Source organism: Methylobacterium longum (assembly GCF_022179385.1).
In the GTDB taxonomy this organism is placed as follows: Bacteria; Pseudomonadota; Alphaproteobacteria; order Rhizobiales; family Beijerinckiaceae; genus Methylobacterium; species Methylobacterium longum.
This window is the reverse complement of sequence record NZ_BPQS01000034.1, coordinates 1-54347: the sequence shown is the minus strand read 5'-3', so window position 1 is coordinate 54347 and position 54347 is coordinate 1. Positions and strand designations below refer to the sequence as shown.

Sequence of the window (54347 nt, the reverse complement as noted above, 5' to 3'; positions counted from 1 at the left end):
CGCGCTGCCCTCGGGACGGAAGCGCAGGGCGGCCAGCGGCACCTTCAGGACGTCCGCGTCCTTGTGGATCGTCAGCTTCACCAGAGCGGTCATCCCGGGCAGGAGCAGGCCGTCGCGATTGTCGGTCTTCAGGACCACCGTGTATGTGACTACATTCTGTGTCACGAGCGGCGCCTTGCGGACCTGCCGGACCACGGCCTCGAACCGCCGGCCCGGGTAGGCGTCCACCCCGAAGGTGGCGCGCTGCCCCGCCGCTACGCGGCCAATATCGGTCTCGTCCACGCGGGCATGGACCTCCATCGCGGCGAGGTTCTTGGCAATGTTAAACGCAGTTCGGACCTCCAGGCCCGCCGCCAGGGTCTGGCCCTGGTTGACGAACCGGCCGACCACGACGCCGTCGGTCGGCGAGCGGATCACCGTCCGATCGAGGTCGATCTCGGCGCCCCGGAGGCTCGCCTGCCGCTGGGGCACGGCGGCACGGGCCTGCGCCAGCTCCGCTTCGAGGCGGCGCACCTCCGCCACGGCGCCCTCTACCGCAAAGCCGTTGAGGTCGAGCACCGTGCTGGCCTCGCGCGTCTGGGCCTTCCGGGAGGCGAGATCGGTCTGTGCCTCCTCCAGGGCGGCGGCCGAGGTGACCTCGCGACTGCGCAAGGTGACCTTGCGCTCGAGGTTGCGCTCGGCGGCGAGTTGCTGGGCCTGCGCGCTCTCGACCTTGGCCTGAAGCACTGCCTTGGTGCCGCGGGCGTTGTCGAGGTCGATCCGGGCCCGATCGAGCCGGGCCTGCTGGACCTTCACGTTCGCCACCGCCATGTCGAGCGCGGCGCGGTTCTCCTCGACCTTGGCGACGAAACTGCGCTGGTCGAGCTCGGCAAGGGGATCCCCCAGCCGGACCCGGTCGTTGAAGTCCACGTGCAGCTTGGCGATCTGCCCCGCGAGCTGCGAGCCGACCTCCACCGTATCGACCGGCTGCACGGTGCCGGTGGCGGTAATGAGCTGCTCTAAGGTGCCGCGCTGGATCGCCGCTGTGATGAAGCGGCCCCCCCCAGGCGGCAGGATCGCGGGCTCCTTGACTGCCGCCGCAGCCTCGTTGACGGCGGCTTCGGCCGGTGACCCGCCCGATGCGGAGCCGAAACCGCCGACTTCAGGATTGGCATAGGTGAGCAGGGCAAAGGCGGCGACCGCCGCTACGCCGAGCGTCATCAGGTTGTCGGGCAACCAACGCACCACGTGCGAAACCTCCCGCCTGCCCGCCACGAGGCCAGGGAACCCGGGCCTCGTGGCGGTGGCCTCGGATTTTGCGGTCCGGGCCTTTAGTGAACAGGTTGCAGAAATTGCCATACTTGGGAATTCAGAATGGACCCGTAAGTATCAGCACGTATATGGAGATTTAATATATCGTCTCGCTCGCATGCACGGAAAAAATCACATAAGATTTTCCAAAATAACAAATAAGTAAATATCCTTTTCATTTTTATTACCATAGAATTATGATGGATTTAAGTATGTAATTATGAAGTCTTGAATAATATTATATCATACAGTTTTGTGCGGCTAAACGGATCAAAGACTGAATGCATTCACATTTTGTCTTCATCATAACTTTGGCTCGGTGAATTTCAACTGTTCGATAACTGATATCTAGGATCTGTCCGATCTCTTTGTTGGTACGCCCGACCAAGACGAGATCAAGGACGTCGCGCTCCCTCCGAGTCAGACGTCCCACCCGCGCGGTGAAAGCTGCGCCATCGTCGTTAACTGTCGCGGCTTCGCTGCCGATTGCGAGGGCCCTCCGGACCGCTTCGAGTAGGAGCGCGGCAGGGAACGGCTTCTCTAAAAAATCGCAAGCCCCGAGCTTCATGGCCTGCACCGCAGTTGGAATGTCCCCGTGACCGGTCATAATCACAACTGGGACCGTTGCACCGACGGTCCGGAGATGAGCTAGCATCTCCAGTCCGTCGATATGCGGCATGCGGAGGTCGGCCACGACACAGCCATTCAGGCGGCCAGGGTCGTCAAGCAGTGTTGCCGCGCCGGCATGTTCCACAACGCGGTGCCCGAATACGCCTAGGAGAAGCGCGAGCGAATGGCGCATCGCGTCATCGTCGTCAACGACGTGGATCGCCGAGTTGGGAGCCGTCCTCATGTCAGTCCTCGGCCAAGGGCAGGATGAAGTGGAAGGTGGCGCCACCCGTAGCGGTGCTGTCAGCCCAGAAGATGCCACCGTGGGCGTGTACGATCGACTGACTTACCGACAATCCGACGCCCATCCCGGCGGGCTTCGTTGTAACGAATGGCAGGAAAAGCGTTTCAGCTACTGCCTCGGAAATGCCTGGGCCGGTATCGGAGACACTGATTCGGACGAAGCCGTCGTCTTGCACAGCCGCAACAATCGCCAAGTCACGGCGCGCACTGTCACGCATCGCCTCGCAGGCGTTCCGGATCAGGTTGACCAAAACTTGCTGGATCTGCACGCGATCAGCGAAAACTCGTGTGCCGGGCGGACCAGGATCGATCCGCGTATTAACGCCCTGCTCACGAACCCCGATCAAGGCGAGATCGCATGCGTCGCCAATCAGCCCCTGCACGCTCTCGAACTGCCGGTCCGATTCGCCTCTGGTTACGAAGTCCCTCAGGCGCCGAATGATCGCCCCCGCACGCTGCGTCTGCCCGATCGCGGCGGCAAGCGCATCTCGGGCCGCGTCGATCCGAATGGTTCCGGACTCTGCAAGAAGGTAGTCGCAAGCGGCTGCGTAGATACCGATTGCCCCGAGCGGCTGGTTGACCTCGTGGGCAAGCGCCGAGGCCATCTCGCCCATTGTAGAGAGCCGCGAGACGTGGATGAGGTCCGCCTGAAGCCGCTGCAGGCGGGCCTCAGCCTGGCGATGAGCGTCGATGCAGTACACGATACCCCGCAATCGAACCGAGCCAGGGCTGCGGCCGCGCTCGGCCCGCCCCTGAGAGCGTAGCCAGCGGATCTCACCGTCGGTCTTGCGAACGCGATATTCGATGCTGTATCGGCCGCCCCGCTCCAGCGTGCCGCGGACCGCCGCGGCCCTGGCGGCGCGGTCCTCGGGATGTAAGATGGCCTGGAAGGCATCGTGGTCGGACAGGCACCGAGCCGGAACGCCAAGCACTTGGTTGCAATTCTCCGAGACGGTGACACGCCCGTTCGCGGGTTCGAGAGACCACGTGCAGATGCCGACCTCTTCGAGTGTCTCGCGAAGATCGCGAGCCAACAGGCCTCTCCGCCGTTCTGTCTGCCGTCCGGAGTCGCTGCTTTCCAATCCTCGCACAGCTACGCCCCCCTCGCGATAGGTCCCCCCAGCGTGGCGAATCCTACCGAATCATTATGCATCTTATCGCCGAATACAGTGAATACAAAGCTGTATTTGATCCAAACAGTCATGCATCATGATCGCCCTTGCGCTCGCGACGATAGCGAGCACATTGTAGTTGAATATTGATTTTAATACAATATTGCATTGCGGCAAAAATAACAACCGTCTATGATCGTAGCTTTTGTGTTTCATAATCTAAGCTGCGTAACCAAAAAAGCTCAGTAGTAATTACTCACGGGGTGGATCGGTCGGCGGCTGAACGCCCACCGCTGCGCGGCTTGCCGGGACGAGCTTGCCTGTTGCGCGGGTCGGATTTCGCTGATTCCATCGCGAGATGGGCCGCAGCGACCTGGAACGATTGAGCCGCGAGGAGCTGATCGAGCTGGTGCTGCGGCTGGAGCGGCCAGAGAAGACCTCGCGGACCTCGTCCAAACCGCCCGCGACGGATCGCAAGGAGCGGCGCGCGCAGTCCAAGCCCGGCGGCGGCAAGCCCGGTCACGAGGGTCACAGCCGGGTGCTGAGCGACGATCCCGATACGATCGTGGAGCATCGTCCTGAGGCTTGCACGCGCTGCGGCGGCAGCCTGCACACCGCTCTTCCGGCGCGGGTCGACAGCACGTGCGAGCAGATCGAGCTGCCCGCGGTAGCGTCAATCGTCACCCAGCATGGCGCCTTGCCGTTTGTTGCCCGACCTGGCGGGATTGCCAGGGTTGGCCATCGGCGCGTCCTCCGGTCAGTGGCTCATCAGGCAGCAGACGGACGCCTCGCCCAGCAGGTCGCGCGTGACTCCGCCGAAGAACCACTCCCGCAAGCGGCTGTAACCGAAGGCGCCACTCACGATCAGGTCCGCATCCGCCTCGACCGCCGCTCTCTGCAGTTCCTCGGCGGCGGTCGAAGCCGAGACCGCGACTTGCCGCGTCGTCGCGTTCACGCCGTGGAGCGCGAGATACCGGGCGACGTCCTCGATCTCGGACCGGTCCTCGTCATCGGTCACCTGCAGCACCTGGACCGCCTCGGCGCGGCTGAGCAGCGGCAGAGCGTCCGACACCGCCCGGCGCGTCTGGGGCGTGTTCTTCCACCCGACGACGATGCGCTTCGCCTCCAGGTGCTCGACGCCCGGCGGGACCACCAGCAACGGCCGGCCGAGGCCCATCAGGGCGTCCCCGAGATCGACCGCCGCGCCGAGGGAAACACCCTCATTGCGCGCGTAACGTCCGAGCACGACGAGGTCCGCCGCCCGGGCCTGCTGCTCCAGGAAGCGCACGGGATGGTCGAGGTCGGACCGCCACTCGACGCCGTCGTTCAGGCACCAGGCATTGCGGAAGACCTGCTCGACGCCCGAAAGCTTGGTGAGGGCCGCTTGGCGGATCTCCTCGATGACCATCCCTCCGGGAACGGCGGTCTCGCCGTAGCCCTGCGGGTAGTCCGGCCTGCAGGCCGCGGCGCCGACGATGCGCGCCCCGAGCCGGTGAGCGAGGTCCGCGGCGAGACGGACCCGTCCCGTGGCATGCAGCCCGTCGTCGACCGCGACCATGATGCTGGCGTATGACATGGGACGTCCCCGAGTAGGATGTGCGAACCTTTCCACGCTGCCGCCGCCACGGCCGCCGGGCCTTGATCCATCTCAAGCCCAGGCCAGCCACGGCGGGTGACGGAGACCGGCCGCCGCGGCCAGCTCCCGGCTGCTTGCGATGGATCAAGGCGGACCGCCCCACCCCGGGCCAGGCTCCGCGCACCGGAAGCGGTTCACGACGGAGGTCGCCATGAGCTACGCGAACATCCTCGTCTCCACCGACCTCGGCGAGGGCGCCCCGGACCGGATCGGCCTCGCGGCGGACCTCGCCGCGCGCTTCGATGCGTCCCTCACGGGGGCGGCCGCCCGCAAAGTGCCGACCCCCAACCTGGTGCGGGACGTCTGCGACGCCATCGCGCGGGAGGGGCGCCTCAAGGCGCAAGTGCAAGCAATCCTGGAACAGGCACGCGCGTCGTTCGAGCGCGGCGCCGGCGACGGCAGCCGGACCGACTGGCGCGCGGGTTTCGCCGATCCTGTCGCGCACTTGGTCGAGCAGGCCCGGGCCGCCGACCTCGTCGTCGTGAGCCGGTGGGGACCGGGCGACGAGGACCCGGGACCGCTCGGCGTGCCGCCCGGCCCGGTCGTGATGGAGGCTGGCAGGCCCGTCCTCGTCGTCCCGCCGCGGACCGCGCGCCTGAAGGCGTCCCGGATCGTGGTCGCCTGGAAGGACGGCCCCGAGGCCCGGCGGGCCGCGTCGGCCGCGCTGCCCCTCATGCGCGCGGCGGCCCAGGTCTTCGTCGCCACCGTCGGCTCGGATGCGGGACATGAGGGCGCGGAAGACGTGGCCAAGCACCTCGCCCGGCATCTCGCCCGGCACGGCACCCACGTCACCGCCCATTTCCTGCACACGGCGGACGACGACGGCTCGGAGATCCTGCGCTTCGCCCTGCTGCAGGATGCCGACCTGATCGTCCTGGGCGCCTTCGGCCACTCCCGGCTGCGGGAGTGGATGTTCGGCGGCGTGACGCGCGACGTCCTCGACCGCTCGCCCCTCTGCTGCCTGATGTGCCACTGATGTTCGGCAGAGGCGCCCGCCTCGGCGCCACCGGACGCTCTCCGCACTTCTGCGGGAATTCGCCGACCCCGACGGTGACGGCGCGGACGCGGCGGCGGTCGCCGCGGCCATCGAGGCGCGCGCGCCGTTCCGCGACCGAACCATCCGGCTTCGTACGGCAGACGGCACGCGCTGGCTCACGCTCAACGGCAAGCCCGTCATCGACGCACAGGGGGCGTTCGCCGGCTACCGCGGCGTGGGCTCGGACACCACCGAGAGCCGGGAGGCGCAAGCCCGCATCGCCTTCCTCGCGGGGCACGACAGCCTGACGGGACTGCCCAACCGCGGCGGCTTCCAGGAAATGCTGGCGGGACTCTGCCGCGAGGTCCACGCGGCCGGACGCCGGAGCGCGCTGTTCTACCTCGACCTCGATGGCTTCAAGGCCGTCAACGACAGCCGCGGCCACCTCGTCGGCGACCGTCTCCTGAAGGAGGTCGCCGCGCGCCTGCTCGCCCTCGGTGGCCCGCACGGCGGCTTCCGCCTCGGCGGCGACGAGTTCGCGGTGGTCGTCCGCGACGTCGGGCGCCCCGAGGCGGAGGCGCTGGCCTCGCGCATCGTGGCCGAGCTTCGGCGGCCTTTCCGGATCGACGAAGCCCAGCTGGAGATCGGGGTCAGCGTCGGCATCGCCTACGTGCCGGACGATGCCATCGAGCCGACGACCCTGCTCATGCGCGCCGACCTCGCCCTCTACGCCGCCAAGGCGGACGGGAAGGGCTGCTGGCGCACCTTCGACCCGTCCCTGGAGGAGCGGGTGCTCCGCCAGCGACAGCTCGATCTGGACATGCGCGCCGCCCTGGCGGCGGACGAGATGGAACTGCACTACCAGCCCCTCGTCGACATGCGGAGCGGCCGCGTCACCGGCTTCGAGGCGTTGCTGCGCTGGAACAAGCCAGGGTACGGCTGGGTCTCGCCCGGCGAGATCATCCCGATCGCCGAGACCACTGGCTTCATCGTCGAGATCGGGCGCTGGGCCCTGCGCCGGGCCTGCACCGACGCCCGCGATTGGCCGGACCTGCGGGTCGCGGTGAACATCTCCTCCATCCATGTGCGCATGCCGAGCTTCCACGGGGAGGTGGCGGCGGTCCTGCGCGAAACCGGCCTCGCGCCGGAGCGCTTGGAGATCGAGATCACCGAGTCGGTGTTGCTGGATCACGGGCCGGAGGTGCTGGAGAACCTGAAGCGCCTGCGCGCGACGGGCGTCAGGATCGCGCTGGACGACTTCGGAACGGGCTATTCCAGCCTGAGCTACCTGACCGAGTTTCCGTTCGACAAGGTGAAGGTCGACCGCTCCTTCGTGCGCGACCTTCAGGGCCGCCCCGAGAAGGTTGCGGTGGTCGAGGCCATCGCCCGGATGGCCCGCGCCCTGTCGATGAACGTGACGGTGGAAGGCGTCGAGACCCGCCAGCAACTCGAGGTCCTCCGGGAGAAGCGTTGCGACATCGCCCAGGGCTTCCTCTACAGTCCCGCGCGCCCGGCCTCCGAGATCGCGGCCCTCATCGAGCGGATCGAGGGCGCGGCCCTGCCGCAGGGTGCGAGCGGGGATGGGCCGACGGGCGGCGCGGTCGTACCGGCGCCCGCCGCGGCGGCCGAGGGGCACCCGCCCCCCAACTCGCGCCCGGTCCTGGCGCTGGTTCACACCCTCTGACCCCTCGGGCTCGGCGACCTGCCGTTCGCGCCGGATCCCGCTGGCGAACTGCTCCTCAGCTGCCCCTCAGCTGCGCGTCCACGCCGCACGAACGGCCCCGGTCGCCGTGTCCGGCTTCGCCGCCCCGATGAAGATCACGACCGGGCCATGGACGTCGCGCCGGGGATCGTAGAAATCGAGCAGGCCGGGATGGAGGCGCTGGATGAAATCCGGCTGCCGGCCGCCCCGGCGCAGCAGGTGGTCGATGACGACCTGATCGCCGTGCACCGCGTTCGGCACGGGACCGCAGGACCCCGGGCACATCCAGCGCTCGGGATCGGCCGCGAAGGTCGTGTAGAGCGGGCTGAGCGCGTCCCCGCACCAGCGCAGCAGCGCGCTGGAGAGCCGTCCCTTGTGGAAGTAGTCCTCCATCGCGGCGAGGCCGGGCTCGGCCAGGGCATCCGCCGGTCCGGTCAGGACCGTGTCGAGGTCGCACAGGAGGGTCGGGCCGTCGCTCAGGTCGGGCCGGAACGCCTCCATCTTGGCCCACCACGCCGGCCAGTCATGGCGCAGGGATACCCGCTCCACCCCCGCCACGGCGAGCGGCAGGTCCGTGAGGCAGCGGATCCGTCGGAAGGCCGGCGCATGGCGGCGGACGCCGCGCGCGAGGCGTTCGACCCAGGTCGCGTCGTAGCGGCCGCCGCTCCTGAGAACCGTAATCAGCGTGGCCATGAGGTTCAGCCTTCGGGCGCGTGCAGGCGGATCCGCCCGGATGCCTCGGCGGCGGCGAACCAAGCGCGCTCGGCTGCCCAGGGATGGCCCGGCCATCCGGCGAAGCCGAAGCCGTAGGCATCCGCCGGCCGGGCCTGCGCGGGGCGGTCGAGCAGCAGCGCGAGCGTCACGAGGAAGCCGGTGCTGGGGTTCGGGGATCCCTGCGTCCGGGCGGCCAACAGCGCGTGCGCCCGCCCGTGCAGGGCCTGCGGCAGGATGTGGATCGGGCGTCCCAGGGGCCGGAGCAGGCTCGCGATCTCGCGCGTCCAGCAGATCGGCTCGGGGACATTCTGCGCCAGCGGGAGCATCGGGTAGGGCAGAATGAAGGCCTGCGCCTCCCGGACGACCGGGCGCTCCAGGAAGTGGCGGTCCGCCAGCCATTCCCGGGTCTGGCCCCCGCGATTGACCAAGGCGAGGTGCGTGACGCGCCGGCCGGTCGGTCCGCCGAAGCCCGGCGCGTTGTTGAAGCGCACCACGCACGCGGCCGCATCGACCGCGGACCCTACATGACCGGTCCCGGGCGCATTGCCGACGATGGCGAGGGGAGAGCCGGTGGGCAGGCCCACGGTGTCGGCGGGGGGATCGACGGCGGATGGCATCGCTGGCAAGGATCGGAGGAAGCCGTCGAAGTAAGGCCCCGGCCCGGGACGACCAGACCGCGGCCGGACCGGCCGGACCGGGATGAGGATCATGCGACGCTGCTTCGTCTGCGCGGCCGACATGCTCGGACCCAGCGGGCGGAGCGTGGTTTATCCCGATGGCCGCCGCCGCACCTTCCCGCGGGCCTGCGGCTCCTGCGGCGTCCTGGTGGCGGGCGACGCCGACCCGGCCGCGTGCCGGGAACACTTGGCCCGGCACCTCGCCGCGCCAGCCTTCGTGTCCGACCCGGACGCGCCCTACGGCCTGGACATCTACACCCTGCGGACGGCCGCGACCCGCCTCGGCCGCGGCACCCGCCCGCTCGACGGCGCGGGCCGCGCGGCGCTGCTGAACCCCCACGCCGGGCACGCGGCGCGGGCCGAACTCTTCGCGCTCGCGGAGGCCAGCCGGCATCCCGTCTCCCTCGGCCTCCTCTGCCGTCCCGCGGAGCGGGACGCGGTCCTGGCGTCGCTGCCCGGGCAGGCGGGCTGGACGGACGACGTCACGCTCCTCCTCGACGGGCCGGCTGCCGCACCCCGGGCGGTGCCGGTCGCGGGGTTTCCGGACGGCGGGGTCCGTGTCGCCGCCCGGCCCCTCGAGGGCGATTTCGCCGCCCAGCGGAACGCGCTTCAGGACCTCGCGCGCCACGCCTGGATGCTGCAGCTCGACGCCGATGAATCCATCGAACCCGCCACCGGCCGGCTCCTGCCGGCCCTCGCCGCGCTGGCCGAGGCGGGAGACGCGGTCTCGGTCGGGCTCGCGCGGGCGAACCGGGTCGACGGCGTCGTGTCGGACGTCTTCCCGGACGTCCAGTACCGGCTCAACCGGACGCGCACGCGCTTTTCCGGCCGGGTGCACGAGCGCCCGGTTCTCGACGGCGGCTGGCCGCGCGGCTTCATCACTCTGCATGGGGTGATCGCGCATCGCCTGAGCGCGGACCACGTGCGGGCGCGGTCGCGCCGCTACGAAGCCCTCGATCCCGGGCGAGGCCGGCTCGATGAGGAATCGGCGCTGCTGCGTCCCTACGCCGACTGACGGGGCGGCGGCCCCGTCCGGGCCCGCGCCCCGGCCGGCCGCGAGCACCAGCTAGGCCCGTGCCTCTGCCGGGCGCGTGTCTCTGCCGGGCCCGTGCCCCGTTCAGGCCCGGCCGGCCGCCGCGATCGCCCGCCGGTAGAGTGCCAGGGTCGCCTGCCCGAGGTCGGCCCGGCCGAAGCGGCCGGCCGCCGCGAGGGCGCGCGCGCGATAGGTCAGACGCAGGCCGGGATCGACGAGGAGCGGACGCAGGGCTTCTGCCAGGGCCGGCCCGGTCGCGGCCTCGGCCAGGGGGCCGGCGCCCGGCGCCCCGACGAAGGCGCGGGCGCTCGCATCCTCCGCGCAGGCGACCACCGGCCGGCCATAGGCAAGGGCCTCCTGGTAGACCAGGCCGAAGCTCTCGTAGCGGGACGGTGCGATCACCGCGTGGGCCTGCGCGTAAGCCTCTGCCAGGGCGTCGCCGTCGATCCGGCCGCGGGCGCGGATGCGGCTCCGTGTCTCCGCGGGCAGATCGGCCGGGAGATCGTCCGGTGCGACACCGACGAGGTCGAGGCGGAAGGGCGGCAGGCTGCCCCGGTCCTGCTCGCGGCCGAGGAGGGCGACCGCGCGCATGAGCGCGTCGAACCCCTTGCGCGCCTCCGCCCGCCCGACGAACAGCAGGCGCACCGGGTGATCCGCCGCCGGATAGGCGGCACCGCGGGCGCCGGTCGCGATCCCGGGCGGGAGGCTGAGCCCGATCACGGCGGCGGGCTGCCGGCCCGTCAGCCCGTATGCCCGCACGATCACCGCCCCGTGCGCGGCCGTGTTGGCGATGAGGCCGGCGCTGCCCCGGGCCTGCCGGCGTTCGAGGCGATCGGCCGTCCACCCGTCGAGGCGGTTCCGCAGGGTGCCGGCCGGGTCGCGCGTGAAGGCGGCCGGCGTCGAACTGCGCGTCACCAGCGGCAGGCCGGGGCGTCCGGCAAGGAGCGCGGCCGGCGCGTACCAGTTCGTGGCCTCGACCACGGCGAAGGGCGCCCGGCCATGCGCGTCGAGCACGGCGCGCCGGAAGGCGACCGGCGCGGCCAGGTGCCCGGCCGAGCCCCAGGAGCGAAGCCGCGCCAGGGCGCCGCCGGCCGGCAGGGCAAGGCCCACCACCGCGACGCCGCCGACCTGCCGGCGGCCGGTCCGGTCGAGGGTGAAGACCGTGACCTCCGCGCCCGCCTCCGCGAGGCTCTCGGCGATCTCGCGGGCCGCGGTCGAGAGCCCGCTCGGGGCCGGCGGGTAGTCCCAGGCCAGGAGGGCGGTGCGCATCAGGCGGCGAGGAGGCGGCGGTAGAGCGCGACGTAGTCGCGCGCCATGCGCTCGGCGGTGAACCGTTCCTCGAACCGGCCGCGGATCCGGGCGCGATCGAGCCGTCCGACCCGTCCCAGGGCCGCCACGGCCTCGGCCTCGCTGGACACGATGAAGCCCGTCACCCCGTCCTCGACGATCTCGGGGACCGAGCCCCGATCCCAGGCGACGACCGGTGTGCCGCAGGCCATCGCCTCGATCATCACGAGGCCGAAAGGCTCGGGCCAGTCGATCGGGAACAGGAGCGCCCGGGCGCCGCCCAGGAGGTCCCCCTTCCGGGCGTCGTCGACGGGCCCGAGATAGGTCGCGTCGGGGCCGAGCAGCGGGCGCACGCGGCGGTCGAAATAATCCGGATTGCCGACGTCGATCGTGCCGCCGAGGCGGATCGGGACGCCGGCCGCGCGGGCGACCCGGATCGCGGTGTCGGGCCGCTTCTGGTCGGTCAGGCGGCCCACGAAGGCGACATGGGTGTCGGGTTCGGTGCGCAGGGCGTAGCGGTCCCGGTCGATGCCGTGATGCACGACGCCCATGCGGTTCGCGACCGGGATCCGGGCCTCCTGGGCCGCCGAGATGGCCGCGACCGGCAGGTCGGGGAAGCCCGCGAAGAACAGCGCCCGGTCGAGTTCGTCCACCCGCCAGTGCACCGTGGTCAGGCTGCGCCGGCGGCGTTCGCCCAGGAGCGGCGCGTGCGCGAATTCGCCGTGGCAATGGACGATGTCGAACGCGTCGAGCCGCGCGCGAAGTGCCTCCAGCTGCAAGGAATCCAGGGCGGCGGGGACCCCCGGCGACACGCGCCCGTGCCTCCGCTCCAGCGCCGTCAGGCTCGGATATTCGCCCACGCGCGGCAAGTCTGTCGCACTGTCTGACGGGGCGAACAACGTTACTTCCACGCCCAAGCTTCGTAGTGCCGTGCTGAGATCATGCACAATGCGCTCGGTGCCGCCGTGATGGCTTGGGGGAACGGGAAATATGTTCGGTGCGACCTGGGCAACGCGGATCACGGTGTCCTCTTTACATAAGTTAAGTTTTCAGGAGCGGCCGGCAAGCGCGTCCGACGCCTGATGTTCGTCCTGCATATCGCCCTGCAGGGCTGCCTGCGCGGCGACGGCGTGATCTACGGGCTCACCGCCGACACCGGCGGCCACATCCGTTACCTGCTCGATCTCGTGTCGGCCTCCGCGCAGGATCGCGACCTCGAGCGGATCGTCGTGGCGACGCGCCTGTTCCACGGCCAGCTCGGCGCCGCCTACGCCGTGCCCGAGGAGCGGATCGCCGACAAGGTCACGCTCGTGCGGCTCGCGAGCGCGTCGCCGGACTACTGCGCCAAGGAGGCGATGCACGCCGAGGTCGCGTCCTTCGCGGAGCACCTGATCGCGTGGATCGCCGCTCAGGACCGGGCTCCGGATCTCGTCCACGCGCATTACGCGGACGCGGCCACGGTGGCGGCCCTGGTGGAGGACCGCCTCGGCATCCCCTTCGTGTTCACGGCCCATTCCCTCGGGCGCGTGAAGGCGGGGATGCTGGCCCCCTCCCCCGTCCGCCCCGACCTGGCCTGCCGGATCGCCGCCGAGGAGGCCGCCCTGGCGCGGGCCCGGCTCGTCATCGCCTCGTCGCGGGACGAAGCGGAGGTGCAATACGCCGGCTACGCCGCCTACGAACCCGGCCGCGTCCGCGTCCTGCCGCCGGGCAGCGACCTGGCCCGCTTCGCCGCGGCGCGGCCCCGGCCGCAGGTCGACGCCGCGATCGACCGGTTCCTGCACGAGGCCGCCAAGCCGGCGATCCTCGCGCTCGCCAGACCGGTCGCCCGAAAAAATCTCGCGGCCCTGGTGCAGGCCTACGGCGAGAGCCGCGCCCTGCGCGCGCGCGCCAATCTCGTGATCGTCGCCGGCACCCGCGACGACATCGACAGCCTCGACGGCGACATGGCCGCGACGATGCGCGACCTGCTGGTCCTGATCGACCGGTACGATCTCTACGGGTGCGTCGCCTACCCGAAGACGCACCGGCCGGAGGACGTTCCGGCGATCTACGCCTACGCCCGCGCCCGCGGCGGCCTGTTCGTCAACCCGGCCCTCAACGAGCCCTTCGGCCTGACGCTCCTGGAAGCCTCGGCCGCCGGCCTGCCGCTGGTGGCCACCGACAGCGGCGGCCCCAACGACATCGTCGAGACCTGCGGCAACGGGCTGCTGGTGGATCCGCGCGCGCCCGGCACGATCGCCGCCGCCTGTCTGCGGATCCTCGGCGACCCGGCCCTCTACGTCCGCTGCGTGGCGGGCGGCGCGCGGGCGGCGGCGGCCTACGACTGGGATCGGCACGCCGCGCGATACCACGTCCTCCTGCGCGCCCTGCTGGCGCCGCAGCAGGATGCGCCGCCGACGCGGCAGCTCCTCGTCTGCGACATCGACAACACGCTGATCGGCTGCACGGCGGCCCTCGAGATCTTCCGACGCTGGCGCAGCCGGCAGGCCGGTCTCGCCTTCGGGGTCGCCACCGGCCGCTCCTTCCACAGCGCCATGGCGGTCCTCGAGCAGCAGGCCAGCCCGAGACCCCAGGTGATGATCACCTCGGTCGGCTCCGAGATCTACCATCTCGACGCGAACGGCGTGACCTACACGGCCGATGCGGCGTGGCGCCGGGGCATCGCCGCCGACTGGGACCGCGCGGCGGTTCACGACGCGCTGCGCGGCCTCGACGGGCTCGTCCCCCAGGGGCCGCTGGAGCAGCGCGCGCTGAAGCTGAGCTATTTCGGCGACGCGACCGGGGCGCGGCGCGTCCGCGGGCGCCTCGACGAGGCCGGCATTCCCGCCTGCGTGATCCACAGCCACGGTCGCTATCTCGACGTCCTGCCGGCGGCGGCCTCGAAGGGCACCGCGGTCGACCATGTCCGGGCCCTGTACGACCTGCCGGAGCACGCGGTGTTCGTGGCCGGCGATTCCGGCAACGACATCGAGATGCTCCGCGCCCGCGTCCAGGCGATCATCGTCGCGAACTACTCGGATGATCTGGCGAGCAACGCGGCCCTGAAGCACTCCTACGTCGCCCGCCGGACGCATGCGCGGGGCATCATCGAGGGCGTCTCGCATTTCCGCCGGATTTTGGCCGATGTCGGCTGAGCCGGCGGGCCCTGCCCCGAGCGTGCTGACCCTGGTCCGCGGCCGCGCGGACCACCTGCGCAACCTGATGCGCGGGCTCGCGGGCCAGACGCTGCGCCCGCGCGAACTCGTCATCGCCTGGATGCAGCCGGCGCCGGCGCCGGACCTGCCCGATCCGGGCTGCCCCGTCCGCCACGTCCCCGTCCCGGGCGACCCGATGCCGCTGGCGGCCGCGCGCAACCGCGCCGCAGCCGCGGCCACCGGCGATCTCCTCGTCTTCCTCGACGTCGACTGCATCCCGTCGCCGACCCTGGTCGCGGCCTACGGGCAGGCCGCCGCGACCGCGCGGGGGCTCTTCCTCGGCGAGGTTCTCTACCTGCCGCCCGGGGCGATCCCCGTCGACGCCCTCGATCCGGCGGCGCTCGACCGCGTCGCCCGCGCCCATCCGGCCCGGCCCGCCGCCCCGGCCGCCGGTCTGCGGCCGGAGCCCGATGCCGGCCAGCTCTGGGGCCTGTCCTTCGCCCTCGCGGCCGCCGCGTGGAGCGCGGTGGGCGGCATGGACGAGGCGTATGTCGGCTACGGCGGGGAGGAGACCGACCTCGCCGCTCGGCTCGCGGCCAGCGGGCTGCCGACCTTCTGGGTCGGGGGCGCCCGCGCCTTCCATCAGCATCACCCGGTCCATGTGCCGCCGCTGCAGCACTTCGCGCCGATCCTGGCGAACGCGGCGCGCTTCCGGGCCCGGCACGGCCGCTGGTGCATGACGTACTGGCTGGAGCAGTTCCGCGGAGCCGGTCTCATCGCCTGGGATGCCGATGCCCCCGCGATCCGCCTCATCCGGCCCCCGACCGAAGCCGAGATCGCCGCCGCGCTGCGGTCCGACGCCCTGTTCTCCTGATCCCGAGGCCGAACCGCACCCCATGAAGAAACCCATCGCGTTCTTCGTCCATCACCAGGGCCGCGGCCACGCCAACCGCACGATGGCGGTGGCGACGGAATTCGCCCGGGACCGCCCCGTCTCGCTCCTCACGGCGGATCCGCGCCTGTTCGACGGCTTCGCCCGCGACGTCGAGATCGTGCCGCTGCCGAACATGATCGGCGCCGCCGTCCCGACCCCGCGGCTCTACGCCGAGCCGACGCCGCAGGTGATGCACTGTGTCCCCCTGGGGCTGAGCGAGATGCGCCGGACCATGCGGCGCATCCTCGACCACCTCGACGAGCGCGAGGTCGGGCTGTTCGTCGTCGATGTCTCGGCGGAGATCGCGCTCCTGTCCCGCATCGCCAGCGTGCCCGCGGTGCAGATCCGGATGCACGGCGACCGCTCCGACATCGGCCACGTGGGCGCCTACGAGGCCTGCGTGGGGATGCTCGCCCCCTTCGACGAGCGCCTCGAGCAGGACGATTATCCGGCGCGCCTGCGCGCCAGGACCTTCTACAGCGGCGGCCTGTGCACCAGTGTCGATCGCGTGCCGGAGCGCGTCGAGGCGCGGGCGCGGCTCGGCCTCGATCCCGACCGCGAGATCGTCGTCGCGCTGACCGGCGGCGGCGGCAGCGGCACGCCCTACGCGCCGCTCACCGTCGCGGCCCGCGCCGCGCCGGACGCGCTCTGGCTCACCCTCGGGCCGACCCATCGCGAGGGCCACGAGACCGACTTCGCCAATCTGCGCGAGCTCGGCTGGGTGCCCTCGGTGACCGACTACCTCGCCGCGGCCGACATCATCATCGCATCGGCCGGCGACAACACGGTGCACGAGGCTGCCCGCGTCGGCGGCCGCCTGATCGTGATGCCCGAATGGCGCTACTTCGCCGAGCAGACGCGCAAGGCCGAGGCGCTGGTCCGCCTCGGTGCCGCCGTGCAGGCCCCCGCCTGGCCGGGAGATCTGACGGGCTGGCGCGACCTCCTCGCGCGCGCCCGCGCCCTCGACGGGACCGCCCTGCGCAGCCTCTACGCCCCCGATGCCGCCGCGCGCGCCGCGGGCTGGCTCGAAGGGCTGGTCGACGCGCTCTGGGATTCCGAATCGGCCGGCGACGGCCCCGAACCCGCCGCGCGCCGTATCGCCGCGGCCGAATGATCGCCCCCTCCCCGCCCCAACCGGAGCCCGAGCGCCGCATGTCCACCGTTTCCGTCGTGACCCTCGCCAAGGGCCGGCCGGCGCACCTGCGCAACGTGCTCCGCGGTCTGGAGCGGCAGACGCAGCCGCCCGCCGAGTTCATCGTCGCGGTGATGCAGGATGCGCCCTACGATCTGCCCGAGGCGCCCTTCCCCGTCCGCCAGATCCTGGTTCCGGGCCGCGAACTCCCCCTGGCGGCCGCGCGCAACCGCGGCGTGGCGGCGGCGCGCGGCAGCGACGTCGTCTTCCTGGATGTCGACTGTATCCCGGCTCCCGATCTGGTCGCCGACTACGCGCGGGCCCTCGTGGCGCTCGACGGCCTGCTGATGGGCGAGGTGCTGCACCTGCCCGAGCGCGCCACGGCCGGCGACTGGGACTACGCGGGCCTCGACACGCTCGCCGAGAAGCACTCCGACCGCCGCGGGCCGCCGGCCGCCGGCATCGAGATCTGCCAGGATTATCGCTGCTTCTGGTCGCTCAACTTCGCGATCCGGCGCGCCACCTTCGCGGCGACCGGCGGCTTCGACGAGCGCTACACCGGCTACGGCGGCGAGGACACGGATTTCGGCAAGCTTCTCGACGCGCGCAAGATCCCGATCGCCTGGATGAAGGGCGCGCGCGCCTATCACCAGTACCACCCGCACCACATGCCCCCGGTCCACCACCTCGACAGCGTGGTGCGCAACGCCGAGCTGTTCGAGGCCAAGTGGGGCTACCGCACCATGGGCCACTGGCTCTACGCGTTCCGCGTCCTGGGCCTGATCGACGACACGCCCGACCGGCCGATCCGGATCCTGCGCCGTCCGGATGCCGCGGAGCTGGCCCTGACAGGCCAGCAGGGCCACCAGCCCTACACCAACTCGGCCTCGGTCATCCGCGCCATCGAGGCCCGAGAGACCCAACAGGCTCGAGAGGCCGGAGAGGCCGCCAGCGCCGGGGACCGGGCCGGCGCCCCCGCGCCGCCGTCGGCATGAGGATCGCCCTCCTCGCGCATCTCCGCCACCCGATCGCGCCGCCCTTCGCGGGCGGCCTGGAAGCCTACACGTGGGGCCTCGCGGACGGGCTGACGGCCCGCGGCCACGACCTCGTGCTGTTCGCTGCCGGGGACAGCGACCGGCGCTTCGTCCTCGACCCGGTGATCCCGCTCCATCAGGAGCGCCGCTTCCCCGGCCTGGAGCATCGCGGCGACGCGGCGCTGAAGGCGCATCTCGACGACGGGTACGCCGCCGCCTGCGACCGGATCGCCGCGGGCGGCTTCGACATCCTGCACAACAACAGCCTGAGCCGGCTGCCTCTGGAGCCGCGGCGCCTGTCGGCCACGCCCACCGTCACCTCGCTGCACGTCCCGCCCTACGATGCGCTCCGCTGGTTCGTGCAGGCCAGCGCGGTGCCGGGCCATCGGATCACCGCGACATCGCGGGCGCAGATGCGGGCCTGGTGGCCGGACGGCGCGCCGCCAGGGGCGTCGGTGCTCCACAACGGCATCGATCCCGCCGCGTGGCCCTACGTCGCCCGCGGGGACGGCAGCGCCGTGTGGTGCGCGCGCATCGCCGCGGTCAAGGGCGCGCACCACGCGATCGCGGCGGCGCGCCGGGCCGGGCTTCCCCTCACGGTGTTCGGCCCGATCGAGGAACCGGATTACTGGTCGGCGCAGATCGCACCGCAGCTCGGCGGATCGATCCGCTACGGCGGCCATCTCGCCGGCCCCGCTCTGGCGACGGAGATCGGCCGCGCCTCGGTGTTCCTGTTCACCCCCTGCTGGGACGAGCCGTTCGGGTTGGCGGCCGTCGAGGCGATGGCCTGCGGCCTGCCGGTCGCCGGCTTCGCCAGGGGCGCCGCTCCGGAGATCGTCGGCGAGGCCGGTCGCTTGGCCCGACCCGGGGACGGGATCAACCTGGCCGACGCCATCGGCCGGGCCCTAGCGATCGACCGCTCCGTCCCGCGGGCCCGGGTCCTACGCCTGTTCACCCGCGACCTGTGGCTCGACCGCTGCGAGGCGCTCTACGCGCAGGTCGCATCCCTGCGCGGTCCGGCCAGATCCGCGGGCACCGGCTGAGGCCGGACACGGCCCCTTACATCCGCCCGCGCGCGACGCGGCAAGAGCGGGATACCATTTGGACATGACCCGACAGGACCTCATCGCCGCCCTGTGGCACGGGCGTGACCCCTTCGCGGATCCCCCGGCGGACCTGCGCCCCGCCGACCTTCAGGGCTGGCGCAGCGTTCACCCCTACCTCGAGGAGGCGGTGACCGAAATCCGGCCCCGCGTGGTCATCGAGATCGGCACCTGGAAGGGGGCCAGCGCCCTCTACCTCGCCCGGACCATGGCCGAGCGGAATGTCGCCGGCACCGTGATCGCGGTCGATACGTGGCTCGGGGCTGTCGATCACTGGGCGGACGAGGCGCTCTTCGCGGAACTCGGCACCGAGCACGGCTATCCGAGCCTCTACCGGACCTTCCTGGCCAACGTGGTGCGCGACGGCATGACGGACCGGATCGTGCCGCTGCCGCTCGACTCGGTGAACGCCGCGGAACTCCTGCGCCTGCGCGGCGTGACCGCCGATGTCATCCATCTCGATGCCGGGCACGAGGAGGCGTCCGTCACGGCGGACCTGCGCGCGTGGTGGCCGGTCCTGCGACCCGGGGGCCTCCTGATCGCCGACGATTACGACCGCCTGGGAGGCCGCTTTCCGGGTGTGACCCGGGCGGTCGATGCGTTCTGCTCCGAGGCCGGTGTGCGGGGACCGTGGTCGCTGCGGGGCAAGTGCAAGTTTATCAAGCGGGACTGACGCGCGCTACGCCGACGCCTGGACCGGTTCGGCGCGGCAGGGCGCGTCGCACCCCGAGCGCGCGCCGTGCCCGACGGCCGCGCGATCCCGAGGGCGATGTCCGCCTCCGGGCGGATGCGCTGCGCCGACGCGACGTCACGCGCCGGATGCGTGCTCGCCGCCGGACGAGCGGTCCCGGGCGCCACGGGGAGACTGGATCGCCCCTGACGAGGTCGCCCGCCGTCGCGCACCTAAACCGTCAGCGGCGCGAAGGCATGGCAGTACACGTCGATCTCGCCTTTCCCCTTGAGCGCGACCCGCCCGATGGGGCTGGCGGACCCCTTGTCGGCCAAGCGTGAGAAGGCCTCGCGCGACAGGTGAAGCCTGCATCCGTCCCCGAGGCCCGAGAGGCGCGCGGCGACGTTGACCGTGTCTCCCCAGAGATCGAAGGTGTACTTGGTCCGGCCCACGATGCCGCCGACCACCGACCCGATGTGGATCCCGGCGCGGATCCGCCAGCCCGGCGCGCCCGCCGCCGCGATATCCACCATGTCGCCGGCGCACCGGATCGCCGCCTCGACGGGATCCGCGTGGGGGCGCAGCAGGTTGGCGGTGGCCATGAAGGCGTCGCCGATCGTCTTGATGTTCTCCAGCCCGTGCGCCTGTGCCACGGTCTCGAACGCCTCCGCCAGTCGGTGGATCTCGGCCACGACCGTCTCCGGGGTCTGGCGGTGGCACCAAGCCGTGAAGCCGACGAGATCGATGAACAGCACCGCGACGTCGTCGAACAGGCGCGGCTTGACCTGGCCGGTCTCCATCAGCTCCGCCACCGCCGACACCGGCAGGATGGCGTGGAGAAGTTCATCGGCGCGGCTGCGCTCGCGCTCGATGGTCCGCAGGTGCGCCATCTCCCGGTCGCGGAAGCGTTTCCTCTCGAGACAGGATCGGATCCTCGCCTCGAGGAGCACCGGTTCGAAGGGCTTGGGCAGGTAGTCCTCGGCGCCCAGTTCGATGCACCGGACGATGCTGCCGACCTCCATCAGAGCGGAGATCATCACCACCGGGGTGTGGCGCCAGACCTCGTGCGCCTTCATCCGTTCGAGGACGGCGTAGCCGTCGAGGGCCGGCATCATCACGTCGAGCAGGACCAGGTCGAACGCGGTCTCGTTCAGCCGATCGAGGGCGGCGAGGCCGTTGGCCGCGCGCACGCTCGTATGCCCGAGCAGTTCCAGCTCCTGCTCGAGGAGGTCGAGATTGAAGGGCTCGTCGTCGACGATGAGGATGCACGCGGGCTCCACGGATCTTCCTCTCTCCGGATCGAAGCCGACCCGTCCACGCTCAGCCGAGCCACCGGTGGAGCGTGGCGAACAGCACGTCCTCGTCGATGGGCTTGGTCATGAAGTCGTCGCAGCCGGCCGCCCGCGCCCGCTCCTCGTCACCGCTCATCGCATTGGCGGTGATCGCCACGACGGGGATGCGCGCCGTCGTCGCGTTCGCCTTGATGCAGCGCGTCGCCTCCCAGCCGTCGAGGAGGGGCAGCGACAGGTCCATGAGGATCAGATCGGGGCGGTGCGCCGCCGCCATCTCCACGCCCGCGGCGCCGTCGACCGCGATGACGAGCTCGTAATCCTCCTCCAGGAGCTGCGTCAGCAGATCGCGATTGAGCGCGACGTCCTCGACGATGAGAATCCGCTTCATGGGCCGTCCCAGGCGCGGGCGGGCGGCCCGGCACGACGCTCCGGACCGGTCATCGGTCGCCCACCGCCTCGGGTTCCGGAAGGGGAAGCACGCGCTGAACCTCCCGGATGAGGGCGGCGCGGTCGAGGCCCTGCTTGTCGATCAGGCCGAGTACGCGCTCCCGCAGCATCTCGCGCTCGGTCGAGTCGAGTTCGGCGGCGGTCAGCACGACGACGGGAATGGTCCGCGCCACCGGGTCGGCCTGGAGGGCGTCGAGGAAGGTCAGGCCATCCATCCGGGGCATGAGCAGGTCGAGCAGGATCACGCTCGGTCGGGCCTGCGCGATGCGCTCCAGGCCGGCGGCGCCGTCCGCCACCCAATCGACGGTGCAGTGCTCGGGGTCCAGCAACTGGCGGACGAGGTCGGGGACATTGGGATCGTCGTCGATCACCAGGATGCGCTCGTTGTCGGGGGCGATGCGCGCCAGGGCCCCGATCAGCGCCTCCCGCTCGAAGGGCTTGACCATGTAGTCGGTGGCGCCGAGCCGGAAGCCGAGTTCCTTCTGGTCGACGATCGAGATCAGCACGACGGGGATGTCGCGGGTCTGCGGATCGGTCTTGAGGGCGTGCAGCACCTGCCACCCGTCCGTGCCGGGCATCATGATGTCGAGCGTGATCGCGCGCGGCTGCAGCGTCCGCGCCATGCGCAGGCCCTCCGGGCCGCTCGAGGCGCCGACCACCGTGTAGCCGGCATCGGCGAGGTTCTCCTGCAGCAGGTAGACGACGTTCGGATCGTCGTCGATCGCGAGCACGAGCTTGGATCCCGACCGGGGCGCGGTCGCGGGGGCGGGCGCCGGCTTCGGCGGGCTCGGCCCCCTCTCGGGCGCGCCGGCGATCCGCGCCGGGATGCTGAGCGTGAAGGTCGATCCCCGCCCCTCCCGGCTCTCGACCTCGATGCGGCCCCCGAGCAGACGGGCCAGCCGGTGGCTGATCGCGAGGCCGAGCCCGGTCCCGCTGTGGGACCGGGTCGCGCTGTTGTCGACCTGGTGGAACTCCTCGAAGATCGCGGAGAGCGCCTCCGCGGGGATGCCGATGCCGGTGTCGATGACGGCGAAGGCGATGTCCTCGCCGGCGGGGCGGACGCGGAGCGTCACCGAGCCGGCCTGCGTGAACTTGATCGCGTTGCTCAGGAGGTTGATGAGGATCTGGCGCAGCTTCTCCTCGTCCGTGCGGAGCATCGCCGGCGGATCCGCGACGTCCCGGACGAGGCGCACGCCCTCGGTCTTGACCAGGGGTTCGACCGTCCTCAGGCAGAGGTCGAGCACCGACGTGAGGGCGAATTCGGACGGCTTCACCTCCATGCGCCCGGCCTCGACCTTGGCGAGATCGAGGATGCTGTTGATCAGCGAGAGCAGGTGCTCGGAACTCGCGAGGATCTTCTCCAGGTTCTCGAACTGCTTCACCGGCAGGGCCTCCTTGGCCCGCCGCATCACCAGACGGGTGAAGCCGATGATGGCGTTGAGCGGCGTGCGCAGCTCGTGGCTCATGTTGGCCAGGAAGCTGCTCTTGGCGCGGCTCGCATCCTCGGCGGCCTCCTTGGCCTGCCGCAGGGTCTCCTCGGCGCGCCGGCGCTCGATCACCCGGCCCAGTTGCGCCCCGATATTGGTCATCACCTTGAGGAGAGCCGGGTCCGGCGGGGTCGCGTCGCAGGCGAAGAACTCCAGCGCGGCCACGACCTCACGCCCCACCGTCACGGGAAACCCGAAGCCCGCCCGGATTCCGTCCGCCGCCGCGGCCGCGGTCCGGGGATCGTCGGGCGCGGCCCGGTCGCCGAGGATCCATTCCGGCGCCCCGGACAGCAGGGCGCGGCCGGCGGGCCCGACCCCGGCCCCGAGGGGCGTCCCGGCCGTCGCGGCGCGGAACCGGGCGAACCGCTCCGGCGCGTCGCAATGCCAGAGGCCGGTCGGGACCAGCGTGCCGCTCCCGTCGCCGGCCGCCATGTAGGCGTGGCCGAGGGGCCAGCCGGTGTGTTGCGCCACGCGATCCAGGCAGAAGCGCACGGCGTCCTCGACCGTGGACGCCTCGTTGGCGGCCGTCGCGGCGGCCTGCAGCAGCTCGACGAAGCCGGTCTGCTTCTGCAGCGCGAGTTCGGCCTCCTTGCGGACGGTGATGTCGCTCCACGACTCGACGACTTCGACCGGCTCCCCGTCGGCATCGCGCAGGAGGCGCTGCTCGTCCCGCACCCAGCGATAGGTGCCGTCCGCGCGCAGGAACCGGTACTCGATCACGTTGTGTCCCTGCCGGAGCAGGTTCGGGAACTCGGACAGGACCCGGTCCCGGTCCTCGGGATGGAGGCGGTCCAGCCAGAATTCCGGTCCGGCCAGGTAGTCCTCCGGCTCGTAACCCAGCAGGTCGCGCACGTTCTCGCTGATGAAGGTCGGCGCGTTCCGCCCGCCCACCTCGAAGCTGCAGATCATCGACGGGGATGCGGTCAGGAGGTAGCTCAGCCGGCCCTGCGTCGTGCGCACGACCTGCTCGGCGCGCTTGATCTCGGTCACGTCCGTGTAGACGGCGACGACGCCGCCGTCGTTGGTCTTGCGCTCGTTGACCTGAACCCAGCGCCCGTCGGTCCGCTGCTGCAGGAGCGGACCGCTCGGGGCGTGGAAACGGGCCAGCCGCTCCGCGAGCCACGCCGCGACGGTCGCCCCGTCCGGGCGAACGATGCAGGTCTCGGCGGCGGCGCGGGCGATGGACTGGAAGGTCGAGCCCGGACCGATCACCGCCTCCAGCCCCGGATGGAAGTCCCGGAAGTGATCGTTGCAGAGGACGAGGCGGTCGTCGGCATCGAACAGCGCGAAGCCTTCCGAGCTGCTCTCGATCGCCTCGATCAGGGTCTGCGTGGCAACCTCGGGCGTCTTCAAGGATCCGCCGCCCGGGGGCTCGAGGGCGCCGACAGGCTGCGCCTGCGGCGATCCGGTCTGGGCCTGGGACATCTGTCGGACCAACCTCTCGGCGGGGTCGCGCCGCAGCGCTCGCCTGCCGCCCCGGGCCTGACGGTCGCTGCGCCGGCCGCCCGCCGTTTATCAATCGTCACCGTTGCATGGTCTATATTCGGGATCAAGCGAGCGCGGACAATCCTGAAGGTCGGCAGTCACGACAGGCCATTGAAGGCGACATCTGATGTCGTGGGTTCCGGATTCCGCGCCCTGCGGCCAAACCACTGTCCCGCGCCCCGGGCCGGGCATCCGCCCCGGGGCCTCCGGCCGCGGCCGGATCGCGGGCAGGGCCGACCCGCGCCTGCTCAAGCCCTGTCCTCCGGCGCGAGATGGGCATCCACGAAGTTGCCGGCCTCCGCGAGGGCCGCGCGGCCCTCCGCGAGTTGCGGGAAGAACAGGTGCCAGGCGTGGATCATCGCGGGCCAGATCCGAAGCGTGACGTCCACGCCCGCGCTCCCGGCCGCCCCCGCCAGGCGCACCGCGTCGTCGAGGAGCGTCTCGTCGGAGCCGACCTGGATCAGCATCGGCGGCAGGCCGACCAGATCGGCGTACAGGGGCGAGGCCAGCGGGTCCTCAGGATCCGCGCCCCCCAGGTAGGCCGCCGCGAGTTCGGCGAGGTAGAGGCGCTGGATCAGGGGATCGGCGGCAGCCTTCGTCCTGAGGCTGCCGCCACGCAGGGCCAGATCGACCCAGGGTGAGGCGAGCCAGAGGCATCCGGGCAGCGGATCTCCCGCCGCGCGCAGGCGCAGGGCGGCGGCGAGGGCGAGGCCGCCGCCCGCGCTCTCCCCCGAGAGGGCGATCCGCTCGGGCGCGATCCCCTGCTTGAGCACGAACCTGTAGCCTGCGACCGCGTCCTCGAGGGCGGCGGGGAACGGATGTTCGGGGGCGAGGCGATAGGCAAGCGCCAGGGTGCGGGCCCGGGCCTGCCGCCCGGCGCGCGCAACGACGTGGCGATGGCTGTCGAGGGATCCCGCCATGTACCCGCCGCCGTGGAGGAAGACGAGGACGCGTCCGGGATCGGCATCCGGGCAGAGGGTCCACTCCCCCGGCACGCCGTCGGCATCGACGGGGGTGACGCGGGTGTCCGGCGGGAGCGCGTCGGGACGGCCGAGACCGTCGAGCCGGGCGCGCCGCGCGGCGAGATCCGCCGGCCGCGGCAGCGCGCGCAGGGCATCCCGGACGGCCTCGATCTCCGTGCCCATCGCTGCTCCGCCCGCTACACCCTGAACCGATCGAAGGAGGACGTCGGCCCGGACGTGGCGGGGCCGCACACGCGCGACGTGCCGGGCCGGCCGCCGGATGCCGCGCAGCGCGACGATGTCCCCGGCCTTCGGATCCGGGCAGGAGATCCTGTCGCGGTCGACGAGGCCGGTGCGTCCCATCGCCCGCGCGTCGAGGACGGGATGATGGCGGCCCGCCGGCCGGGGTTCCGGACGCCCGCCGGCCCGCAGCCGAGGATCGGGCTGTCGACCCGTTCCGGCCGCGTGCCCGCCGGCCCGCCGCCGGAGTCCACCGGTTCCGCGATCGCCGGATCGCCGGGCCTGAAGCCGTCGAGACGGCACTGCATCCGCGCGCTCCCTCGGCCTCATCCCGGAACGCCAGGGCAGTGGGCTACCAGATGTCCGAGTCGATGCTGGTGCCGCGTGTATAATCGGACGAGATCTGCATTCATGGCAAGGATTGTTTCGAGTCTGAAGCTTGGAAAATATATCCGCATCGTTCTGGAATATAGAACGCCGACGGGTCCTGGCTCGAATCGCCCCGGCCGGGCGGTGGGTCCGTCACGCAAGGCGCGATCCGTCCCGGGGGCAGGCGAGGCATCCTGCAGCCGTCCGGAAACGCGAACGGCGGCCCGAAAAATCGGTCCGCTATGGGCGCTGGATTGCAGCGGGACGCGTCTCGTCCGGTTCGCCGGGCCGGACAGTCGGGTCCCTGCCGGCGCCGCGGGACGATCGACCCGCCGTCCCGGTCGGCGCCGCCTCAGGGGGCACGGCCGGTCTCAGGTCGCGTGGGGCTTGCCGCGACAGCGCCGGTCCCTGGGCGGAGCGGCGTCCTCCCATTCGCGATCCCGCTCCGCCAGCAGGGCGGCCCGATGGGCCGCGACGGCCGCGGCGTCGGGGGGCGCCTCCACGCCGTCGGCCGTCGGCGGCGTGAACGGCCTGCCGGCCTCCAGGAAGCGGGCCAGCGTCGCGACGACGCGATCCACCTCGCCCGACGTCACGACCCCTGTCCCGAGGAGTTCTCGCCGCGAGCGACCCGCCATGTCGGCGCAGGTCCCGCCTTCCAAGCCGAGCGCTGCGACCGCCGCGGCGTCCAGGGGCAGACGTCCGACCGGCACCGCCTGCAGGCGGGAGAGCCTGCGTGCGCCCGTGGCTTCGGGCGTGTGCAGAGCCCGCCCGCCCGGTAGACAGCGCGCGATCTCGTCGACGATGAACGCCCGGACGCGCTCGACCCGAACCGGGCCGAACTTCCTGACCCCGGCGATCGCGTCCGGAGAGGATTCGGCCAGATGGCCGAGGTCCCGGAACCCGGCCTTGCGCAGACGCGCGCGCAGGGAGGCGGTGAGGAAGCCGCGGCCGAAACCGGCCTCGGAGAGATGCCGGATCGTGTCGCCGGGAAGGTCCTCGAACAGCGGGAGCGAAGCGCTGACCTCGGCGACGAGGCCGTCGGACGGAGCGTTGCGAGGGGGGCGGCCGGGCATCATCGTCGCCGATACGGCGATCTCCGGACATCGGCAACAGGCGGTCGCGGCGGGTCGTCCGCCGGGCGCCGGGCGCCGGGCGCCGCTTGGTCCGGGGTGGCGCCGGAGCGGCACGATCCCGTCCGCCGTGGCCGGGGTGAACACCCCGCCCTCGAACGCTCCCGCCGGACCTCCTCGGGGATCGCCTGCCGTCGCCCGCCCCCGCGGAGGGGGCGGTCCGGGCGCGCTGTCACGCCTGCAGGCCCCGCGGCATCGCCGGCCCCTTGTGCCCCGGTTCGGGCCGTTGGATACGGTATACCTGCTGCCCGTCAGAGAGAGGATGCGATGGCGCGACTGACCGTCAACGGCGTGGTGCGCGAGGTCGACGCCGAGCCGGATACGCCGCTCCTGTGGGTGATCCGCGAGCAGATCGGGCTCACCGGCACGAAGTACGGCTGCGGCATCGCGCAGTGCGGCGCCTGCACGGTCCATGTGGACGGGGCGGCCGTGCGCGCCTGCTCCCTGCCGCTGTCGGCGATCGAGCCGGGTCAGAAGATCGTCACGATCGAGGGCTTGGCGCCGGGCGCCGACCATCCGGTCCAGCGGGCCTGGGCGCAGCTCGACGTGCCGCAATGCGGCTTCTGCCAGCCGGGCATGATCATGGCCTCGGCGGCGCTGCTCGCGCAGACCCCGAACCCGAGCGAGCAGCAGATCCGCGCCGAGATCACCAACATCTGCCGCTGCGGCACCTACAACCGCGTGCTCGCGGGCATCAAGCTGGCCGCCGAGGGCGGCCGGCCGGGCCGGGGTTGAGGAGGGATCCGATGGGCGTGACCGCACGAAGCTCCCGGCCCTCGCGCCGCTCCCTGCTCGGCGGCGCGGCCGCCGGGATCTTCACCCTCGGCTTCCACATCCCCCTCCCCGCCCCCGCGGACGCCGCGACCCTCGGGGCGGCTCCCGTGGCGCCGGAGGTCAACGCCTGGGTGGTGGTCAGGCCGGACGAGACCGTGGTGATCCGCATCGCCCGCTCCGAGATGGGCCAGGGGACGCTCACCGGCCTCGCCCAGCTGGTCGCCGAGGAACTCGGCTGCGACTGGGCCCGCGTCACGACCGAGTACCCGACCCCCGGCCAGAACCTCGCCCGCAAGCGGGTGTGGGGCGACTACTCCACCGGCGGCAGCCGCGGGATCCGCGAGTCGAACGAGTACGTCCGGAAAGGCGGCGCCGCCGCGCGGATGATGCTGGTCGCGGCCGCCGCGAAGGGCTGGGGCGTCCCGGCCGAGGCGTGCCGGGCCGAGAAGGGCGTGATCACGCATGCCGCCTCGGGGCGCAGCACCACCTACGGCGCCGTCGCCGGCGCGGCCGCCAAGATGGAGCCGCCGAAGGACGTGGTCCTGAAGGACCCGAAGGACTGGACCATCGCGGGCCAGCCGCTGAAGCGCCTCGACACCCTGGCCAAGCTCGACGGCAGCCAGGTCTACGGCCTCGATATCCAGCTTCCCAACCTGCTGAACGCGGCGATCCGCGACTGCCCGGTGGTCGGCGGCACCGTGAAGAGCTTCGACGCGAAGGCCGTCGCGGGGATGCCGGGCGTCCGCCGCGTGCTCCAGGTCGGCGACAGCGCGGTGGCGGTGGTCGCCGACACGTTCTGGCGCGCCAAGACCGCCCTCGACGCCCTGCCGATCACCTGGGACGAGGGCCCGAACGCCGCGGTGTCGAGCCAGACCATCGCGGCGACCCTGCGCGAGGGGCTCGACGCCGAGCAGGCCTTCATCGGCAACAAGGCCGGCGACGTGGCGGGCGCGCTGAAGGGCGCCGCCAAGGTGGTCGAGGCCGTCTACGGGGTGCCGTTCCAGAACCACGCCACCCTGGAGCCGATGAACGCGACCGCGCTGTGGACGCCGGAGCGCTGCGAGGTCTGGACGCCGACGCAGAACGGCGAGGCGGCGCTCGCCGCCACGGCCGAGGCGGCCGGGCTGCCGGCGACGCAGTGCGACGTCTACAAGATCCACCTCGGCGGCGGCTTCGGGCGGCGCGGTGCCACCCACGATTGGGTGCATCAGGTCGTCCTGATCGCCAAGGAGATGCCGGGCACGCCGATCAAGCTGATCTGGACCCGCGAGGAGGACATGACGCACGGCCGGTACCATCCGGTCACCCAGTGCCGCCTGCGCGCCGCCCTCGACGAGAAGGGCGCCCTCACCGGCCTGCACATGCGCATCTCCGGCCAGTCGATCCTGGCGGCGATCGCCCCGCAGCGCATGGTCGACGGCCGCGACCCCGTCACGTTCCAGGGCCTCAACCCCGGCGGGCCCGAGGCGGCGATCGGCTACACGATCCCGAACCTCCTCGTCGATCACGCGATGCGCAACCCGCACATCATCCCGGGCTTCTGGCGCGGCGTGAACCTGAACCCGAACGCGATCTACCTGGAATGCTTCATGGACGAGCTGGCCCACGCGGCCGGCCAGGATCCCCTGGATTTCCGGCTGAAGCTGATGGGCAACCACCCCAAGCACCGCGCCGTGCTGGAGGCGGTGGCGGAGCGGATCGGCTGGCGGACCGCGCCGCCCGCGGGGGTGTTCCGCGGCCTGTGCCAGACGATGGGCTTCGGCAGCTACGTGGCGGGCGCCGCGGAGGTGTCGGTTTCCGACGCGGGCGATCTGACGATCCACCGCATCGTGGCCGCCACCGACCCGGGACACGCCGTCAACCCGCAGCAGATCGACGCGCAGGTGGCGGGCTCGTTCGTCTACGGGCTGTCGGCCGCCCTCTACGGCGAATGCACCGTGAAGGACGGGCGGATCGAGCAGACCAACTTCGACACCTACCCGGTGATGCGCCTGGACGCGATGCCGGCCGTCGAGGCGATCCTCATGCCGTCCGGCGGGTTCTGGGGCGGGGTCGGCGAGCCGACGATCGCGGTGGCGGCGCCCGCCGTGCTGAACGCGGTCTTCGCCGCCACCGGCAAGCGCGTGCGCCAGCTGCCGCTCCGGAACACGGACCTGCGCCGGGCATGATCCGCGCCCGCCGCGCTCGGCTGGCCGCCGCGCTCGCCGTGCTCGGGGCGAACGCGGCGCCCGCGGCCGAGCCGCCTCCGGCGGAGATCCGTCCGCCGGCCGGCGCCGCGTCCTGCACCGGCTGCCACGCCGCCGGGGCGGCGATGGGCGCCCTCGACGGCCGGCCGGAATCCGAGATCGCGGGGGCGCTCGCCGCCTTCCGCTCCGGCGAACGCCCGGCCACGATCATGAACCGCATCGCCCGCGGGTTCGACGAGGCCGAGAGCCGGGCGATCGCCGCGTGGTTCGCGGGCCGGGGGACGCCCTGATGTGCGCAACGCTCTCCGGACCGGCAGGGACGCCCGCGCCGACCCGGCGCGCCCTGATCGGCGGCGCCGCCGCAACCGTGCTGGCATGCCCGGCGCGCGCCGGCACCGCCCCGCGCGTCGTGGTCGTCGGCGCCGGGTTCGGGGGCGCCACCGCGGCGCGCTACCTCGCCCGCGGCGGCGCCGCCGTGAGCCTCGTCGAGGCGTCCCCCACCTACGTGGCCTGCCCGTTCAGCAACGAGGTCGTCGCGGGCCTGCGGGGGATCGAGGCGCAGACCTTCGGGTATGACGGGCTCGGCCGGGCCGGCCTGACGCTGCTGCCCGCCACCGCGAGCGCGGTCGATCCCGATGCGCGCCGGGTGAGCCTCGCGGACGGGGCGAGCCTGCCCTACGACCGCCTGATCCTGTCGCCGGGCATCGACCTGCGCTTCGACGCCGTGCCGGGCTACGACGCACAGGCCGTCACCGCCATGCCGCATGCCTGGAAGGCGGGCGCGCAGACGGTGCTGCTGGCGCGCCAGCTCGCGGCCCTGCCGGAGGGCGGGACCGTCGTCCTGTCGGCGCCCGCCAATCCCTATCGCTGCCCGCCCGGCCCCTACGAGCGCGCGAGCCTGATCGCGCATTTCCTCAAGACCCGGAAGCCGCGGGCCAAGCTGATCCTGCTCGACGCCAAGGACACCTTCTCCAAGCAGAAGCTGTTCGAGGAGGCGTGGGCGACGCTCTACCCGGACGTGCTGGAACACGTGCCGCTGAGTTCCGGCGGGCAGGTCACGGCGGTCGACCCGGCCGCGATGGTCGTGCGCACCGACTTCGCCGAGTACAAGGCGGACGTGGCCTGCATCATCCCGCCCCAGCGGGCCGGCCGCATCGCGGTGCTGGCCGGCTGCGCCGACCGCAGCGGCTGGTGCCCGATCGACCCCGTGACGTTCGAATCGCAGCGCGTCGCCGGCATCCACGTCATCGGCGACGCGGCGGTCGCCGGAGCGATGCCGAAATCGGCCTTCTCGGCCAACGCCCAGGGCAAGGTCTGCGCGCAGGCGGTCCTCGACCTGCTCGCCGGCCGCGCGCCGCAGACCCCGAAGCTGATCAACACCTGCTACAGCCTCGTCGCGCCGGGCTACGGCATCTCGATCGCCGGCGTGTTCCACCCGGCGAACGGGCTCCTGGCCGACGTCCCGGGGGCGGGCGGCACGAGCCCGCTGGGCGCGCCGGCCGCCCAGCGCGCGCAGGAGGCGGCGCAGGGCGAGGACTGGTACCGGACGATCACCCGGGACGCGTTCGGGTGAGCTGCCGGGTGCCCGCCGGCCCCGTCTCCGGCCCCGTCGCCAGCCTCGTCGCCGGCCTCGTCGCGATCCCGCTGGTGACCTCGATCCCGGGCGCGGCGCGGGCCGGGGAAGCCGTGGGTCCACCCGTGCGGCCCGACGCGATCGTCGGCGACGCGATCCCCGAATCCCTCACGGGCCACCCGGGGGATCCGGCGCGCGGGCGCCGGATCGTCGCCGACCGGACCCGCGGGCTCTGCCTCCTGTGCCACGCGGGCCCCTTCCCCGAGGAGCGGTTCCAGGGCAATCTCGCCCCGGACCTCACGGGCGTCGGCGCCCGCCGGAGCGCGGAGGCGTTGCGCCTGCGCCTCGTGGACGGGCGGGTGTTGAACCCGGACACGATCATGCCATCCTACTACAGCCTGACGAATCTCGACCGCGTCGGCAGGGCGTGGCAGGGGCGCCCGATCCTGGACGCGGGGGAGATCGAGGACGTCGTCGCCTTCCTCGCCACCCTGCGCGAGCCCGCGACCGAAGCGAAGCCGAAGGAATCGCCATGACCGCGCAGCGTCCGGATCGCCGCCGCGTGCTGGCCGGGGCGGCCGGGACCGTCCTCGCCGTCGCGCTGCGCCCCGCCGGGGCGGCGCCCCTGCCGCGCACGGAGACCACCGAATCCGCGATCCGGCGCTTCGCGGGCACCAGCGCGATCCGGCCGGGCCGGGTCACCCTCGACCTGCCGCCGCTCGTGGAGAACGGCAACACGGTGCCGCTCAGCGTGAGCGTCGAGAGCCCGATGATTCCGGCCGACCACGTCCGCCGGATCGGCGTGTTCAACGAGCGGAACCCGCAGCCGAACGTCGTCACGGTCCACCTGGGGCCGGAGGCCGGGCGCGCGCAGGTCGCGACGCGCATCCGCCTCGCGGACTCGCAGCGGATCACCGCGATCGCCGAGATGAGCGACGGGACCTACTGGTCCGCCAGCGCCGACGCGATCGTGACGCTCGCCGCCTGCCTGGAGGGCTGAGACCGGATGGCCCGCACCCTGATCAACCTGCCCAAGACCGCCAAGCCGGGCGAGGTCGTGGCGATCAAGACGCTGCTCTCCCACCCAATGGAGACGGGGTTCCGCCCGGGCCCCGACGGACGCATCCTCGCGCGCAACATCGTGACCGAGTTCGTCTGCCGCTTCGAGGGCGATGAGATCTTCCGCGCCGAGCTGTTCCCGGCCTCGTCGGCCAACCCCTACCTGACCTTCACCTGGGTCGCGACGCGGAGCGGCGGCTTCACCTTCACGTGGCGCGGCGACAACGGCTTCGAGCAGACCGAGACCGCGGCGATCGCGGTCGGCTGAGGCGAGGATGCCGCGCCGCTCGACGGTGAAGCCGCTCGCCCTCGTCGCGTGCCTGCTGTGCGGCCCGCCGGCCGGCGCCGGGGATGGGGCCCCGGTCGACCGGCGCTCGGGCTTCGACCAGATGAGCCCCGAGCTTCGCGCGATGCAGCGGGACGACACCGCCAATCCCGGCATGCTCGCGGTCGCCGACGGGGCCGAGCTGTGGGGGCGCCCGCCCGCATCAGGCAAGCCCTCCTGCGCCGGGTGTCACGGCACGGCCGAGGCCGGCATGCGCGGCGTGGCGGCGCGCTATCCCGCCTGGGACGAGCGCACGCATCGGCCGATCGACCTCCAGGGCCGGATCGATCAGTGCCGGCGCGAGCGGCAGGGTGGGGAGCCCCTGCCGCACGAGAGCCCCGACATCCTCGCGCTGACCGCCTTCGTCTCCCTGCAGTCGCGGGGCCTGCCGATCGCCCCGCCCGGCGACACCCGGCTCGAGCCCGCGCGGGCCGCGGGCCGGGCGCTCTTCGCGCGCCGGATGGGACAACTCGGCCTGTCCTGCGCCATCTGCCACGACGACCATTGGGGGCGCCGCCTCGGCTCGGCGACCATCCCGCAGGGGCACCCGACCGGCTACCCGCTCTACCGCCTGGAATGGCAGGCCTTGGGCTCGCTCCAGCGGCGCCTGCGCAACTGCCTGACCGGGATGCGGGCGGAACCGTTCCCCGACGGCGCGCCGGACTACACGGCCCTTGAGCTCTACCTCGCGACGCGGGCCGCGCCGCTGCCGGTCGAGACGCCCGCGATACGCCCCTGAGGCCACCGGCGCCCGTGACGCGCGGGCCCTTCCGGGCGCCTCAGCGGCGCGCGGCCTGCCCCTGGAGGAACGCCCTGACTTCCGTCTCGAAGGCCTCGGGGCTCTGAAGCTGCGGGACGTGGGCGCAGTCCGGCACCATGACGAACGTGGCCTCCGGCAGGCCGGCGGCGAGCTCGCGCCCCATGGTGGGCGGGGTGGCCTCGTCGTGCTCGCCGACCAGCACGAGGACGGGGACGCGCAGCTCGGACAGGCGTCCGCGCAGGTCGAGGCCGGCGAGCGCCGCGCAGGCGGCCTGAAAGACCGCCGGATCGGTGCGCAGGAAGGCGGCGCGCCGCTCCGCCATCAGGTTCGGATGGGCGTCCTGGAAGGCGGGCGCGAACAGGCGGCGCATCGCGGTGTCGGCGATCGCCGCGAGCCCCTTCTCGCCCGCCGCCCGCGCCATGCCGCGGAAGGCCTCGCGCCCCGGCTCCGGGAAGCAGGCGCCGCAATCCGCGAGGACGAGGCGGTCGAACAGGCCGGGATGGCGCAGGGCGCAGAGCAGCAGCACGAAGCCGCCGTAGCCGTTGCCGAGACCGGCCGCGGGCTGCCCGTCCGCCGCCTCGCGCACGGCCTGCGCCACCCGGTCGGCGACGGCCTCGAGCCCGCCCGGCGCCGGCGCGGACCCGCCGAAGCCGGGCAGGTCGGGGATCAGGATCCGGAAGTCCCGTCCGAGCCCGGGCGCGACCCGGTCGAAGCTCGTCGCGTCGGCGAGCAGCGAGTGCAGCAGCACCAGGGGCGGCCCCTCACCGGAGACCGCGAGCGCCACCTGTCCATCCGCGACCATCGATTGCATCCAGACCTCCCCCGCCCGCCCGATCCGCGGTTTCAATCCGCTGTCGCATTCCGATCAGTCGGCATCAACCCGGTTGACGTGATATTTCACGAGTGGCAGCATGGATCATCGAAAGAGGCCGTCCGTGCTGCTCCGAGACAACATCTACGCGGCGATCCGCGCCGATATCCTGGCCTGCACGCTGCGACCCGGCGCGGAGGTGCGCGAGCAGGAGCTGGCCCAGCGCTACGCCGTGAGCCGCCAGCCGGTCCGTGAGGCGCTGCTCCGCCTGGAGCGCGAGCGGCTCGTGACGGTTCACGCCCGCCAGGGATATCAGATCAACGCAATTTCGGTTTCCGACGCGCGCGATCTGCTCCGCATGCGCCTCGCGCTGGAGCCGGCCTGCGCGGCGGAGGCGGCGGCCGATGCGCCCCAGGCCGCCCTCGACGCCCTCGACGCGTTCCGCACGGTCGCCGAGGGAGCCGATTTCATCGCCGAGAACCGCGCCTTCCACATCGCCCTGGCCGAAGCCTCGGGCAACCGGCGCATGGCCGCCACCGTGCGCGACCTCGTCGAGCAGGCCGACCGGCTCGTGCGGGTCAGCCTCGACGGCATCCGCGGGCGCGATCCGGCGCAGCTGGTGGACGAGCACGCCGCCATCATCGACGCCGTGCAGCACCGCGACGGGCGCGGGGCGCGGCGCCTCGTGCGCGCGCACGTCGCCCAGGCCGAGCGCCGCATCCTGACCGCGCTGGAGCGCAGCGCGGTCGTCCTCTGAACCAGCGCCGGCGGGGCCCGCGGGCCGGCCGCGCGACGCGATACGGGAGAGACGCCATGAACATGCGCGAGCCGACACCGGCGATCGAGACCCGGGGCAACTTCATCGACGGGCGCGAGGTCGAGGCCGGGGACGGCACCCTGATCGACGTGCGCAACCCCGCCACCGGCGCGGTCATCGCCCGCATCCCGAATTCGGGGCCGGCCGACGTCGACCGGGCGATGCGCTCCGCCCGGGCCGCCTTCGAGGGCAAGGACTGGGGCGGCATGGACATCCGGGCCCGGGCCCGCCTGGTCAACCGGCTCGCCGACGCCTTCGAGGCGAACCTCGACGCGCTCTACCGGCTGGAGACCACCAACAACGGTCGGCCGGTCAACGAGACCCGGGCCCAGCTCTCGCGGCTGCCGGACTTCTTCCGCTACTTCGCGGGGGTGGCGCTGGCGCGGCGCGACGACGTGATCCCGGTGGAGGGCAACTACCTCAACTACACCCGCCGCACGCCGATCGGCGTCGTGGCCAATTGCACGCCGTTCAACCACCCGCTGATGATCCTGTGCAAGTCGCTGGCGGTGGTGCTCGCCACCGGCTGCACCACGGTGGTCAAGCCCTCCGAGTACACGCCGCTGACGACCCTGAAGCTCGCGCAGATCTTCACCGAGGCCGGGCTGCCGCCGGGCGTATTCAACATCGTGCTGGGCCTGGGCGCCTCCACCGGCAAGGCGCTCGCCGAGCACCGCGACATCAACAAGCTCGTGCTCACCGGCGGTACCGAGGCCGGCCGGATCGCCGGTTCGGCGGCCGCGAAGGTCTTCGCCCACCAGACCATGGAGCTCGGCGGCAAGACCCCCGTGATGGTGTTCGACGATTTCGACGTCGAGCGGGCGGTGAACTACGCGGCCTTCGGCGCCTTCATCGGCGCCGGCCAGACCTGCGTGTGCGGCAGCCGCCACCTCGTCCAGGCCTCCATCTACGACGAGTTCGTGGAGCGGCTGGCCGCCAAGACGGCCTCCATCCGCCTCGGCGACCCCTTCGACACCGCGACCCAGCTCGGGCCGGTCATCTCCGAGCGCCAGCGCGACCGTGTTCTCGCCTATGCCGGCTACGGCCGCGACGAGGGCGCCCGCGCGGTCGCGGGCGGCCAGGCCGCGACGGTGCCGGGCTTCGAGGGCGGCTACTTCGTCGAGCCCACCGTCTTCGCCGACGTCACCGCCGACATGCGCATCTTCCAGGAGGAGGTGTTCGGGCCGTTCACCAGCGTCACCCGCTTCGAGGACGAGGCCGAGGCGCTCCGGCTCGCCAACGACTCGCCCTTCGGCCTCGCCGCGGCGGTGCGCACCCGGGACGTCGCCCGGGCCCACCGGGTCGCGCACGCGGTCAAGGCCGGCATCGTCTGGATCAACGACCACCACCGCCTCGACCCCGCCTCCCCGTGGGGCGGTGTCGGCGACAGCGGGCTGGGCCGCGAGTGCGGCATCGAGAGCTTCAACGACCATTTCGACGTGAAGAGCATCATGGTCGCCACCGGCGACGGGCCCTTCGACTGGTACCGCGACACGGCCGGCCAGCGCCGCCTGAACTGACGCACGACCGCGCGGGGGGATGCGAGGTCCGCGCCAGACGGGCCCCTTCCGCGCCGAACCCGAAGCCCGGAAGGAAACGCCCCATGCCCGAACCCGTGAGCCCGGCGGTCAACGCTGGAGGCCGCCTCGACCGCCTGCCGATCGGCCCGTTCCACCGCCGCATCATGTGGCTGATCGGGATCGGCATGTTCTTCGACGGGTTCGACATCTACATCGCCGCCACCGTGCTGGGCTCGACCCTGAAGAGCGGCTTCTCGACCCTGCCGCAGAACGCGTGGTTCGTCTCGGCGACCTTCGTGGGCATGATGGCCGGCTCGTTCCTCACGGGCTTCTTCGGCGACCGCTACGGCCGGCGCTTCACCTACCAGGCGAACCTCCTGGTCTTCGGCCTCGCCGCCATCGGCGCCGCCTTCGCGCCGAACATGACGGTGCTGATCATCCTGCGCTTCATCATGGGCGTCGGGCTCGGGGCCGAGAACGTGGTCGGCTACTCGACCATGACCGAGTTCGTGCCGGCGCGTTCCCGCGGGCGCTTCCTGGGCCTGATGGCGGTCTTCGTGGTCACCGGCCTGCCGGCCGCCTCGCTGATCGGCTATCTCGTCATCCCGGTCTTCGGCTGGCGGGCGATGTTCGCGCTGGGCGGCCTCGGGGCGCTGGCCGTCTGGTACGCCCGCAAGAACCTGCCGGAATCGCCGCGCTGGCTGGAGGCCGTCGGCCGCCACGCCGAGGCCGAGGCGCTGATGCGGTCGATCGAGGCCGAGGCCGCCCGCGGCGCACCCCTGCCGCCGGCCGCCGTGTCGGCGCCCGTGCCGCAGCTCGGGCTCTTCGCCCTGTTCCGGCCGCCGCTGCTGTCGCGCCTGCTGCTCGGCTGCCTCTGCCTCGTGGTGATCAACACGCTGCTCTACGGCTTCGTGACGTGGCTGCCGACCTTCTTCATCCGGCAGGGCCTCTCGGTGGCGACCTCCTTCGGCTACGCCCTGCTGATGGGGCTCGGCGCGCCGGTGGGCAGCGCCATCGGCGCGCTCACCGCCGACCGCTGGGGCCGCAAGCCGACGATCATCGGCGCCTCGGCGGCCGCCATCCTGTTCGGGATCCTGTACCCGATGACGCAGGATCCGGTGCTGCTGCCGCTGGTCGGGTTCGGGCTCACCGTGCCGATCTACGTGCTGGTGGCGCTCCTGTTCGGGATCTACATCCCCGAACTCTTCCCCACCGAGGTGCGGCTCAGGGCGTCGGGCCTGTGCAACACGGTCGGCCGCGGCGCCACCATCGTGACGCCCTTCCTGGTCGTGAGCCTGTTCGAGGCCTACGGCATCGCGGGCGTGACCGGCCTGATGATCGCCCTCCTGGCCCTGCAGATCGTGGCGGTCGCCGTCTTCGGCGTCGAGCCGCGCCGCCAGAGCCTGGAGAGCCTCGAGCCGGTCCTCGCGCCGGCCGAGGACGGCCCGGCATCGGGCGCGCGCGCGGCGGTGCCGCGCCCGATCGCCTGAGCGCGCGGCGACACCGGATACGGGAGACGGGGATGCGGGCACATCGCGCGACGGCCGGACGGTTGGGATGGTCCCTGGCCGTTTGCCTCTTGGCTGCCGGACTGTCGCCGTCCGCGGCGCACGGTCCGAACGACCCGCCGCACCGGCTGGAGCGGCTGGGCGACCTGCCGCTGGAGAGCGGCGAGACGATCCGGGACTTCTCGATCTCCTACGTCACCCACGGGACGCTGAACGCCGACAAGTCCAACGCGATCCTGATGACCACGGCGATCGGCGGCAACCATCACCGGATCGACTTCCTCATCGGTCCCGGCAAGGCCCTCGACACGGATCGGTACTTCGTCGTCGCCACCGACGCGATCGGCAACGGGCTGTCTACGAGCCCGAGCACCAGCGCGAGCCAGCACGGGACGGCCTTCCCGCACTTCACCATCCGCGACATGGTGGAGAGCCAGAAGCGGCTCCTCGACCGCCTCGGGATCACCCATCTGGTGGCGGTGGCGGGCGCCTCGATGGGCGGCATGCAGGCGCTGCAATGGGGCGTCAGCCATCCGGGCTTCATGGACGCCCTGGTGGCGCTCACCCCCATGGCGCGCACCGCGCCGTGGTCGATCGCCGTCAACGAGGCGACCCGCAGGGCGCTGATGCTCGACCCCGCCTTCAAGGACGGCGCCTACGACCGGCAGCCCGAGCAGGGGTGGCGGCTGCGCGCCGACATCCTGCAGGTGCTGGCCGCCCGGACGCCCGAGGCGTTGCGCGGGATCGCCCCGCAGCCCCTCGACATCCTGCCCTGGATGCGCGCGCAGGAGGAGGCGGTGCTGAAATCCGGCTTCGACGCCAATGACTGGATCGCCCAGACCTGGGCCTACGACCGCCACGACATCGGCCAGACCCCCGGGTTCGGCGGCGATGTCCGGAAGGCGCTCGCCGCGATCAAGGCCCGGACCCTGATCCTCACCGGCGGCAGCCTCGACCTGTACAATCCGGTCGAGGAGGCGCGCGAGGCCGGCGCCTACATCCCGCAGGCGAGCGTCGTCGCCGTGCCGTCCGTGCAGGGCCACACGACGGCCACGGCGACCAAGGCCGCGGACGTGGACTACATGAACCGGACCGTCCGGGATTTCCTGGATGCGGGCGCGCCGCGCGGCCGCTGAGACAGCGAGGGGGCAGGTGATGATCGGGAAGACCACGATCGCGATCGGCGCGGTTCTGGCTGCGGCGCTCGCCGCCGGCCCCGCCGCGGCGCAGCAGCAGGCCGCCCCGCTGCAGGTGCCGGCCAAGTCCGTGCCGGTGCCCGCCGACGTCAGCCCGCAGATGGGCAAGATCATCGGCCTGCCGCTGCGGACCAACTGGGACATCCACCCGAAGGACGGCGCGGCCTGGAAGCCCGTCGCCGAGACCGGCGCGGAGGCGCTCAGGAAGCTCGTGCCCGGCATGATCGAGCGCCTGCACGTGACGGTCGCGCGCACGACGATCGACGGGGTGCGGGCCTTCATCGTGACCCCCGAATTCGTCCCGCCGGAGAACCGCGACCGGGTGCTCGTCCACGTCCACGGCGGCTGCTACGTGCTCAACCCCGGCGAGGCCGGCCTGCCGGAGGCGCTGTTCATGGCCGGGTTCGGCCACTTCAAGGTGATCTCGGTCGATTACCGCATGCCGCCGGAGGCCGTCTATCCGGCCGCCCACGACGACGCCATGACGGTCTGGAAGGCCGTCACGCGGGCGACGGATCCGAGGAAGACGGCGATCTTCGGCACCTCGGCCGGCGGCGCGCTGACCCTCGCCATGGTGCTGCGGGCCAAGCAGGAGGGACTGCCCCTGCCCGCCGCCATCGCGCCGGGCACGCCGATGTCGGACACCACCAAGGTCGGCGACAGCTTCGTGACGAACGCGATGCTCGACAACGTGCTGGTCTCGCCCGACGGCTTCTGCGACGACGGGGCCAAGGTCTACGCGGACGGTCACGACCTCAAGGATCCGATGCTCTCGCCCGTCTACGGCGACTTCAGGGGTTTCCCGCCCACCATCCTGACCACCGGCACGCGCGACCTGCTGCTCTCGAACACGGTGCGCGTGCATCGCAAGCTGCGCGAGGCCGGCGTGGAGGCCTTTCTTCAGGTCGGCGAAGGCCAGTCCCATGCCCATTACATCCGGGACGACACCGCGCCCGAGACCCGGGCGGTGTTCGAGGAGATCGCGGGCTTCTTCGACAGGCATCTGGCGCGATAGGGCCGCGCGGCCGGCCGGGGGCGGACCGTCGCGGGCGGATCGGCTCCGTGCCCGACGCGCGTCAGGGCCGGGGCGGTCCGACGCAGGGTCGTACCCCGCGCCCCGGGGCGGACGGGCGGAGCGAACGCGACCGGCGCTGCAACTTTGAGGGCGGAGTGAAGTTCATCCGCAGCTTGAGGTGCACGGAGGTCTGGTGCCAGCCTGGATCCAACACGCTGTCTGGTGGCAGATCTTTCCGCTCGGCTTCGTCGGCGCTGAGCCCGAGGCCGTTGCCGGCGCGCCCGTCGTGCATCGCCTGCCCCAGCTGCATGCCTGGCTCGACTACGCGGTCGAACTCGGCGCCTCGGGCTTGGCGCTCGGGCCGATCTTCGCGGCCTCGACCCACGGCTACGACACGATCGATCCCTTCCGGATCGACCCGCGTCTCGGCGACGATGCCGATTTCGACGCCCTGATCGAGGCCGCGCACGCGCGGGGCCTGCGCGTCCTCCTCGACGGAGTCTTCAACCACGTCGGTCGCGGGCATCCCGCCTTCCAGGAGGTTCTGCATCGCGGCCCGCAGGCGGACCGGGCGCATTGGTTCAAGCTGTCCTGGCCGCGCGGCACCGCACCCGGGACGGAGCCGGACTATGCCTGCTTCGAGGGGCATCGCCAGCTCGTCACCCTCGATCACGACGCGCCGGAGGTGGCGGATTACGTCGCCGCGATCCTGGATCACTGGCTCGCCCGCGGCGCCGACGGCTGGCGGCTGGACGCAGCCTACGCCGTCCCCCGGCGCTTCTGGGCGCAGGTGCTGTCCCGGATCCGCGCCGACCACCCGGACGCCTACATCGTCGGCGAGGTGATTCACGGCGACTATGCCGGCATCGTGCGCGATACCGGCATGGATGCCGTCACCCAGTATGAACTCTGGAAGGCGGTCTGGAGCGCCCTCAACGATCGCAACCTGTTCGAACTGGCCCACGCGCTGGAGCGCCACGACGGCTACCTGGACACCTTCGTGCCGCTGACCTTCGTGGGCAATCACGACGTGACGCGCATCGCCAGCCGGCTCTCCGACGAGCGGCACCTGCCCCACGCACTCGCGATCCTGTTCACCTGCGGCGGGACGCCCTCGATCTACGCCGGCGACGAGCAGGCGTTCCGGGGCGTGAAGGAGGAACGGGTGGGCGGGGATGATGCGATCCGCCCGTCCTTCGCGGCGACGCCGACCGAACTCGCCCCCTACGGCTGGCCGATCTACCGCCTGCACCAGAGCCTCATCGCCCTGCGCCGGCGCCATCCCTGGCTGCATCGGCCCCGTGCGCGGCAGATCCATCTGGCCAACGCGCAGCTCGTGCTCGCGCTGTCGGGGCGGCAGCTGACCGGGACGCATCAGACCGAGGCGCATCAGCCCCTGCTCATCGCACTGAACCTCGACGACGGGCCCGCCCTGCTGCCGGTGCCGGGGGCCCGTCGCGTCGAGGTGGGCGACGGTGACCTCGTCCCCGGCGACGACGGCGCCGCGCGGGTGAGCCTCGGCCCCCACGGCTGGGCGATCCTATCCGCCTGAACCACGGTGCGATCGTGTCCGGACGCCGGTCTCCCTTCGAGCCCCGTCGGCCCCGCCGGAACGGTGATCGCCGACCTGCGGGCCGGCGACCGGCCGGGGGCTCACGGGCGCAGCGGGCCGCGGCAACCCGCCGCGGCTGTCCGGCCAGCGGTCCGGCATGCCGGCCGGGCGCCGGTGGCCCGGTCGCGCGGCACCCGAACCCGCGGCGATCCCGCGCGGCCGCCGCGGATCTCAGGCGCGACGGCGTGCGGCTGCCTCCTTCGGCGCCCGCGCCGCCCTGCCCCGCCGCTTCCCCCGCTCCGTGGGCTCCTGACCCTTGACCCCGCTCGACCGCGGCGCCCCCGACCCGCGCTGCGGCGCGGCGGCATGGGCATCGAGGAAGCGCCGGCACGCGTCGAAGTCGGTCTCGGTCTCCGGCGGACAGTTGATGCCGCGCGCCGCGGCGAGGCTGCGCGCATAGCCGAGCATCGCCGCGCTGGGGACGCGCGGTTGGCCGGGTTGGCCGGCGCTGTCCTCCGGCTGCGCGCGCGGTCCGGCATGGGCGTCGAGAAAGGCCCGGCAGACGCTGATGCTGCTCTTGCAGCCTCGCGGCAGGGTCACGCCCTTTCGGGCCGCCAGGCTCACCGCGAACGCCCTCATGGCCGGCGTCGGCGGCCGATCGTCGGCCTGACCGGGCGGGATCAGGCTCGGATCGAGGTCGATCGCCGGTGAGCGCGAGATCGCGGCAATCAGCTCGTCGAGGCGGGCGCGCGTGCGCTGCCGGAAGGCGTCGGCGCGCTGGACGGCCTCAGCACGCGTGGCCGCCCGGCCGATCTCGGCCAATTCCGCCTCGAACATCGCGCGCCCGACCGGATCGCCGTAGGCCGGGAACACCCGTCGCACCGCCGTGATGAAGGCCAGCCCGACCTCGGTGACCTCGATGGCGGGATCCTTGCCGTTCGCCAGCGCGATGTAGCGGCTCTTCAGGAGCTTGGGCAGGATCGTGTCGCGGGTCGCGGCCGTGCCGAGACCCTTGGGTTCGTTCGGGTTGACGGGGTTCTCCAGGGCTCGCTTCACCGCCGGATCATCCACTTGGTCGATCAGCCGTCCCATCACCACCGGCAGCTCGCCTCGGGTGATCCGCCGTGGCGGCTCGGTCATCGCGGTGACGATGTCGGCGCGCGCGGCCGAGGCGTCTTCGCCGTCGTTCACGTTCGGCAGGCGAGCGGACGGGGCCTCCGCCTCGCGCCGGGCCTTGCCGGGCACGAGGTCCGCCTCCGGCTCGGCCTCGCTGCCATAGACCGCGCGCCAGCCCGGCGCGCGTACGACGCTGCCGGACGTGGCAAACCGTTTCGGGCCGAGCGGCGTCCCGACCTCGGCCGCGACGCTCGTGCGGGCATCGATCCCGTCGGGGAGGTGGGCGGCGAGGTAGGCTTTCGCGACGAGCTCCCACAGCCGGAACTGATCGGCCGAGAGGCGGCCGCGCTCGGGGACCTTGCGCAGGGGCACGATCGCGTGGTGCTCGCCCGGATCCTTGACGTAATGCCCCCGCACACCCCGGCGGATCAGAGGCACGGCGTCCCGCGAAACCACGCTGCGCATGTCGCTCAGCACGGAAGCCACCGCGTCGATCACCGTCGCGGCGTCGGCAGCCTGCCCCTCCGGCAGGACCTCGGACTCGGTGCGCGGGTAGCTGAGGAAGCCCTGATCGTAGAGGTCCTGGGCGAGGCCGGCCGTGTGCTGCGGGTCCCAGCCGAACCGCTTGGCGCAGCGCCGGGCCAGGGTGTCCTTCGAGAACAGACGGGGCGGCGCCCGCCGCACATCCTTGTGCTCGACCGCCAGGGGACCCGACCACGCCGCTGCGGCGGCCCGGATCGTCTCGGCCACGGCCGCGTCGACGATCCGCTCCTTGGGCGCATGCCACAGGGTCAGCGCCGCACCGGACCGGGTGCCGAGATGCAGGGCGACCTTGAAGAAGTCCTGGGGCACGAAGGCGCGGATGCGGTCTTCCAGATCGGCCAGGATGGCCAAGGTGGGCGTCTGCACGCCGCCGAAGCGCCACGGCTCCCGGAAGGCGGGCGGACGCAGGCGCAGCGAGATGGCCCGCGTGCCGTTCAGGCCGAGGTGGTAATCCTCGTACTGCCTGCAGAGCGCTTCGAGGTAGGCGGCGTAGTCGCGCTCGCCTGACGCCGGCTCCTTGGCCAGGGCCGCGAAGGCGCGGCGGATCGAGACATCGTCGAGCGCGCCGAGCTTGAGCCGGTCGACCCGGCCCTGCCAGCCGAGGTGTTCCAGAACCTCCCAGGCGATCATCGAACCCTCGCGGCCGGGATCGGTGGCGATGATCACGCGCTCGACGCCGTGCAGGGCCTGCCGGATGGCGGCGATCTTCGGCTCGTGCGACTGGCCGGACCGGTTCGTGCCGGAGCTGACAGGAATCGTGGCGAGCACGATCGGCAGGGCGTCGAAGCGCCACGGCTTCCACTCGGGCCGGATGCTGCCCGGCTCCGCCGCCGCCAGCAGGTGACCCTCGGCGGCGACGCAGACGGTGTTCGGCGAACGGAAGAAGCGCTGCAGCTGCCGCATCGCCGAGGGTTTCTCGAAGAAGAACAGCGTGCGGCCGGAGCACGGAGGTGACATGTCGCTGCCCGCGAAGGCGCCCGCTGCACGCGGCCGCGCGTTCATATTTTGTTCCAAGTCCGCCGGACATGCAACCGGTGCCAGGGTCGTGGACGCGCCGGCTCGTGCCGAAGGGGCGTCGGCAGAGGCGTCGGCGGTGTCGCCCTCCGCCGGGAGCGGGAAAGGCCCCGCCGGGAACGGGAAGGGCCCTCGGGGACGGTCTCCGCATCCCTCGATCGGCGCGGGCGCCGACCGGGCGCGCGCGGCAGCCGCTCGGGACGTCCGGGGACTACGCCTCCAGGGCGAGCACCGCGAAACTGGCCAGCCAATGCGCCCCCATGTAGTGCACCGCCAGGTGCGGGAGGCTCGCATCCAGATGGCGTTCGGCCGCGTCCAGCATCGTCGGTCGGCGGGGATCGTCCGGCGGCAGGCCCCCGGCCAGGGCCCGCAGGCACCACGCCCGGCTCAGGTTCAGACCGTCGAGATGGGCGATCTTGCCGTCGCTGCGGTCCGTCACGACGGCCGGCGCGAACAGGGTCGCGGGCTGGCGATCGGCGAGGCGCGGCAGGAAGCGATCGAACCAGGGCCGGAAGCGCGCCGGCGGGAGGAGGCGGCGCATGCACTCCGCCTCGATCAGGGCGGGCGAGTGGAAGTCGTCGCCGCTCGGCTCGCCCCAGGCCGGGCAATCGACATCCGCGTCGTACCAAGCGTCCGCCGCGTCGATGAGGAGCCGGGCCAGAGCCGCGTCGCCCGTGCCCTCGGCATAGTCGAAGGCCATCCGCAGGCCGAAGGCGGTGTTGAAGTGGGTGCCGACCCGCACCGGATAGCGCGCGACGGGGAGGAAGTCCCGGAAGCGCTGGGCGAACAGGCCCGCGAGGGGCTCGAGCGCGCCGGACCATCGCGTCTCCGGCAGATGCGCGAGCGCGTCGGCGAGCTTGAGAAGCCACGCCCAGCCGTAGGGGCGCTCGAACCCCCGCGCGCCCGGCGCGGCGAGGTAGGCGCATTCGCCGGCGACCTTCGCGGGCGTCAGCTGACGATCGAACAGGGCGCGGATCGCCACCGCCTGGGCGCCCTCCGGAAAGCGCCGGAGCACGCGCGCCAGGAGCCAGTAGCCGTGCACGCAGGAGTGCCAATCGTAGCTGCCGTGGAAGATCGGGTGCAGCGCGGACGGCGTGCGGGCCTCCTCCGGTCCCGCCAGCACGTGGTCCGGCTTGTTCGGATATTCCCGGGTGACATGCCCGAGCGTGACGGCGGCGAAGCGGTCCGCGGCCTCGGCGGTCAGGGTGTGGCGCAACACGATTCTCCAGGCGGCGTCCGATCGGAACCGCGAGGGTGGCGCCCGCACGACGCGAGCGCCACCCGGTCAGCTCGAAGCACGGGCGTCACCCGAGGGGCATCCGTCTGGTCTCGACCTCGATCAGCAGCGTGAGCGCGGCGGCGAGGGCGAGCAGCGCGGCGAAGACACCGAGCGCGAGGCCGAAGCCGGTCGCGACCACCGGGGCCAGGACGGTCGGTGCGAGCAATCCCCCCAATCGTGCCGCCGCGCCGGCGCTGCCCATGCCGGTCGCGCGGAGTTGGGTGGGATAGAGTTCCGGCGTGAAGGCGTAGAGGGCGCCCCATGTGCCGAGCAGCGCGAAGCTCATCAGAAGCGTCGCCGCCGCGAGGAGGCCGACCGACGCCCCGAGGCCGTAGGCGAAGCAGCCGCTCGCACTGAGAAGCAGGAAGGCGATGAGGGTCGGGCGTCGTCCCCAGCGCTCCACCCCGTAGGCGGCGAGCGCATAGCCCGGCACCTGCGCGAGCGCGACCAGGACGAGGAAGGCCTCGCCGCGCAGGAAACCGAACCCTTGTCCCGCCAGCCGCACCGGCAGCCAGACGAAGACGCCGTAGTACGAGGCCGAGACGAGCAGCCAGACGGCCAGGATCAGCGCCGAGCGCCGCCGGAGGTCCGGACGGAAGATCGACCCGGCGGCCTCCGGCGGCGCGGGTGCTCCGGCGGCCTTCGCCAGCGCGGTCGCGCGGCCAGGGCGCCCGTTCGTCCGCGCGACCGTCGCGAGCACGGCGTTGGCTTCCGCGATGCGGCCGCGCCGCAGGAGGAAGAGGGGCGACTCGGGGATCAGGAAGCGCAGCCCGAGTCCGATCAGCGCCGGCGCGGCGGTGACCGCGAAGACGAGCCGCCACGCCTCCTCCGGGCGCGCCCCCTGCGCGGCGAGCGAGGCGAGCGCGAGCGCCACGGTGCCGACCGCCCAGAAGCCTTCCAGGGCCACCAGCCACCGGCCCCGCCGGTCGGCGGGCAGGAACTCGGCCATCATCGCGTAGTCCACCGGCAGCGTGCCGCCGACCCCGAGGCCGGTCAGGAACCGCAGGGCCACGAGCCAACCGAAATTCGGCGCGAAGGCCGAGGCGAGGCCGAAGGCGGCGTCGATCAGCACGGTCGCGATCAGGACGGGCCGGCGCCCGAAACGGTCGGCGAGGCGGCCGAACAGGAAGGCGCCGGCCAGCATGCCGAGGAAGAGGGCGGTTCCCGCCTGCAGCGCCTGCTGCACGGGGATGCCGAAGCGGGCGGCGATCGAGGGGGCGGTGAAGCCGATGGCGAGCACCTGCATCGCGTCCGCCGCCCAGACGAGGCCGAACACCGCGAACAGGCGCTTCTGGAACGCACCGACGCCGGTCGAGGCCAGCGCCGCGTCGTACGAGGCCGTGGTCATTCTCATCCCCCGAGCGGCCCATTCCCGGATCGGCCCATTCCCGGATCGGCAGGCCGCCCGTCACCGGCCGGACCGGCCGATCCGTGACGGCGCGCGCGATCCGGCGGCCGCGGCCCCGGGACGCCGCCCTCCGCGATCCGGCGACCGGACCCGCCTGAAGCACGGGAAGCCCGCACTTGGCTACGGTGTCGAACGCCTCGGTGCAGATCGCGCGGTGCCGATGCCCGTCGATCCGGTCATCGCGGCCCTCGGCGCGCGCGTCGCAACTAGACCCGGCGCCGTGCCCGATGGCCACGCGATCGGGTGCGGCCCTAGGCGGCGCGCACCCAGACCGCGGTGTCGTGGAAGGTGGCGCCGTCGTTGGGCGCCGCCGGTTGCGCGCCGATCAGCGTGTTGATCCCGCCGCCGCTGGCGAAGGCCGCGCTCGGCCACAGGCTCTCGACCACCACGACGCCGGGCTGCTGGCCCTCAGCGAGGCGGGCGTGCAGCCGCACCCGGCCGCGCACATTTCCGATCTCGACGGCGCAGCCCGTGGCGATCCCCAGGCGGGCCCCGTCCTCCGGATGGATCAGGCAGGTCGGCCGCCCCTCGCGGCGGATGGATTCCGGGACGTTGGTGAAGGTGGTGTTGAGAAACTGCCGGGCCGGCGGTGCGATGAGACGGAACGGGTGCTCCGCGTCGCCGGGCTCGGCCACGGGCCAGTGGTCGGGCAGGGCCGGCATGCCGGCCGAGCGGGGCCCCAGCGAAGCCCAGTCGGGGGCGAAGCGGAAGCGTCCGCCCGGATGGCCGAACCCCGTCAGGAAATGGCTCTCGGCGAAATCCGGCTGCGCGTCGATCCAGCCCGCCGCCTCCAGCCCGTCGAGGCCGCCCCAGCCGGACCGGGCGAGGGTGGCGTCGGCGAGGTCCCGGGCGTTCAGGCGGAAACCGGCATGATCCGCGCCGAGGCGGTCGGCGAGCGCACCGAGCAGCGCGTGGTTCGAGCGGCATTCCCCCGGCGGCTCCAGGAGCTTCGGTCCCGCCTGGATGTGGCTGTGGCCGCCGGCCCCGTAGATGTCGTCGTGCTCCAGGAACGTCGTGGCCGGCAGCACGAGGTCGGCGAGCGCGGCGGTCTCGGTCATGAACTGCTCGTGCACGGCCACGAACACGTCCGGCCGCGCCAGCCCCGCGCGCACCCGGACGCTGTCGGGGGCCGAGACGGCCGGATTGGCCGACTGGATCAGCATGGCGCGCACCGGCGGGCCGCCCTGCAGGGCGTCGGGATCGTCGTCCAGCACGGCGCCGATCCGGCTCATGTCGAGCTCGCGCACGCCGGGCGCCTTGACGTCGAGGCCCTCCGTCAGGGTCTTGTCCCAGTTGAAGATCGCGGCCTGCTGCCAGAGGGCGCCGCCGCCCGCGTGCTGCCAGGCGCCGGTGACGGTCGGCAGGCAGGTCACCGCGTGGAGGTTCACGGCGCCGTTGCGGGTCCGGGTGAAGCCGAAGCCGCAGCGGATGTAGCTGCGCGGCGTCGCGCCGTAGAGGGCCGCGAAGGCCTCGATCGCCGCGGGTTCGAGCCCGGTGATCGCCGCCGCCCATTCGGGGGTGCGCGACGCGAGATGGGCCTCCAGGGCCGCCGTGTCCTCGGCATGGGCGGCGAGGTAGGCCCGGTCCGCGTAGCCGTCGCGGAACAGGACGTGGAGGATCGCGCAGGCCAGCGCCCCGTCGGTGCCGGGCCGGGGCGCGAGGTGAAGGTCCGCGGCCGCCGCGGTGCCGGTGCGGTAGGGGTCGATCACCACCAGCTTGGCGCCCCGCATCTTGCGGGCGCGGCTGATGTGGCCCATCGCGTTGACCTGGGTGCTCACCGGGTTGCCGCCCCAGACCACGATCAGGTCGGACTGCGCCATCTCGCGGGGATCGGGCCCGGCGATCCGGCCGGTTCCGGCGCTCCAGCCCGCGATGGCGATCGCCGTGCAGATGGTGCGCTTGCGCCGCGAGTAGCCCATCACGTGCGTCAGGCGGTGGATGCCGTCGCGCTGGACGAGGCCCATGGTGCCGCCCGAATTGTACGGCCAGACCGCCTCCGGTCCCCAGCGCTCCGCGGCCTCCGTGAAGGCCGCAGCCACCCGGTCCAGCGCCGCGTCCCAGGTGATCCGCCGCCACTGCCCGCCGCCCTTCGCGCCGACGCGCTCCAGCGGGTGGAGGATCCGGTCGGGATGGTGGACGCGCTCGCCGTAGCGGCTGACCTTCGCGCAGATCACCCCCGCCGTGTAGGGATTGTCACCGCCCCGGACCGAGACGACGCGGCCGTCCGCCACCTGCACGTCGAGGCTGCAGGCGGAGGGGCAATCGTGCGGGCAGACGGTCCGGACCAAGCGACGAACTCCCGTGGCACCGCCAGGGATGATGCAAAGACCATGCGTTTTTCGAGGCGCTTCCGACGATTCGTGAGACGAGACCCGCACGACCTTGACCGACGGCCCGATGCGGCCGCTCATGGGGCCATGCCCGTCCGCCACCTCCCCCCGTCGGTCCCGTTCCGCCGCCCGCCGGACCCCCGCGGGGCGAAGCGCGCGCAGCGCGGCAGCCTGAACGCCCGCCTGAACACCCGCCTGCGCGGCCCAGCCCGCTGGCCCGCCGGCTTCGACCGGACGCTCCGCCCGTGACCGGCTGGCCGACGGCGACCGGCACTTTCGAACTCGGCGACCTGCCCCTGCAGTCGGGGGCGGTGCTGCCCGGCGCGCGCCTGCGGTGGAAGACGCACGGCACCCTCTCCCCTGCGCGCGACAACGTCGTGCTCTACCCGACGAGCTACGCGGCCCGGCACCCGGACCTCGAATGGCTGATCGGGCCCGACGCCGTGCTGGATCCGGGCCGCTGGTTCATCGTGATCCCCGACATGTTCGGCAACGGCCTGTCGTCGAGCCCGTCGAACACGCCGGGCTGGCCCGGGCTCGTCACCGCCTGGGACAACGTCCGCGCCCAGCGCCGCCTGCTCGTCGAGACCTGGGGGATCGAGCGGCTCCAGGCGGTCTACGGCTGGTCCATGGGCGCGCAGCAGGCCTATCACTGGGCCGCCCTGTTCCCCGAACAGGTCGCGCGGGCGGTGATCAATTGCGGGAGCGCCCGCACGGCCACGCACAACCGCGTCTTCCTGAAGGGCCTGATGGCGGTGCTGGAGGCGGCCCCCGAGCACCGCGGCGCGGGCCGCTTCGCGGCCGAGCCCGCGGCCGCCCTGCGGGCTTTCGGGCGGATCTACGCGGGCTGGGCGCTCAGCCAGGACTTCTACCGGGCGGACCTGCACCGCACCGCGCTCGGCGCGCCGGACCTCGACACCTTCCTGCGCACCGACTGGGAGGAGCGCTTCGCCCTCCGGCCCGCCGCCGACCTCTACGCGCAGCTCTGCACCTGGGATGCGGGCGACATCAGCCGCGACCCGCGCTTCGGCGGAGACCTCGCGCGGGCGCTGGGGGCGATCACGGCCCGGCTGCTGCTGATGCCGGGGGAGACCGACCTCTACTTCCGCGTCGCCGACAACGCGGCCGAGCTGCCCCACCTGCGCGATGCCCGGCTGCTGCCGATCCCGAGCATCTGGGGTCATCGCGCCGGCAATCCCTCGGGCAATCCGGCCGACGCCGCCTTCCTGCGCGACACCGTCCGGGCCTTCCTGGCCGCATCGGACGAGTTGCCCCCGCGCGCTCCCTGATCGCTCCCTGAACGTCGCCGCGCGGGACAGGCTTGCGGCGCGGGGGCTCGGACGCCGTCGCCACGCCCGGCCGGGCGGATCGGCCATGCGCCGATCAACGGGCCTCACGGCCGACACGACGCCCCGCCCCTCCCCCGTGCACGGCAGACCTGCCGTGCGCGGGGGAGAACCGAAGCGGCCGGCCGCGTTGGACCGGGAGGCGCGCCCGCGGAGGCGCGGTCGCACGGAGGACATGATGGAATACAGGCAGTTCGGACGCTCCGGCCTGACCGTGCCGGTGCTCAGCTTCGGCACCGGCACCTTCGGCGGGACGAACCCGTTCTTCGAGCGCTGGGGGCAGACGGACGTCGCCGAGGCCACCCGGATGGTCGATCTCTGCCTCGCCTCCGGCGTCAATTTCTTCGACACGGCCGACATCTACTCGGCCGGCGCCTCGGAGGAGATCCTGGGACAGGCCCTCAAGGGCAGGCGCGAGCGGGCCCTGATCTCCACCAAGGCGACGTTCCGCTTCGACGCCGATCCGAACCAGGTCGGCTCGTCGCGCCACCACCTCGTCCGCGCCTGCGAGGCCAGCCTGAAGCGGCTCGGGACCGACCATATCGACGTCTACTTCATGCACGGCTTCGACGCGCTCACCCCCGTGGACGAGACGCTGCGCGCCCTCGACGATCTCACCCGCTCGGGCAAGATCGGCTATATCGGCGCCTCGAACTTCTCGGGCTGGCAGCTCATGAAGGCCCTGGCCACCTCGGAGCGCTACGGGCTCGCCCGGTACGTGGCCTACCAGGGCTACTATTCCCTGATCGGCCGGCATTACGAATGGGAGCTGATGCCGCTCGGGATCGACCAGGGCGTCGGTCTGATGGTGTGGAGCCCGCTGGGATGGGGCCGTCTCACCGGCAAGATCCGCCGCGGCCAGCCCAATCAGAGCGGCCGCATCGCCGCCGGCGGCGCCGAGGGCGGGCCGCCGGTCTCGGACGCGTACCTGTTCGGCGTGGTGGATGCGCTCGACGCCGTGGCGGCCGAGACCGGCAAGACGGTGGCGCAGGTGGCGCTCAACTGGCTCCTGACCCGGCCGACCGTGTGCAACATCGTGGTCGGCGCGCGCACGGAGGCGCAGCTCGAGCAGAACCTCGGGGCGCTGGGCTGGACCCTGACGGCCGAGCAGGTCGGCCGCCTCGACGCCGCGAGCCAGGAGACCCCGATCTATCCCTACTGGCACCAGAAGGGCTTCGACGAGCGCAACCCGAAGCCGACCGCTTGGTGAGGGACCGCCCCCACGGTTTCGGGGCGCGACCGGCCTATGCGCGATCGGCCTGGGCGATCGCCCTGGATACGGCGGCAGGGAGCGCGCGGGCGATCGGCAGACGGGGCCGATGCGAAGAACGGTTCCACGGCGGTCGGTCTGGGCGTAATCTGGCTTCGAATCGCCACCGCGGCCGTGGTGGCTGTGCGCAAAGGGGTGAACCATGGGCTTGCTCGCCTTCATCCTGATCGGTGGTCCGTGGGTGGCTGCAACAGCGTGGCTGTGGCACCGCGAGGGAGGCCTCGAGGCGTCGCGTCGCGCCCTGCACGGGGACGCTATCAGCGGTCGCTGACGGTCCGGCGCGGCCCGGGGAGCGACGGCCGCGCCGGTCGACGACCCCGGCCGCCGACGGTGTCCGAAGGGCGGGGCTGATCCGCCGCGTCACCCCGGCGCGGGTTGCCGCATGGCAGGCTCCCGCCTCTTGCCCGCCCCCTGCCCGCCCCTCGCCGGAGATCGACGGCCGGGCGGGATGGCAGGGTGGCCCCGCGCCGTCATGCGCTGGCCCGAGACGCGGCCCATCGGCCCCGCATCGGGCGATCCGGCGCTGCGGATCGCCGCCCCGGGGAGCGCGTGTCTCACGACCGCGCCCCGCATCGCGGGGATGTCGCGCAGGGCGAAGCTTGCCGTGCGGCCGTGCCGGAGGGCGAGGATCCCCGGGCCCGATCACCGGGGGCGCGTCAAAGATGTACAGCACCGTCGCGGACCTTGGCCGCACGTCCCGGTGCTAGCCAAGCATGCTGTTCCTCTACGGTCTCACCATCCTCGCCGGCATCGCCAACGCGATCCAGCCCGGCCAGAACGCGACGCTGTCCAAGTCGCTCGGCCTGCCCGTCACGGCGGGGCTGATCACGCTGCTCGTGAGCACGGCCGCGTTGCTGGTCGGCGGCCTCGCCCTCGGCAAGCTCGAGATTCCGACGGGCCAACAACTGACGACGGTGCCCTGGTGGGCGTGGTTCGGCGGGTTCTTCAGCGTCCTGCTGATCCTCGCCCAGCTCTACGCCTCGCCGGCGATCGGCGCGGCGTCGTTCCTGGGCATCATCGTGACGGTGGGCGTCGCCTTCTCGATCGTGCTCGACCATTACGGCTGGGTCGGCTTCGCGGTGCATCCGGCGAGCCTGTGGCGCATCCTCGGCGCCGTGCTGATGGTCGCGGGCGTGGCGATGGTGGCCCTGTTCTGACCGCGCGCCACGGCAGCGTCCGCGGAACAGCCGGCGATGGGCCTCGAAACGCGGGAGGCCCGCTTCCCGGCGATGGAAACGGGCCTCCCATGGTGCGGCTCAGCGTGGTGCGGCTCAGCCTCGCCAGCTCAGCGTGGCTCGCGGTTCACTAGAACCCGCGACGCCCATAGCCGTAGCCTCGGCCGTAGCCGCGACCATAGCCGTAGCCGCGGCCGAAGCGGGGGCCGCCGTGGAAATGTCTGCCGTAGCCGAGGCCCCGACCGCCGTAGAAGCGGCGTCCGTAGTGGGGACGGCCGTAGCCACCATAGCCGTACTGCACCGTCTCGACGGTCGTCGTGGCCTCAGGGATCGCTCCCACGCCGATCTGCGCGGCCGAGGCAGGCAGGGGCGTCAGGAACAGTCCGGCGGCAAGCAGGCCGGTCGTCAGCGATGCGATCTTGAGCAAAGGGTCTCTCCTCATGGAGCCGTGATCGGGCCGTGTCGGCCCTGGCGGCTGTCGACGGCAACACGGGGGATCGGCCGTCGTTCCTGGGCCTCTGGATCCCGGATACCTCGGGAGCGGTCGGGGTCCGCCGGCGTGCCGGGTGCGCGCCACGCGCTGCGACGGGCCGGCCGGTCCCACCTGTGGCGCGCCCGCAACACCGGGCGGGCAGCGCTGCGGCGGCTTGCAACCAATGCGCCGCTGAGATGTTGTGGCGCCCGGCCACGTAAATCTCGCTGTATTGCGGTCGTCGAACGCACGTTAATCGACGGTTTACTATGTCGATCCGGTCAATATGGCTTGGTGTGTCCGTAAAACTACAGCCAATTTCGTCAGGGATCGGTAGCTTTATCGTCAGATCGAAACGTTGGACGGACCCCGATGACCAAGCTGCTGACTTCACTCGCCGCCTTCACGGCCCTGACCGCTGCCGCCTCGGCCGCCGACCTGCCGCGCCGGGCCGCCCCGCCGCCGGTGTTCACCCCCGTCCCGGTGTTCACCTGGACCGGCGCCTACTTCGGTATCAACGCCGGCTACGCCTTCGACGCC

Annotated in this window: 45 protein-coding genes and 1 pseudogene; 27 read left to right on the top strand and 19 right to left on the bottom strand. The window is 72.3% G+C overall.

Annotated features, from left to right (window positions below):
- The 3 genes from MFF58_RS22675 to MFF58_RS22665 form a co-directional block, all read right to left on the bottom strand.
- Positions 1–1227: efflux RND transporter periplasmic adaptor subunit (locus MFF58_RS22675; RefSeq protein WP_238291244.1), on the bottom strand; the 1227-nt coding region annotated here is incomplete at its 3' end.
- 301 nt (positions 1228–1528) lie between these two features.
- Positions 1529–2143, bottom strand: a complete 615-nt coding sequence (locus tag MFF58_RS22670; protein WP_238291243.1) for a response regulator transcription factor — start codon at positions 2141–2143, stop codon at positions 1529–1531.
- 1 nt (position 2144) lies between these two features.
- Positions 2145–3236 carry a sensor histidine kinase gene (locus tag MFF58_RS22665; RefSeq protein WP_238291242.1) on the bottom strand — a complete coding sequence of 364 codons (1092 nt, stop codon included), beginning with the start codon at positions 3234–3236 and terminating at the stop codon, positions 2145–2147.
- A 436-nt stretch (positions 3237–3672) separates the two neighbouring features.
- On the opposite strand from MFF58_RS22665, the pseudogene MFF58_RS22660 reads away from it, so the two are divergent.
- Positions 3673–4028, top strand: a pseudogene (locus MFF58_RS22660) (IS66 family transposase); the annotation flags it as partial.
- Between the two features lie 43 nt (positions 4029–4071).
- Here the strand turns inward: MFF58_RS22660 and MFF58_RS22655 are convergent.
- A complete protein-coding gene (locus tag MFF58_RS22655) occupies positions 4072–4890 on the bottom strand; it encodes a universal stress protein (RefSeq protein ID WP_238291241.1) in 819 nt (272 codons plus the stop codon).
- A 211-nt stretch (positions 4891–5101) separates the two neighbouring features.
- On the opposite strand from MFF58_RS22655, the gene MFF58_RS22650 reads away from it, so the two are divergent.
- Both MFF58_RS22650 and MFF58_RS22645 read left to right on the top strand, forming a co-directional pair.
- On the top strand, positions 5102–5926 hold the full coding sequence (locus tag MFF58_RS22650) for a universal stress protein (RefSeq protein WP_238291240.1): 825 nt from the start codon (positions 5102–5104) through the stop codon (positions 5924–5926).
- A 235-nt stretch (positions 5927–6161) separates the two neighbouring features.
- On the top strand, positions 6162–7610 hold the full coding sequence (locus MFF58_RS22645; RefSeq protein ID WP_238291239.1) for a putative bifunctional diguanylate cyclase/phosphodiesterase: 1449 nt from the start codon (positions 6162–6164) through the stop codon (positions 7608–7610).
- 66 nt (positions 7611–7676) lie between these two features.
- Here MFF58_RS22645 and MFF58_RS22640 read toward each other — a convergent pair whose 3' ends face one another.
- Positions 7677–8321, bottom strand: a complete 645-nt coding sequence (locus tag MFF58_RS22640; protein WP_238291238.1) for a hypothetical protein — start codon at positions 8319–8321, stop codon at positions 7677–7679.
- A 5-nt stretch (positions 8322–8326) separates the two neighbouring features.
- Positions 8327–8959, bottom strand: a complete 633-nt coding sequence (locus tag MFF58_RS22635; RefSeq protein ID WP_238291237.1) for a glycosyltransferase family 29 protein — start codon at positions 8957–8959, stop codon at positions 8327–8329.
- 91 nt (positions 8960–9050) lie between these two features.
- On the opposite strand from MFF58_RS22635, the gene MFF58_RS22630 reads away from it, so the two are divergent.
- Positions 9051–10034, top strand: coding sequence for a glycosyltransferase family protein (locus MFF58_RS22630; RefSeq protein WP_238291236.1), 984 nt, complete (start codon positions 9051–9053; stop codon positions 10032–10034).
- A gap of 102 nt (positions 10035–10136) precedes the next feature.
- On the opposite strand, the gene MFF58_RS22625 is transcribed toward MFF58_RS22630, so the two are convergent.
- Positions 10137–11321, bottom strand: coding sequence for a glycosyltransferase family 4 protein (locus MFF58_RS22625; protein WP_238291235.1), 1185 nt, complete (start codon positions 11319–11321; stop codon positions 10137–10139).
- Positions 11321–12361, bottom strand: a complete 1041-nt coding sequence (locus MFF58_RS22620) for a glycosyltransferase family 4 protein (RefSeq protein WP_238291234.1) — start codon at positions 12359–12361, stop codon at positions 11321–11323. Before MFF58_RS22620 ends, MFF58_RS22625 begins: the two co-directional genes overlap by 1 nt.
- A gap of 60 nt (positions 12362–12421) precedes the next feature.
- Here MFF58_RS22620 and MFF58_RS22615 point away from each other — a divergent pair, with 60 nt between their 5' ends.
- The 6 genes from MFF58_RS22615 (at position 12422) to MFF58_RS22590 (ending at position 19349) form a co-directional block, all read left to right on the top strand.
- Positions 12422–14473 (top strand): HAD-IIB family hydrolase, encoded by a 2052-nt coding sequence (locus MFF58_RS22615; protein ID WP_238291233.1) that lies wholly within the window; start codon positions 12422–12424, stop codon positions 14471–14473.
- Positions 14463–15347 (top strand): glycosyltransferase family 2 protein, encoded by an 885-nt coding sequence (locus MFF58_RS22610; protein ID WP_238291232.1) that lies wholly within the window; start codon positions 14463–14465, stop codon positions 15345–15347. The genes MFF58_RS22615 and MFF58_RS22610 overlap by 11 nt, the downstream gene beginning before the upstream one ends.
- Positions 15348–15369: 22 nt before the next feature.
- A complete protein-coding gene (locus MFF58_RS22605) occupies positions 15370–16521 on the top strand; it encodes a glycosyltransferase (RefSeq protein WP_238291231.1) in 1152 nt (383 codons plus the stop codon).
- Positions 16522–16559: 38 nt separating this feature from the next.
- Positions 16560–17534: a glycosyltransferase family 2 protein gene (locus MFF58_RS22600; protein ID WP_238291230.1), complete on the top strand. Its 975-nt coding sequence runs from the start codon at positions 16560–16562 to the stop codon at positions 17532–17534.
- Positions 17531–18616, top strand: a complete 1086-nt coding sequence (locus MFF58_RS22595) for a glycosyltransferase (RefSeq protein ID WP_238291228.1) — start codon at positions 17531–17533, stop codon at positions 18614–18616. Before MFF58_RS22600 ends, MFF58_RS22595 begins: the two co-directional genes overlap by 4 nt.
- A 64-nt stretch (positions 18617–18680) precedes the next feature.
- Positions 18681–19349 (top strand): class I SAM-dependent methyltransferase, encoded by a 669-nt coding sequence (locus MFF58_RS22590; RefSeq protein ID WP_238291227.1) that lies wholly within the window; start codon positions 18681–18683, stop codon positions 19347–19349.
- Between the two features lie 230 nt (positions 19350–19579).
- Here the strand turns inward: MFF58_RS22590 and MFF58_RS22585 are convergent, their stop codons facing one another.
- From MFF58_RS22585 to MFF58_RS22565, 5 genes are all read right to left on the bottom strand, one after another.
- Positions 19580–20626 (bottom strand): adenylate/guanylate cyclase domain-containing protein, encoded by a 1047-nt coding sequence (locus tag MFF58_RS22585; RefSeq protein ID WP_238291226.1) that lies wholly within the window; start codon positions 20624–20626, stop codon positions 19580–19582.
- A gap of 40 nt (positions 20627–20666) precedes the next feature.
- Entirely contained in the window at positions 20667–21026 is a 360-nt protein-coding gene (locus tag MFF58_RS22580; RefSeq protein ID WP_238291225.1) for a response regulator, read from the bottom strand.
- A gap of 49 nt (positions 21027–21075) precedes the next feature.
- Entirely contained in the window at positions 21076–23997 is a 2922-nt protein-coding gene (locus tag MFF58_RS22575; protein ID WP_238291224.1) for a response regulator, read from the bottom strand.
- A gap of 308 nt (positions 23998–24305) precedes the next feature.
- Positions 24306–25202 (bottom strand): alpha/beta hydrolase, encoded by an 897-nt coding sequence (locus tag MFF58_RS22570; protein WP_238291248.1) that lies wholly within the window; start codon positions 25200–25202, stop codon positions 24306–24308.
- A 797-nt stretch (positions 25203–25999) separates the two neighbouring features.
- The gene (locus MFF58_RS22565) at positions 26000–26701 is read right to left on the bottom strand and encodes a hypothetical protein (protein ID WP_238291223.1); all 702 of its coding nucleotides are present in this window, start codon (positions 26699–26701) and stop codon (positions 26000–26002) included.
- Between the two features lie 324 nt (positions 26702–27025).
- On the opposite strand from MFF58_RS22565, the gene MFF58_RS22560 reads away from it, so the two are divergent.
- From MFF58_RS22560 to soxA, 8 genes are read left to right on the top strand one after another with little or no spacing between them, the layout of a single operon-like run.
- Complete coding sequence (locus MFF58_RS22560; RefSeq protein ID WP_238291222.1) at positions 27026–27493, top strand: (2Fe-2S)-binding protein; 468 nt, start codon at positions 27026–27028, stop codon at positions 27491–27493.
- A gap of 11 nt (positions 27494–27504) precedes the next feature.
- Positions 27505–29700 (top strand): xanthine dehydrogenase family protein molybdopterin-binding subunit, encoded by a 2196-nt coding sequence (locus tag MFF58_RS22555; RefSeq protein ID WP_238291221.1) that lies wholly within the window; start codon positions 27505–27507, stop codon positions 29698–29700.
- Positions 29697–30008, top strand: coding sequence for a c-type cytochrome (locus tag MFF58_RS22550; RefSeq protein ID WP_238291220.1), 312 nt, complete (start codon positions 29697–29699; stop codon positions 30006–30008). The genes MFF58_RS22555 and MFF58_RS22550 overlap by 4 nt, the downstream gene beginning before the upstream one ends.
- Complete coding sequence (locus MFF58_RS22545; RefSeq protein ID WP_238291219.1) at positions 30008–31291, top strand: NAD(P)/FAD-dependent oxidoreductase; 1284 nt, start codon at positions 30008–30010, stop codon at positions 31289–31291. The genes MFF58_RS22550 and MFF58_RS22545 overlap by 1 nt, the downstream gene beginning before the upstream one ends.
- An 8-nt stretch (positions 31292–31299) precedes the next feature.
- Positions 31300–31827, top strand: coding sequence for a sulfur oxidation c-type cytochrome SoxX (gene soxX / locus MFF58_RS22540; protein ID WP_373323376.1), 528 nt, complete (start codon positions 31300–31302; stop codon positions 31825–31827).
- Entirely contained in the window at positions 31824–32291 is a 468-nt protein-coding gene (locus tag MFF58_RS22535) for a SoxY-related AACIE arm protein (protein WP_238291218.1), read from the top strand. Before soxX ends, MFF58_RS22535 begins: the two co-directional genes overlap by 4 nt.
- Positions 32292–32297: 6 nt before the next feature.
- Entirely contained in the window at positions 32298–32618 is a 321-nt protein-coding gene (locus tag MFF58_RS22530) for a thiosulfate oxidation carrier complex protein SoxZ (RefSeq protein ID WP_238291217.1), read from the top strand.
- A 7-nt stretch (positions 32619–32625) separates the two neighbouring features.
- Positions 32626–33414, top strand: a complete 789-nt coding sequence (gene soxA / locus MFF58_RS22525) for a sulfur oxidation c-type cytochrome SoxA (protein WP_238291216.1) — start codon at positions 32626–32628, stop codon at positions 33412–33414.
- A 40-nt stretch (positions 33415–33454) separates the two neighbouring features.
- On the opposite strand, the gene MFF58_RS22520 is transcribed toward soxA, so the two are convergent.
- On the bottom strand, positions 33455–34246 hold the full coding sequence (locus MFF58_RS22520; protein ID WP_238291215.1) for an alpha/beta fold hydrolase: 792 nt from the start codon (positions 34244–34246) through the stop codon (positions 33455–33457).
- A gap of 124 nt (positions 34247–34370) precedes the next feature.
- Here MFF58_RS22520 and MFF58_RS22515 point away from each other — a divergent pair, with 124 nt between their 5' ends.
- The 6 genes from MFF58_RS22515 to MFF58_RS22490 all read left to right on the top strand — a co-directional run bounded on the left by MFF58_RS22515 (position 34371) and on the right by MFF58_RS22490 (position 41854).
- Positions 34371–35003, top strand: coding sequence for a GntR family transcriptional regulator (locus MFF58_RS22515; RefSeq protein ID WP_238291214.1), 633 nt, complete (start codon positions 34371–34373; stop codon positions 35001–35003).
- A 56-nt stretch (positions 35004–35059) separates the two neighbouring features.
- Positions 35060–36583, top strand: coding sequence for an aldehyde dehydrogenase (locus tag MFF58_RS22510; protein WP_373323375.1), 1524 nt, complete (start codon positions 35060–35062; stop codon positions 36581–36583).
- Positions 36584–36666: 83 nt separating this feature from the next.
- Positions 36667–38073 carry an MFS transporter gene (locus MFF58_RS22505; RefSeq protein ID WP_238291212.1) on the top strand — a complete coding sequence of 469 codons (1407 nt, stop codon included), beginning with the start codon at positions 36667–36669 and terminating at the stop codon, positions 38071–38073.
- Between the two features lie 32 nt (positions 38074–38105).
- Positions 38106–39227 (top strand): alpha/beta fold hydrolase, encoded by a 1122-nt coding sequence (locus tag MFF58_RS22500; RefSeq protein ID WP_238291211.1) that lies wholly within the window; start codon positions 38106–38108, stop codon positions 39225–39227.
- A 19-nt stretch (positions 39228–39246) separates the two neighbouring features.
- On the top strand, positions 39247–40302 hold the full coding sequence (locus MFF58_RS22495; protein ID WP_238291210.1) for an alpha/beta hydrolase: 1056 nt from the start codon (positions 39247–39249) through the stop codon (positions 40300–40302).
- 193 nt (positions 40303–40495) lie between these two features.
- Positions 40496–41854 (top strand): alpha-amylase family glycosyl hydrolase, encoded by a 1359-nt coding sequence (locus MFF58_RS22490; protein WP_238291209.1) that lies wholly within the window; start codon positions 40496–40498, stop codon positions 41852–41854.
- A 231-nt stretch (positions 41855–42085) separates the two neighbouring features.
- On the opposite strand, the gene MFF58_RS22485 is transcribed toward MFF58_RS22490, so the two are convergent.
- The 4 genes from MFF58_RS22485 to MFF58_RS22470 form a co-directional block, all read right to left on the bottom strand.
- Positions 42086–44515 (bottom strand): type IA DNA topoisomerase, encoded by a 2430-nt coding sequence (locus MFF58_RS22485; RefSeq protein WP_238291208.1) that lies wholly within the window; start codon positions 44513–44515, stop codon positions 42086–42088.
- A 223-nt stretch (positions 44516–44738) separates the two neighbouring features.
- On the bottom strand, positions 44739–45743 hold the full coding sequence (locus MFF58_RS22480; RefSeq protein ID WP_238291207.1) for a DUF2891 domain-containing protein: 1005 nt from the start codon (positions 45741–45743) through the stop codon (positions 44739–44741).
- Positions 45744–45831: 88 nt separating this feature from the next.
- Entirely contained in the window at positions 45832–47154 is a 1323-nt protein-coding gene (locus MFF58_RS22475; RefSeq protein ID WP_238291206.1) for an MFS transporter, read from the bottom strand.
- 311 nt (positions 47155–47465) lie between these two features.
- Positions 47466–49502 carry a molybdopterin-containing oxidoreductase family protein gene (locus MFF58_RS22470; protein ID WP_238291205.1) on the bottom strand — a complete coding sequence of 679 codons (2037 nt, stop codon included), beginning with the start codon at positions 49500–49502 and terminating at the stop codon, positions 47466–47468.
- A gap of 287 nt (positions 49503–49789) precedes the next feature.
- Between MFF58_RS22470 and MFF58_RS22465 the strand changes: the two genes are divergently transcribed.
- From MFF58_RS22465 to MFF58_RS22455, 3 genes are all read left to right on the top strand, one after another.
- Entirely contained in the window at positions 49790–50833 is a 1044-nt protein-coding gene (locus MFF58_RS22465; protein ID WP_238291203.1) for an alpha/beta fold hydrolase, read from the top strand.
- A 235-nt stretch (positions 50834–51068) separates the two neighbouring features.
- Positions 51069–52100, top strand: a complete 1032-nt coding sequence (locus MFF58_RS22460) for an aldo/keto reductase (RefSeq protein WP_238291245.1) — start codon at positions 51069–51071, stop codon at positions 52098–52100.
- A 773-nt stretch (positions 52101–52873) separates the two neighbouring features.
- Complete coding sequence (locus MFF58_RS22455) at positions 52874–53317, top strand: DMT family transporter (RefSeq protein ID WP_238291202.1); 444 nt, start codon at positions 52874–52876, stop codon at positions 53315–53317.
- 148 nt (positions 53318–53465) lie between these two features.
- Here the strand turns inward: MFF58_RS22455 and MFF58_RS22450 are convergent, their stop codons facing one another.
- Positions 53466–53762 (bottom strand): hypothetical protein, encoded by a 297-nt coding sequence (locus MFF58_RS22450; RefSeq protein ID WP_238291201.1) that lies wholly within the window; start codon positions 53760–53762, stop codon positions 53466–53468.
- Between the last annotated feature and the right edge of the window lie 585 nt (positions 53763–54347).

Coding starts and splice junctions, on each gene's coding strand:
- MFF58_RS22595 (WP_238291228.1), top strand. CDS start 17,531: ATGAGGATCGCCCTCCTCGCGCATCTCCGCCACCCGATCGCGCCGCCC.
- soxA (WP_238291216.1), top strand. CDS start 32,626: ATGCCGCGCCGCTCGACGGTGAAGCCGCTCGCCCTCGTCGCGTGCCTG.
- MFF58_RS22605 (WP_238291231.1), top strand. CDS start 15,370: ATGAAGAAACCCATCGCGTTCTTCGTCCATCACCAGGGCCGCGGCCAC.
- MFF58_RS22500 (WP_238291211.1), top strand. CDS start 38,106: ATGCGGGCACATCGCGCGACGGCCGGACGGTTGGGATGGTCCCTGGCC.
- MFF58_RS22510 (WP_373323375.1), top strand. CDS start 35,060: ATGAACATGCGCGAGCCGACACCGGCGATCGAGACCCGGGGCAACTTC.
- MFF58_RS22570 (WP_238291248.1), bottom strand. CDS start 25,202: ATGGGCACGGAGATCGAGGCCGTCCGGGATGCCCTGCGCGCGCTGCCG.
- MFF58_RS22640 (WP_238291238.1), bottom strand. CDS start 8,321: ATGGCCACGCTGATTACGGTTCTCAGGAGCGGCGGCCGCTACGACGCG.
- MFF58_RS22495 (WP_238291210.1), top strand. CDS start 39,247: ATGATCGGGAAGACCACGATCGCGATCGGCGCGGTTCTGGCTGCGGCG.
- MFF58_RS22610 (WP_238291232.1), top strand. CDS start 14,463: ATGTCGGCTGAGCCGGCGGGCCCTGCCCCGAGCGTGCTGACCCTGGTC.
- MFF58_RS22650 (WP_238291240.1), top strand. CDS start 5,102: ATGAGCTACGCGAACATCCTCGTCTCCACCGACCTCGGCGAGGGCGCC.
- MFF58_RS22625 (WP_238291235.1), bottom strand. CDS start 11,321: ATGCGCACCGCCCTCCTGGCCTGGGACTACCCGCCGGCCCCGAGCGGG.
- MFF58_RS22545 (WP_238291219.1), top strand. CDS start 30,008: ATGTGCGCAACGCTCTCCGGACCGGCAGGGACGCCCGCGCCGACCCGG.
- MFF58_RS22460 (WP_238291245.1), top strand. CDS start 51,069: ATGGAATACAGGCAGTTCGGACGCTCCGGCCTGACCGTGCCGGTGCTC.
- MFF58_RS22630 (WP_238291236.1), top strand. CDS start 9,051: ATGCGACGCTGCTTCGTCTGCGCGGCCGACATGCTCGGACCCAGCGGG.
- MFF58_RS22565 (WP_238291223.1), bottom strand. CDS start 26,701: ATGCCCGGCCGCCCCCCTCGCAACGCTCCGTCCGACGGCCTCGTCGCC.
- MFF58_RS22655 (WP_238291241.1), bottom strand. CDS start 4,890: ATGTCATACGCCAGCATCATGGTCGCGGTCGACGACGGGCTGCATGCC.
- MFF58_RS22600 (WP_238291230.1), top strand. CDS start 16,560: ATGTCCACCGTTTCCGTCGTGACCCTCGCCAAGGGCCGGCCGGCGCAC.
- MFF58_RS22575 (WP_238291224.1), bottom strand. CDS start 23,997: ATGTCCCAGGCCCAGACCGGATCGCCGCAGGCGCAGCCTGTCGGCGCC.
- MFF58_RS22535 (WP_238291218.1), top strand. CDS start 31,824: ATGACCGCGCAGCGTCCGGATCGCCGCCGCGTGCTGGCCGGGGCGGCC.
- MFF58_RS22550 (WP_238291220.1), top strand. CDS start 29,697: ATGATCCGCGCCCGCCGCGCTCGGCTGGCCGCCGCGCTCGCCGTGCTC.
- MFF58_RS22590 (WP_238291227.1), top strand. CDS start 18,681: ATGACCCGACAGGACCTCATCGCCGCCCTGTGGCACGGGCGTGACCCC.
- MFF58_RS22635 (WP_238291237.1), bottom strand. CDS start 8,959: ATGCCATCCGCCGTCGATCCCCCCGCCGACACCGTGGGCCTGCCCACC.
- MFF58_RS22505 (WP_238291212.1), top strand. CDS start 36,667: ATGCCCGAACCCGTGAGCCCGGCGGTCAACGCTGGAGGCCGCCTCGAC.
- MFF58_RS22580 (WP_238291225.1), bottom strand. CDS start 21,026: ATGAAGCGGATTCTCATCGTCGAGGACGTCGCGCTCAATCGCGATCTG.
- MFF58_RS22560 (WP_238291222.1), top strand. CDS start 27,026: ATGGCGCGACTGACCGTCAACGGCGTGGTGCGCGAGGTCGACGCCGAG.
- MFF58_RS22615 (WP_238291233.1), top strand. CDS start 12,422: ATGTTCGTCCTGCATATCGCCCTGCAGGGCTGCCTGCGCGGCGACGGC.
- MFF58_RS22475 (WP_238291206.1), bottom strand. CDS start 47,154: ATGACCACGGCCTCGTACGACGCGGCGCTGGCCTCGACCGGCGTCGGT.
- MFF58_RS22555 (WP_238291221.1), top strand. CDS start 27,505: ATGGGCGTGACCGCACGAAGCTCCCGGCCCTCGCGCCGCTCCCTGCTC.
- MFF58_RS22485 (WP_238291208.1), bottom strand. CDS start 44,515: ATGAACGCGCGGCCGCGTGCAGCGGGCGCCTTCGCGGGCAGCGACATG.
- MFF58_RS22455 (WP_238291202.1), top strand. CDS start 52,874: ATGCTGTTCCTCTACGGTCTCACCATCCTCGCCGGCATCGCCAACGCG.
- MFF58_RS22520 (WP_238291215.1), bottom strand. CDS start 34,246: ATGCAATCGATGGTCGCGGATGGACAGGTGGCGCTCGCGGTCTCCGGT.
- MFF58_RS22530 (WP_238291217.1), top strand. CDS start 32,298: ATGGCCCGCACCCTGATCAACCTGCCCAAGACCGCCAAGCCGGGCGAG.
- MFF58_RS22670 (WP_238291243.1), bottom strand. CDS start 2,143: ATGAGGACGGCTCCCAACTCGGCGATCCACGTCGTTGACGACGATGAC.